Origin of the sequence: Nodularia chucula CCY0103, from assembly GCF_963923915.1 — a bacterium.
Lineage (GTDB): Bacteria > Cyanobacteriota > Cyanobacteriia > Cyanobacteriales > Nostocaceae > Nodularia > Nodularia chucula.
Genome location: NZ_CAWUOL010000018.1, coordinates 1 through 57671, shown reverse-complemented (window position 1 = coordinate 57671; position 57671 = coordinate 1). Strand labels below are relative to the sequence as shown.

47 protein-coding genes, 1 tRNA gene and 3 pseudogenes (1 of these 51 running past the window's edge) are annotated in these 57671 nt (G+C 41.7%); 25 read left to right on the top strand and 26 right to left on the bottom strand.

Going from position 1 to position 57671, the window contains the following annotated elements:
- Positions 1-483: the final stretch of a CHASE2 domain-containing protein gene (locus tag ACM0OP_RS07915; protein ID WP_414527847.1), read on the top strand. The gene continues 2319 nt to the left of window position 1, outside the view; 483 of the gene's 2802 nt are visible here — the last part of the coding sequence; the start codon falls outside the window, past its left edge; its stop codon occupies positions 481-483.
- On the top strand, positions 480-1784 hold the full coding sequence (locus tag ACM0OP_RS07910) for a hybrid sensor histidine kinase/response regulator (RefSeq protein ID WP_414527846.1): 1305 nt from the start codon (positions 480-482) through the stop codon (positions 1782-1784). The genes ACM0OP_RS07915 and ACM0OP_RS07910 overlap by 4 nt, the downstream gene beginning before the upstream one ends.
- Positions 1785-1982: 198 nt before the next feature.
- Here the strand turns inward: ACM0OP_RS07910 and ACM0OP_RS07905 are convergent, their stop codons facing one another.
- The 5 genes from ACM0OP_RS07905 to ACM0OP_RS07885 all read right to left on the bottom strand — a co-directional run bounded on the left by ACM0OP_RS07905 (position 1983) and on the right by ACM0OP_RS07885 (position 13021).
- Positions 1983-7469 (bottom strand): hybrid sensor histidine kinase/response regulator, encoded by a 5487-nt coding sequence (locus ACM0OP_RS07905; RefSeq protein ID WP_414527845.1) that lies wholly within the window; start codon positions 7467-7469, stop codon positions 1983-1985.
- Positions 7470-7530: 61 nt separating this feature from the next.
- Positions 7531-10512 (bottom strand): methyl-accepting chemotaxis protein, encoded by a 2982-nt coding sequence (locus ACM0OP_RS07900; RefSeq protein ID WP_414527844.1) that lies wholly within the window; start codon positions 10510-10512, stop codon positions 7531-7533.
- Between the two features lie 16 nt (positions 10513-10528).
- Entirely contained in the window at positions 10529-11059 is a 531-nt protein-coding gene (locus ACM0OP_RS07895; protein WP_414527843.1) for a chemotaxis protein CheW, read from the bottom strand.
- A 7-nt stretch (positions 11060-11066) separates the two neighbouring features.
- Positions 11067-11432, bottom strand: coding sequence for a response regulator transcription factor (locus ACM0OP_RS07890; protein WP_414527842.1), 366 nt, complete (start codon positions 11430-11432; stop codon positions 11067-11069).
- A gap of 365 nt (positions 11433-11797) precedes the next feature.
- Positions 11798-13021 (bottom strand): response regulator, encoded by a 1224-nt coding sequence (locus ACM0OP_RS07885; protein WP_414527841.1) that lies wholly within the window; start codon positions 13019-13021, stop codon positions 11798-11800.
- A 411-nt stretch (positions 13022-13432) separates the two neighbouring features.
- On the opposite strand from ACM0OP_RS07885, the gene hmpF reads away from it, so the two are divergent.
- Entirely contained in the window at positions 13433-15193 is a 1761-nt protein-coding gene (gene hmpF / locus ACM0OP_RS07880) for a pilus motility taxis protein HmpF (RefSeq protein ID WP_414527840.1), read from the top strand.
- Here the strand turns inward: hmpF and tilS are convergent, their stop codons facing one another.
- From tilS to ACM0OP_RS07855, 5 genes and pseudogenes are all read right to left on the bottom strand, one after another.
- Entirely contained in the window at positions 15194-16189 is a 996-nt protein-coding gene (tilS, locus tag ACM0OP_RS07875; RefSeq protein WP_414527839.1) for a tRNA lysidine(34) synthetase TilS, read from the bottom strand.
- Positions 16190-16342: 153 nt separating this feature from the next.
- Complete coding sequence (locus tag ACM0OP_RS07870; RefSeq protein ID WP_414527838.1) at positions 16343-16660, bottom strand: KGK domain-containing protein; 318 nt, start codon at positions 16658-16660, stop codon at positions 16343-16345.
- Between the two features lie 256 nt (positions 16661-16916).
- A pseudogene (locus ACM0OP_RS07865) lies at positions 16917-17225 on the bottom strand (antibiotic biosynthesis monooxygenase); the annotation flags it as partial.
- Between the two features lie 9 nt (positions 17226-17234).
- Entirely contained in the window at positions 17235-17801 is a 567-nt protein-coding gene (locus ACM0OP_RS07860; protein WP_414527837.1) for a GNAT family N-acetyltransferase, read from the bottom strand.
- 28 nt (positions 17802-17829) lie between these two features.
- Positions 17830-17928: pseudogene (locus tag ACM0OP_RS07855) on the bottom strand (gluconolactonase); the annotation flags it as partial.
- Positions 17929-18038: 110 nt separating this feature from the next.
- Between ACM0OP_RS07855 and ACM0OP_RS07850 the strand changes: the two are divergent.
- Positions 18039-18938 (top strand): annotated as a pseudogene (locus ACM0OP_RS07850) (hypothetical protein).
- Positions 18939-19091: 153 nt separating this feature from the next.
- Here the strand turns inward: ACM0OP_RS07850 and ccsB are convergent.
- The 4 genes from ccsB to ACM0OP_RS07830 all read right to left on the bottom strand — a co-directional run bounded on the left by ccsB (position 19092) and on the right by ACM0OP_RS07830 (position 23119).
- Positions 19092-20135, bottom strand: coding sequence for a c-type cytochrome biogenesis protein CcsB (gene ccsB / locus ACM0OP_RS07845; protein WP_414527836.1), 1044 nt, complete (start codon positions 20133-20135; stop codon positions 19092-19094).
- Positions 20136-20228: 93 nt separating this feature from the next.
- Positions 20229-21995, bottom strand: coding sequence for a DUF3352 domain-containing protein (locus ACM0OP_RS07840; RefSeq protein ID WP_414527835.1), 1767 nt, complete (start codon positions 21993-21995; stop codon positions 20229-20231).
- A gap of 252 nt (positions 21996-22247) precedes the next feature.
- Positions 22248-22889 carry a chorismate lyase gene (locus ACM0OP_RS07835; protein WP_414527834.1) on the bottom strand — a complete coding sequence of 214 codons (642 nt, stop codon included), beginning with the start codon at positions 22887-22889 and terminating at the stop codon, positions 22248-22250.
- A gap of 149 nt (positions 22890-23038) precedes the next feature.
- Positions 23039-23119 (bottom strand) — tRNA-Leu (locus ACM0OP_RS07830).
- Between the two features lie 391 nt (positions 23120-23510).
- Between ACM0OP_RS07830 and accC the strand changes: the two genes are divergently transcribed.
- A complete protein-coding gene (gene accC / locus ACM0OP_RS07825) occupies positions 23511-24854 on the top strand; it encodes an acetyl-CoA carboxylase biotin carboxylase subunit (RefSeq protein WP_414527833.1) in 1344 nt (447 codons plus the stop codon).
- A gap of 87 nt (positions 24855-24941) precedes the next feature.
- On the opposite strand, the gene ACM0OP_RS07820 is transcribed toward accC, so the two are convergent.
- On the bottom strand, positions 24942-25235 hold the full coding sequence (locus ACM0OP_RS07820; RefSeq protein WP_414527832.1) for a YggT family protein: 294 nt from the start codon (positions 25233-25235) through the stop codon (positions 24942-24944).
- A gap of 186 nt (positions 25236-25421) precedes the next feature.
- Between ACM0OP_RS07820 and psbX the strand changes: the two genes are divergently transcribed.
- The 4 genes from psbX to ACM0OP_RS07800 all read left to right on the top strand — a co-directional run bounded on the left by psbX (position 25422) and on the right by ACM0OP_RS07800 (position 27969).
- On the top strand, positions 25422-25541 hold the full coding sequence (gene psbX, locus ACM0OP_RS07815; protein WP_323194427.1) for a photosystem II reaction center X protein: 120 nt from the start codon (positions 25422-25424) through the stop codon (positions 25539-25541).
- Between the two features lie 382 nt (positions 25542-25923).
- On the top strand, positions 25924-26832 hold the full coding sequence (locus ACM0OP_RS07810; RefSeq protein WP_414527831.1) for a Ycf66 family protein: 909 nt from the start codon (positions 25924-25926) through the stop codon (positions 26830-26832).
- A 20-nt stretch (positions 26833-26852) separates the two neighbouring features.
- Entirely contained in the window at positions 26853-27404 is a 552-nt protein-coding gene (locus tag ACM0OP_RS07805; RefSeq protein WP_414527830.1) for a TolB family protein, read from the top strand.
- Positions 27405-27438: 34 nt separating this feature from the next.
- Positions 27439-27969 (top strand): TolB family protein, encoded by a 531-nt coding sequence (locus ACM0OP_RS07800; RefSeq protein ID WP_414527829.1) that lies wholly within the window; start codon positions 27439-27441, stop codon positions 27967-27969.
- 23 nt (positions 27970-27992) lie between these two features.
- On the opposite strand, the gene ACM0OP_RS07795 is transcribed toward ACM0OP_RS07800, so the two are convergent.
- Positions 27993-29003 (bottom strand): succinate dehydrogenase/fumarate reductase iron-sulfur subunit, encoded by a 1011-nt coding sequence (locus tag ACM0OP_RS07795; RefSeq protein ID WP_414527828.1) that lies wholly within the window; start codon positions 29001-29003, stop codon positions 27993-27995.
- Positions 29004-30785: 1782 nt separating this feature from the next.
- On the opposite strand from ACM0OP_RS07795, the gene ACM0OP_RS07790 reads away from it, so the two are divergent.
- Together ACM0OP_RS07790 and ACM0OP_RS07785 are read left to right on the top strand one after the other, a co-directional pair.
- Complete coding sequence (locus ACM0OP_RS07790; RefSeq protein ID WP_414527827.1) at positions 30786-31217, top strand: AbrB family transcriptional regulator; 432 nt, start codon at positions 30786-30788, stop codon at positions 31215-31217.
- 197 nt (positions 31218-31414) lie between these two features.
- Complete coding sequence (locus ACM0OP_RS07785; protein WP_414527852.1) at positions 31415-32269, top strand: CPBP family intramembrane glutamic endopeptidase; 855 nt, start codon at positions 31415-31417, stop codon at positions 32267-32269.
- A gap of 86 nt (positions 32270-32355) precedes the next feature.
- Here ACM0OP_RS07785 and ACM0OP_RS07780 read toward each other — a convergent pair whose 3' ends face one another.
- From ACM0OP_RS07780 to ACM0OP_RS07770, 3 genes are all read right to left on the bottom strand, one after another.
- Positions 32356-33309, bottom strand: coding sequence for a heme o synthase (locus ACM0OP_RS07780; protein ID WP_414527826.1), 954 nt, complete (start codon positions 33307-33309; stop codon positions 32356-32358).
- 325 nt (positions 33310-33634) lie between these two features.
- Complete coding sequence (locus ACM0OP_RS07775) at positions 33635-34618, bottom strand: COX15/CtaA family protein (protein ID WP_414527825.1); 984 nt, start codon at positions 34616-34618, stop codon at positions 33635-33637.
- Between the two features lie 193 nt (positions 34619-34811).
- Positions 34812-36023 carry an RNA-guided endonuclease InsQ/TnpB family protein gene (locus tag ACM0OP_RS07770; protein WP_414527824.1) on the bottom strand — a complete coding sequence of 404 codons (1212 nt, stop codon included), beginning with the start codon at positions 36021-36023 and terminating at the stop codon, positions 34812-34814.
- Between the two features lie 358 nt (positions 36024-36381).
- Between ACM0OP_RS07770 and ACM0OP_RS07765 the strand changes: the two genes are divergently transcribed.
- The 5 genes from ACM0OP_RS07765 to ACM0OP_RS07745 all read left to right on the top strand — a co-directional run bounded on the left by ACM0OP_RS07765 (position 36382) and on the right by ACM0OP_RS07745 (position 44615).
- Positions 36382-37374, top strand: coding sequence for a cytochrome c oxidase subunit II (locus ACM0OP_RS07765; protein WP_414527823.1), 993 nt, complete (start codon positions 36382-36384; stop codon positions 37372-37374).
- Between the two features lie 28 nt (positions 37375-37402).
- The gene (gene ctaD, locus ACM0OP_RS07760) at positions 37403-39097 is read left to right on the top strand and encodes a cytochrome c oxidase subunit I (RefSeq protein WP_414527822.1); all 1695 of its coding nucleotides are present in this window, start codon (positions 37403-37405) and stop codon (positions 39095-39097) included.
- Positions 39098-39246: 149 nt separating this feature from the next.
- Entirely contained in the window at positions 39247-39867 is a 621-nt protein-coding gene (locus tag ACM0OP_RS07755) for a cytochrome c oxidase subunit 3 (RefSeq protein WP_414527821.1), read from the top strand.
- Between the two features lie 398 nt (positions 39868-40265).
- Positions 40266-40772: a DUF4168 domain-containing protein gene (locus tag ACM0OP_RS07750; RefSeq protein WP_414527820.1), complete on the top strand. Its 507-nt coding sequence runs from the start codon at positions 40266-40268 to the stop codon at positions 40770-40772.
- 219 nt (positions 40773-40991) lie between these two features.
- A complete protein-coding gene (locus ACM0OP_RS07745) occupies positions 40992-44615 on the top strand; it encodes a tetratricopeptide repeat protein (RefSeq protein ID WP_414527819.1) in 3624 nt (1207 codons plus the stop codon).
- Between the two features lie 132 nt (positions 44616-44747).
- Here the strand turns inward: ACM0OP_RS07745 and ACM0OP_RS07740 are convergent, their stop codons facing one another.
- The 5 genes from ACM0OP_RS07740 to ACM0OP_RS07720 all read right to left on the bottom strand — a co-directional run bounded on the left by ACM0OP_RS07740 (position 44748) and on the right by ACM0OP_RS07720 (position 47383).
- Positions 44748-44975 carry a type II toxin-antitoxin system HicA family toxin gene (locus ACM0OP_RS07740; protein ID WP_414527818.1) on the bottom strand — a complete coding sequence of 76 codons (228 nt, stop codon included), beginning with the start codon at positions 44973-44975 and terminating at the stop codon, positions 44748-44750.
- Complete coding sequence (locus ACM0OP_RS07735) at positions 44972-45175, bottom strand: type II toxin-antitoxin system HicB family antitoxin (RefSeq protein WP_414527817.1); 204 nt, start codon at positions 45173-45175, stop codon at positions 44972-44974. Before ACM0OP_RS07735 ends, ACM0OP_RS07740 begins: the two co-directional genes overlap by 4 nt.
- Before the next feature lie 159 nt (positions 45176-45334).
- The gene (locus tag ACM0OP_RS07730) at positions 45335-46405 is read right to left on the bottom strand and encodes a WD40 repeat domain-containing protein (protein WP_414527816.1); all 1071 of its coding nucleotides are present in this window, start codon (positions 46403-46405) and stop codon (positions 45335-45337) included.
- A 55-nt stretch (positions 46406-46460) separates the two neighbouring features.
- A complete protein-coding gene (locus tag ACM0OP_RS07725; protein WP_414527851.1) occupies positions 46461-46754 on the bottom strand; it encodes a hypothetical protein in 294 nt (97 codons plus the stop codon).
- A 458-nt stretch (positions 46755-47212) separates the two neighbouring features.
- Entirely contained in the window at positions 47213-47383 is a 171-nt protein-coding gene (locus tag ACM0OP_RS07720; RefSeq protein ID WP_414527815.1) for a hypothetical protein, read from the bottom strand.
- 275 nt (positions 47384-47658) lie between these two features.
- On the opposite strand from ACM0OP_RS07720, the gene ald reads away from it, so the two are divergent.
- Positions 47659-48750, top strand: coding sequence for an alanine dehydrogenase (gene ald / locus ACM0OP_RS07715; protein WP_414527814.1), 1092 nt, complete (start codon positions 47659-47661; stop codon positions 48748-48750).
- A 365-nt stretch (positions 48751-49115) separates the two neighbouring features.
- On the opposite strand, the gene ACM0OP_RS07710 is transcribed toward ald, so the two are convergent.
- The gene (locus ACM0OP_RS07710) at positions 49116-49385 is read right to left on the bottom strand and encodes a hypothetical protein (RefSeq protein ID WP_414527813.1); all 270 of its coding nucleotides are present in this window, start codon (positions 49383-49385) and stop codon (positions 49116-49118) included.
- A gap of 258 nt (positions 49386-49643) precedes the next feature.
- Here ACM0OP_RS07710 and ACM0OP_RS07705 point away from each other — a divergent pair, with 258 nt between their 5' ends.
- The 5 genes from ACM0OP_RS07705 (at position 49644) to ACM0OP_RS07685 (ending at position 54751) form a co-directional block, all read left to right on the top strand.
- Positions 49644-51089 carry a cytochrome ubiquinol oxidase subunit I gene (locus ACM0OP_RS07705; RefSeq protein ID WP_414527812.1) on the top strand — a complete coding sequence of 482 codons (1446 nt, stop codon included), beginning with the start codon at positions 49644-49646 and terminating at the stop codon, positions 51087-51089.
- Between the two features lie 131 nt (positions 51090-51220).
- On the top strand, positions 51221-52234 hold the full coding sequence (cydB, locus tag ACM0OP_RS07700; protein WP_414527811.1) for a cytochrome d ubiquinol oxidase subunit II: 1014 nt from the start codon (positions 51221-51223) through the stop codon (positions 52232-52234).
- 157 nt (positions 52235-52391) lie between these two features.
- Entirely contained in the window at positions 52392-53411 is a 1020-nt protein-coding gene (locus tag ACM0OP_RS07695) for an ABC transporter ATP-binding protein (protein WP_414527810.1), read from the top strand.
- A 63-nt stretch (positions 53412-53474) separates the two neighbouring features.
- Positions 53475-54362 (top strand): ABC transporter permease, encoded by an 888-nt coding sequence (locus ACM0OP_RS07690; RefSeq protein WP_414527809.1) that lies wholly within the window; start codon positions 53475-53477, stop codon positions 54360-54362.
- A gap of 44 nt (positions 54363-54406) precedes the next feature.
- Positions 54407-54751 carry a hypothetical protein gene (locus ACM0OP_RS07685; RefSeq protein WP_414527808.1) on the top strand — a complete coding sequence of 115 codons (345 nt, stop codon included), beginning with the start codon at positions 54407-54409 and terminating at the stop codon, positions 54749-54751.
- A gap of 69 nt (positions 54752-54820) precedes the next feature.
- Here the strand turns inward: ACM0OP_RS07685 and ACM0OP_RS07680 are convergent, their stop codons facing one another.
- Positions 54821-55258, bottom strand: coding sequence for a peroxiredoxin (locus ACM0OP_RS07680; RefSeq protein ID WP_414527807.1), 438 nt, complete (start codon positions 55256-55258; stop codon positions 54821-54823).
- Positions 55259-55433: 175 nt separating this feature from the next.
- On the opposite strand from ACM0OP_RS07680, the gene ACM0OP_RS07675 reads away from it, so the two are divergent.
- From ACM0OP_RS07675 to ACM0OP_RS07665, 3 genes are read left to right on the top strand one after another with little or no spacing between them, the layout of a single operon-like run.
- Positions 55434-55838 carry an Npun_F0494 family protein gene (locus tag ACM0OP_RS07675; protein ID WP_414527806.1) on the top strand — a complete coding sequence of 135 codons (405 nt, stop codon included), beginning with the start codon at positions 55434-55436 and terminating at the stop codon, positions 55836-55838.
- 37 nt (positions 55839-55875) lie between these two features.
- On the top strand, positions 55876-57351 hold the full coding sequence (cobQ, locus tag ACM0OP_RS07670; RefSeq protein WP_414527805.1) for a cobyric acid synthase CobQ: 1476 nt from the start codon (positions 55876-55878) through the stop codon (positions 57349-57351).
- A gap of 15 nt (positions 57352-57366) precedes the next feature.
- Positions 57367-57606: a 2Fe-2S iron-sulfur cluster-binding protein gene (locus ACM0OP_RS07665; protein ID WP_414527804.1), complete on the top strand. Its 240-nt coding sequence runs from the start codon at positions 57367-57369 to the stop codon at positions 57604-57606.
- Positions 57607-57671: the final 65 nt, after the last annotated feature.

Here is a 57671-nt window from a genome sequence, read left to right as displayed (position 1 = left end):
AACATGGATGGTTTTGAACTAATGGTTTATTTACAAGCAAACCCCCAAACTGCGTCTATTCCCATTATTGTTTCTAGTGCCAGTGTCTTTGAAGAAAATCGCCAACGCAGTTTACAAGCCGGAGCAACAGCATTTCTGCCCAAACCTTTGCAAATCAATGAACTGTTTAATGCACTGGAGTCACTGCTTAAAGTTGAGTGGATTTATGAGGAATCCACCCCTAAACAGTTGTTTTCACAACCTCAACAACTACCATCTGAGAGTGAATTGTTTTTGCCATCACAAGATATTTTGCAGCAACTTTACCATTTAGCAATGATGGGGGATATTCCGGCAATTGAGGTCATTATCCAAGAGCTAATTCAGCAAAATAGTCAACTCATACCCTTCACCACTGAATTAAGCCAACTTACTGCCAACTTTCAAACAGCAAAAATCCGGAAATTCATCAGATCATTTATCATCACGGAGTCACATCAATGATCACCGATTCTCTAACACAGCCAAAATATATTTTATTAGTGGACGATAATGCCAATAATCTCAAAGTGCTATCAGAAGCAATTCAAGGGTGTGGTTGGAAAGCTCTCATGGCTACAGATGGAGAATCGGCGATTGAACAAATAGAATACGCCCATCCTGATTTAATTCTCCTTGATGTAATGATGCCAGGTCTAGATGGATTTGAAACTTGTCGCAGACTCAAAGCTAATCCCCATACTGAGAATATACCAATAATTTTTATGACTGCTTTATCTGATGCCACAGATAAGGTCAAAGGATTGGAAATAGGAGCAGTCGATTATATTACTAAACCCTTTCAACAAGAAGAAGTTATTGCCCGATTAAAGTTACATCTCAAAATTTCTCATCTCACCCGCACCCTAGAATATAGAGTAGAAGAACGCACTTTAGAATTATCGCAATCTCTACAGCAACTAAAGCAAACTCAATTACAACTTATTCAAAGTGAAAAAATGTCTACTCTGGGACAATTGGTTGCAGGTATTGGGCATGAGATTAATAATCCCATTGGGTTTATTAGTATAAATTGTTCTCATATTGAAAACTATGTGCAGGATCTGCTGAATTTGATCAATCTCCAACAAAAAAAGCTACCACAACCAGATCCAGAAATTGAAGCACTTGTTGAAGAAATCGATTTAGAGTATATGGTTGAAGATTTACCCAAAATTTTAGGATCAATGTACCAAGGTATTAGTCGGCTGAAGGACATTAGCTTGTCCTTGAGAACCTTTGCTCGCTCTGATATTACATCTCAGGTGGAGTTTCAGATTCACGAAGGCATAGATAGTACGTTAATGCTATTAAAACATCGATTGAAAGATCAAGGCGATCGCCCAGAAATTGAGATTATTAAACAGTATGGCGATTTACCTCCGATTACTTGCTATCCTGGACAACTCAACCAGGTATTTATGAATATCATCGCCAATGCTATTGATGCCTTTGATGACCTGCAAAAAAACCAAAGCAAACAAACTATCGTCAGTTCTTCCCCTGATACAATCACCATCACTACATCAGTCAATCATCAACAAAAATCTGTGATCATTTGTATCGAAGATAATGCTCTTGGTATGTCGCCTGAAGTGCAAGCTAAAATTTTTGAGCCATCTTTTACAACCAAACCTGTAGGTAAAGGAACAGGTCTAGGGTTAGCTATTAGTTACCAAATTATTGTGGATAAACATAATGGAACTATTAACTGTAATTCAACAACTGGAAAGGGAACAAAATTTATCATAACTCTGCCATTTTAGTATTCAATATTTCTGGCAACAGACATATTGCTTAGGACATCATAATTGTGGTTTTAAGGGAACAGGGAATAGGAAATGTCCTAACTACCTTGGGGTTACTATAGGATTTTCAAATTCCCCCAAACTTGGGGGGTTTAGGGGGCAAAACAGGCTCAAACACAGTAGCCTTGCTTACGGGGAGAGGCTAGAGATAGGGTCTTAATTTAGCAATTTCTCCCCAGACAGCATCCGCACGGCGGCTTCTAGTAAAACATCTTCTAAATAGGGCTTAGTAAAGTAGCCACTAGCGCCGAGTTGGAATGCCGTTTGTCGGTGTTTATCTGCACCCCGTGAGGTGAGCATTGCAATAGGTAAGTGGTTGAGTTGAGAATCTTTTTGGATGCGGGATAGCAATTCTAGTCCATCACAACGGGGCATCTCAATATCACAGAATACGATATCACAAGGTAAGCCAGAACGCAGTTTTTCCCAAGCTTCTTGTCCATCACGGGCTTGTTCAACGCGATAACCAGCTTTGATAAATGTCAGCGAAAGTAACTCTCTAACTGTAATTGAATCATCGATAATCAGCACTGTAGGATCAATTTTTTCTACCGTAGTTTCTGGCAGAGTTGGCTCTCCTTGTTGCTGCCAAAGTTTATGACCATTATGTTTAGAAATCCTTCCTTGGAATATTTCAATAATTTCTAGTACATCAGCAATGGGCATAATGCGACCATCACCTAAGATAGTAGCACCAGCTACACCGATGGGTTTGGGTGCAGGGCTTTCAAATTGCTTAATAACAATCTCTTGCTCACTCAGTACCAGGTCAATTTGTAGAGCAATCAAGGTATTTCCCGATCGCACCACAACCACTGACACCATATCATCATCTCGGTTTCCACCATAAACATTACCGCGACTCAGCAAACGATTGAAGGTTAAAAGTTCTTTCAACGGTCGGAAAGGCAATAATGTATCACGCCAAGAAATATATGATTGTCCATCAGGGTGGTGCTGAATACTTTTTACGGGTATATCCAAGGTATCCTCTACACCGTCCATCGGGAAGGCAATCCGGGCTTTATCCGAGACACAGCATAAGGCTTTGCAAATACTCAAGGTCAAAGGCAGACGAATAGTAAAGGTTGTTCCTTGACCGATAGTAGAATCTGTGTTGACTATGCCACGAATTTCACTAATTTCAGAACGGACTACATCCATTCCCACCCCGCGCCCAGAAATTTCATCTGCCTCATCTTTGATGCTGAAACCGGGCTGAAATAGCAGGTCATACACTTCCATGCGGGACATAGATTTTGCTTGATCCGATGTAATCATCCCCATCTGAATAGCTTTTGTCTTCACCCGTCGTGGATCGATACCAGCACCATCATCACCTACAGAAATTAGTGTTTGATTACCTTTGTAGAAAGCCCTAATTGTGATGTATCCTACCGGTGGTTTACCAGCTTTTTCCCTGATATCCGGCGTTTCAATACCGTGAGCGATCGCATTGTTGAGCATATGAGTCAAGGGATCGGTAAGATGATCCAAAATCATCTTGTCAATTAAGGTATCTCCACCTGAAATCACCAACTCCACTTGTTTACCATACTTAATGGCATTATCCCGGACTCCTCGACGCAAGCGATCGATAGTTTGGGAAAAAGGTACCATTCGCGTTCGTGTCAGTCCCTCTTGTAGCTGGGTTGTCACCTGGCGGAACTGTCTTGCTACTCTTTCCGTTTCTTCAGTTACAAAATCAATATCACTCGCTGACTCACGCACCCGCACAATAAATTCAATCATTTCCTGAGATAGGGTGTGGAAAGGAGTAAAACGATCCATTTCTAACTCACTAAAACCCATTTTTGTATGGGAATGATCATTATTCGAGTTAGATCCTGGAACATCTTTAGTTTTGCGACTAGCTAAAAGAGACGCTTCCAATAGCGATCGCTCATACAACTCTTCCATCCTTGCACCCACATCTGACAGATGCTGCACCTGAATTAGCAAGTTATCTAAAGATTGTCGTAACCGTTCATGATCCTGTTCCAAGGTGTTACGGTTTACCACCAACTCCCCAACTAAATTGCTCATATCGTCCAGTTGTTTTACTGGCACTTTCATTGTCTCTTCAAACCTTGCAGTGCGACGATCTGAACCACGGGATATTTTGCTGGTGTGCAGCGTTGGTTTGTTGGCTGATGAGTGGGATATCGTTTGATCTGCTTCCGCTAGCAACTTTTCCAAATCGCTAAATTCATCATCCACATCCGATAAACCAAGAGACTGGCTAGCTGTTTCGTTATTACTTACTTCTAACTGTCGTGCGTAAGATGGCAAATCATGAGATTCATTTACCTGCTGGTCATTATCGCTGGTATTCAGCAAAGCTTCTAAATCTGCAAAATCTTCTTCTCCCATAGAGTTAGCAAGGGAATTAATTTCTGATTCCTCCTCCAATAAAGCTTCCAATTCAGCGAACTGATCTTGTATCTCAGTAGGAATATCATTTTCTGGAGTAGCTTCTTCTGTTGTTAAAGCCTCTTCCGCAACAACAAAATCAGCATTTTCACTCTCAGCTAATTCTGTATTTTCAGAAATTGTTTCTATGTTCAACAGATCATCTGATAAATAATCTGTTTCCTCCCCTAGTCTTTCCTCACCAAATCCTAAATTAGATTCCTCTGCACTCTCTTCTAAATCTTCATCACCTTCCGATGCAAAACTGAAGGCTGCGACATCACCGAATAAATCATCACCATCATCACTATCTGATGGTAGTGTCATATCTGTTGCATCCAAACTGAGAGCATCATCACCTTCCGATGCAAAACTGAAGGCTGCGACATCACCGAATAAATCATCACCATCATCACTATCTGATGGTAGTGTCACATCTGTTGCATCCAAACTGAGAGCATCATCACCTTCCGATGCAAAACTGAAGGCGGCGGCATCACCGAATAAATCATCACCATCATCACTATTTGATGGTAGTGTCAAATCTGTTGCATCCGATTCTTCTTTAATAGCTGTGAACGGCGATGCTATTTCCGCCACTATTTCTGACTCTTCACCAAAGCCACTGATTTCTGCTAAATCTTCATCACCTTCTGATGCAAAACTGAAGGCGGCGGCATCACCGAATAAATCATCACCATCATCACTATTTGATGGTAGTGTCAAATCTGTTGCATCCGATTCTTCTTTAATAGCTGTGAACGGCGATGCTATTTCCGCCACTATTTCTGACTCTTCACCAAAGCCACTGATTTCTGCTAAATCTTCATCACCTTCTGATGCAAAACTGAAGGCGGCGACATCACCGAATAAATCATCACCATCATCACTATCTGATGGTAGCGTCACATCTGTTTCATCCGAACTGAGAGCATCATCACCTTCCGATACAAAACTGAAGGCTGCGACATCACCGAATAAATCATCACCATCATCACTCTCTGATGGTAGTGTCACATCTGTTTCATCCGATTCTTCTTTAATAGCTGTGAACGGCGATGCTATTTCCGCCACTATTTCCGACTCTTCACCAAAACCACTGATTTCTGCTAAATCTTCATCACCTTCTGATGCAAAACTGAAGGCGGCAACATCACCGAATAAATCATCACTATCATCACTCTCTGATGGTAGTGTCACATCTATTTCATCCAGTTCCTCTTGAATACCTGTGAACGGTGATGCTATTTCCCCAATGTTGCCAAACATATTACTGGAAGCTGCCGCCGCAAACAGACTATCCTCTAAAGCTTGAGCAACATCCTGCTCAACTGAAGGAACAGCTTCGTTTTGTTGTTCTGTTGCGCCTTCCTCGTTCCAAAAATCGTTGAAATTATCTTCTGCTTCAGTAAACTCTATTACTGATGCTGGTATTGCATCAAATAAATCATCACTTTCTGCGTCATCCTGAGACAGAGATGAAGTATTTTCAATCTGATCAAAATCATCAAATAAAGCATCTATAGTTAAAGAATCTGGCTGGACTAAAGTTGGGTTACTTTCTGTAAAATCATCCAGTAAAATATCTTCTATATCAGCATTATCTGTTTCTAACGACAAGTCGTCTGAACTATTTTCAGCGTTAGTTAATATTTGTTCTGATTCAGTATTTACATCTGTAGTTAATAATTCATTTTCCTGTGTTTCTGCTACTAACAAATCATTACTCAAACCAGCGCTATTAATCTCATTAGAAGAATATGGCTGCGATTCTTCGCTAGGAATTACCTGAGAAGTTAGTTCATTTTGCAGGGAGAGCGGCTCAAGATCAAAGGATAGGAAATCAGCTAAATCACTATCAGAATCTTCAACATCCTGACCCCTGAAATCTATTCCTAATTCATTAGTAGAGCTAATCTCGGAATTGTCTTTTTGTTCCCAATTTTGATCTAGTTCTGGAGTTTCACCGTTAAATAAATCAGCTAGGGTATTTAACTCTGCTAATCCTACTTCTGGGCCATTTTGACCAACATTACTAACAGATATTTCTTCTTGAGCATCCAAGAAGAATATGTCAGTCAGAGCAGTTTCAGGCACAGTGTTTTCTGTTGGCTCTAAAGTTTCTTGATTGGACTGAATTTGCTCGGAGAGTTCAGATAGACTAGTGATGCTTTCTATTGGCTGTGAGATAGTAGCCTCACTCACATAATTTTCTGGGGTGGCAAATAATGCCTCATCTGCTATCTCTTGTGTCTCAAATGTCGGCTGGTGAGGGAATACAGCTTCAGGTTCCGACAACAAATCTACTTCGGGCAAGTTGATCAGTGCTGCTAATTGTTCACTAACTTGAATCTCAGTATTTTTGTCTTGGAGAACTAATTCTTGGGCTTGTTTGATTTCGGTAATGACAATTTTCGCTAGGGTAAGATAGCTATTTTCTGAATTAGCGATCGCACTTGCTGCTGCTTGGCATAAACTGCACCAATGAGATAAATCCCACCTTTCGCCGAGTCTAACTAACTGGTGACAACATTCCTGAAGATGGTTCCGAGATTCGGGATGGGTCGGTTTTTTAAACAGTTGCAACATTTGCCGCAATATTTGTAAAACCTCGGTTTGAAATTCATCCCCATAATCCCTGACTGTCAGAGGTGAAAGGGAATCTCCTATAAATTCTAGATATGGTGATGCAGTCGATGTACTTTCACTTTCTTCTTCCACGGTGGTAACATCGTCCCGCAGGAACAAATCAGTAAGACTGCCAACATCTTGACCGTTTGCTTCTACTGCTATTACACCATTAATGCTTTGTTGTACCAGAAGTTCTAAATGCTCATTCAGCCATTCAAAAACTGGCTCAGTTTCCGACATCAAAGTATTAGCAGCCTCGTCAGACAGACCAAACGGGCCACTCAAATGTTCTAATAGCACTTTGAGAGTATCACAGACACCCAGAAATAAAGACTCTAACTTTTGGTCAACCTTAACCGGATGTTCTTTCAGAACTTTAAAACAATCTTCCAAACGGTGGGAGGTATGCTGAATGCTATTTAGCCCTAGCATCGCCGCACTTCCTTTAATAGAGTGAGCCGCCCGGAAAAGTTCGTTCACCATTTCCGGGTCATTTAACGTACTTTGAAGATTCAGTAACGCCTGCTCAATCGTATTCAGATGTTCTTTAGCTTCTTCTATGAAGTAACCTAAAATCCGCTGTTGTTGTTCCGGCAGCATAGCAAAAGTTGTGAGTAGTGAGTGCTGAGTGGCCTTTGGTCATTAACTAATGACTAATTAATTACCTAGAATCGAGGGTTTCCACGCGGAAACGCTCTACTGAGGATATCAAGTCCCCGGAAACACCTACTAAAAGTTGTAAGGCTCCGGAAACGCGCTGGGCTTCCAAGGAAGTATCTTGGGCTGTTAGTGCCACCGATTGCATAACGTGAGCGACGGCACGGGATGTTTCCGTTTGTTCTACGGTATCTTTGGTAATTGAGCGTACCAGAATGTCAATACGATTCGCTACTTGGATAATATTTTCCAGCGATCGCTTGGCTTCTTCTGCTAATCTAGTTCCTTTAATTACCTGTTGTGTGCCTTCTTCCATTGCGGTCATTACTGAGCCAGTATCCCCCTGGATTTGCATCACAATCTGTTCAATTTCCTTTAAGGATTTGGCAGATTTGTCTGCTAACTGACGCACTTCATCGGCAACAATGGCAAACCCACGACCTGATTCACCTGCTCTTGCAGCCTCAATACTGGCATTGAGTGCTAGTAAATTGGTCCGAGAAGCAATAGAAGAAATCAATGCCACAATTTTAGAAATTTCTTGAGAAGATTCCGCTAACCGCTTCACTTTCCGGGTAGTTTCTGCTACCGTTTCCCGAATTTCTAAAATCCCTGCCACAGTATTTTCCACTGCTTCGCCACCTTTGAGGGCGATCGCACTAGCATCACCAGCCACAATTTCTGCTTCTCGCGCCGCTACTGCTACCCTCAGAATCGATTCAGTCATCACCTGTACCGATTTCAAAGTTACTTCTAACTCTTCTGCCTGTCGCAAAGCATCACTAGACAAAGCTCTAGCAAAAGTTTCCGAATTAGTTGCACCTTTTGTTACCTCCTTTGCTGCCACTTTTACTTGTTGGACAATATCCCGGAGATTTTGAATTGTCAGGTTAAAGGCATCAGCAACCGCTCCCAATACGTCGGCTGTCACTTCTGCTTGCACCGTCAAATCACCCCTAGCAGCGCCTTCCACATCATCCAGCAGGCGAATTACTTGCCGTTGTAGGTTTTCCTTCGCTTCTTCCTGTTCCTCCGCTTTCCGTTGAGCTTCCGATGTGGTGACAAAAATCACCCGCGCCATTTCATTAAAACCAGTAGCCAACAGCCCTAATTCATCTTCAGAATACACCTTAGCCTGGACATTCAGATTACCTTGGCGCACTGCATCAAACTGAGCTTGCAAATCCTTAGTAGTGCGGCGAATTTGCTTTAATGTCAAACTACCCATAAACGTAGCTGCACCAGCACCCGCAAAACCCGCAGCAGCAGCCATTGCCCAACCAGTATTCCTCACCGTTTCCCGTTGTTCTGGTGGAGAAAAATTGGTAGTTGCAAAACTCACCACCGCTACAACTAATGCGGAACAAACCCCCACTGTGGCTCCTAAAAACAAGGGTTTCTTATCTAAAGAAGCATTCTCTAAAAATCCTAACCAGCCTTGCTCGACAGTAACATTCGGTTCTAGCTGCGATGCATCGCCGTCAGTAAATGTTGGAACTGCTTGTTGCACCCCATTATGGGAGCCTGTGATGGAAAATAGCTCATCGTCACGATTCCTTTCAGTACTGTCCTCACCTACAGGAGCCGCTTCTGTGTTGCGAGATCGATTTTTAGAATTTAAGCCACTGTCTTGACTTTGGAGGTTATCACTATCCAGTGAACCCGAAAGGATAGTCACATCACCAAAGCTAGAATCTGCTGCTCCTAAGTCAAACCCTGGAATATTCTCTAAATCATCAAAATCATCAAAATCATCTAAAAAGTCTATATTGCTCTGAGAATTTTCATCTCTCAGCAAACCAGTGGGTTCTTCATCGGAACCAAAAGCGGACTTAAATGTCTCAAAATCATCAAAATCATCACTTTCAAAGTTCCGTATATCTAAATCCCCACCAGTTACCATCTCCTCATCTTGAACAGAATATCGCCCATTTAAAGTTGAGTTTGCAGATATTTCAGCAATTCTTTCTTCATTTTCTATTTCTTCCAACCAATTATTTTGGTCAACATGAGGTAAATTATTTTGCTGATCATGACTCAAATGTATTTCTATCGAATCATCATTAAAATCATCTTCTGGAATTAGTAAATCTTCATCTTCCTCGCCATCTGTTGTCAAGACAAAATCAGCCACTTGTGGCTCTTCATCCGACAGGGAAACCAAAGGCTCAGTAGCATCTTCAAAACTATTAATCGTCGAAAAATTCGTTTCTGAAAGAGCTTCAATATTGATATTTTGATCATCAACTAGCGACATTTCTTCAGAGTCATGGGTGACATAATCAGCAAAATTATTGCTAATTTCTGCGCTAATTTCCGGCTCTTCTGTGCCAGATGATCCAACTTCCTCTTGCCAGAACACTGGTAAATCTAATTCCACTTCATCGCTAGTGTTAGCATGGATTACTTTACCGTTTTGGCTTTCATCAAACTCAAAAGGATCGGCGCTGAAAGCTATCGTTGCTTCTGGGGTTTGATCAGAAGAAACCTCAAAGGGATTATTTAACCCTAGCTCTTCTAGTTCCAAGGACTGAATTTCATCCAAACCATTCAATTCAAAGCTGTTACCACCTGAATCAGGAAACACCCCCAAATCTTCTAATTTTGGTGGATTTGAATCTAAAAGATCAAAATCTTCTGTGAAACTTACTGACTCCTGGCGATAATTCTCTTCAGTTTCTTCAGTCCCAAGTTCTGTCTCTGCTGGTTCTTGGTATACATTGATTCTTTCTAAACCTTCATTAGCGAAACCAACAATTTCTTTATCCTCAGACAGAGTTAGAACTTTTTGGTATTCTTGTTTAGCTACATCGTGCTGTTGCAAAACGTAGTAGATATGACCCCGTAGCAAATGGCAATTAGGGTCATCTGGTACATTTTTCACCACTTCATCAACTAAAGTGGCAGCAACCTCATAGTTTTCTTGTGCGTAGGCTGTACAAGCCTGTTTATATGAATCTAGATAATCGTTTAAACTAGCTGGCATTTGCTCCCTCCCAATTTCATCCTGCCCACCTCGCGCTCCGCAAAATTGCCATTTGATCTAGCAGTCTTAAGCACTGTTTTTTATCAGCATCTATTAACCACTCCCCACGTAAAAACGGAGTCATAGTATCCGGTAAATTACTTGGCGGCATTAAATTCTGGATATCCAGCCAGTCCATGCCACAAATTTTTTCTACTGCTAAACCCACAATTATGTCTTGTTCTTCAATAGAAATTACCGGAATTTCTGCTCTATCTGTGTTTAATGGCGTTGCTTCACCCAGGAATTGACCTAAATCAGCTACCCAAATTACTCTACCTCGTAAATTTAGAGTACCCAAAAGTAAAGGAGAAGCATTAGGTATGGGAGTGATTCTATCAGGACTTAGTTCCATGACCTCCCGGATACCAGTGGCAGGTAGAGCAAACTCCTGGTGGGAGGCAATATAAAATCTCAAATGTAATTCACCTTCAGGACTTTCTACGCGCAGTTCTGGCCGAAACTGATCTTGACCACTACCACTTAAAAAGTCCGGTTTACTGACCATATCGTTTTTATCCTCGTAGCAGATGTTTGACTGTTGCCACCAATTCAGTTGGTTGAAACGGTTTAGCTATGTAAGCATCGGCACCTTGTCTCATACCCCAGTAGCGGTCAAATTCTTCACCTTTGGAAGAACACATGACTACAGGGACGTTTTGGGTTTTGGGGTTAGCTTTTAACCGCCGACACACTTCATAACCATTCATCCGGGGCATCACAATATCCAGTACCACTAAATCCGGAGGGGCAGTTTGAATCGCCTCTAATGCTTCTACTCCGTCATGGGCGTGGGTGATTATTAAACCACTTTGTTCCAGGAGGTCTGTAATCATCTCCCGTTGTGCGATACTGTCTTCCACAATCAGAACTGTACTCATATAATCCCTATTTTTCTCCTGATGTAGACGTTCCTGCTTGGAACATTCCCTGCTCCCCGAAAATATTTAGTGTATAAATTAATTTTATTATTGTTTCACTAATGTACTAAATAATAACCTGCTACTGGAGTCAAATGATTCTTTAACAATGTCTTTTGTCTCTAATTTTATGGTATCAGTTAGTATCACATTTTGTGGGTGTTCCCTGATCAGACTGGGTGAAAATATATTGTTACATAGCAATCATGGGATTTTCCGCTCCTATTCGTCTTTAATGGGGTTGTTTCAGCCAAGATTTTAGGCACATCCGCCTCCTAAATTACTGAATCTCTTGAACTTAGACTACCCAAAACTAGAGGTTAAACCTAATCAATGTTACATATTGTAGATTTTCGCAGGGAAGGAGTGACAGTGATATATTTTTCCACAAGCATGAGCAACTCAGTATCTCCAAAGGGCTTGGTTAAATAATCCGTGGCTCCGACCATCGTCGCTCTCACTCGGTCTATGAATTTATCATTGGCAGTTAGAATGATAATCGGTATATTTTGAAATGTTCTAGAGTGCCTCAGCATGGAACAAATTTCATAGCCATCTAAATCTGGCATCGCAATATCACATAAGATTAAGTCTGGCTGAAGTTTAAAAATGAGGTTAATGGCTTCTAGCGAATTGGTTAAAGATATGGCTTCATATCCTTGTGATGTGAGAATAGACTCTACGGTTTCACAGACAGTTTTTGTATCGTCAATACAGACTACTCTCCTTTGATGCTGGTGTTCGATTGCCGTATTTGCCCTGATTAATGGGGATGTGTTGGCAGTTGAGTATACAATCTGTAACCAGCCTTGCTCTACGTATGGATATATAGCTTTAGCCACTGTTAAAATATCTCGGTTAAGATGGCGAGCTAGTTGACGCAGGGTTTTTTTCCCATCTGCCCAATGCTGTAGCTTGTTGATTGTTTCTGCTGGTAGTGAAGATTCCAATTTCACCATATCTGCTAGGATGGGCAATTGTTCAGCAGATTGAATATGTGGATAAAGCTGTTTCCATTCTTGGATCTGTTGAGTAATTTTATATACTAAAGGTGGAATTTCTAAGCTGGTTAACTGTGGGGTAAGGGTCGCGCCCTGGCGAAAAATGAAAGTACCTTGATGTAAGCTCAGTAGATCAAAGAGTGTCTCATCTACCAACCTGTGGATAATACGATGGGCTATTTTGGGTTCGATGATATTCCGTTCTAATAATGCCCAAAGATATCCGTATTCTGGAGCATTCTCTGAACCTAGAGATGCAAGTTGCTGTTCATTAAGCTGCTTTTCAATGCGGTAATGATGTAAATAGTCATCAATTCGTGACAAATTAGTGTCACCTTGTTGACAGTAGATAATTTCACCGTTGAGAAAGAAGACAAACCAAAACTGTTTTTCAGTGTTTAATGATTGGTGATTCTTAGCTGTGTTGTAATTTGTCAGTTGATCTTGAGTGTCAAAACAGGCTTCTACCAATAGTTGTCCGGTTCGCTGTCCCAAGGAAATTAGTTGTAGGATGCTGCGAATATCTATTTCATGTAAGTTGCCGTGCATTTATTTTAAAGGCTCTCCTAAAAATTTTATTGGCATGGTCTATTCATCTGAGTGATGAAAGGTTCTACTTTTTTAGCAGATGAATCTGGTATTACTACTGAAAATATGATTTCTGTGACAATTAGTCCCCATTGGTAGCTAAATATAGCTAGAATCGGTAAAGATTTGTAAAATAGTTGGTTAAACCTAGTGATAACACGGAAGTCATGATTACCGCCATCAGGAGAAAATATAAGCTGATGAGCAAATTATTTCTATAAATTATCAAGAAATATTCAAGACTTTGATCTCACGTGTATATGAAGTTGTTTCTGTCTTTGTTCAATTTAGGTTAAATTAAGACAAATTAGTAAAATTATTTCAGGTATATCCCCCAAATAAGGGCATCAAGTACACAAGAGGACAAACGGTGTGCTGTATTTAGCAGAAGTACAAAAGCAGAAAGGCGGCTTACTCAGTGGTGGACCAAAAACCGAACTGAAACTGCTAGCGTGTCAGCGAACCGACCAGAATTGGAGTCCTGTTTCGGAAGACGCAATTACAGCTGATGACGCTAGTAAATTAAATGATGGCGCACTGGTGCTGGTGGAATTGAATCCGAATCGTCAAGTACAACGGATTCAAGAAGCTGGACGGCCGTTAGTTAATATGTTGCAAACTTTTTCCCGCCAGTTGGAAAAGTTTAAGCTGAAGGAAGATGAAATTGATCAATGGAAGGAGTCACTAACGTTTCAGGCGCAGGAAATGAATCGCCGTGAAATGGATATGGAGGCTCGTTTAGAACAGTTACAACAAATGGAGGAAGAGTTTCAACGCCTAGAATCACAAAAACAGGAAGTTGAGACAAAACGGGAGCAGATTTCACAGTTACAAGCTGATATTGAGCGTAACCGTCAGGAATTAGAGGGGGCTTGGGAGCATTTGCGGGGTGAGCAACGCCGCTTAGAGGAGTCCGAAGCAGATTCTCAGTCAGGACAGGTTTTGGATGAGGAGCAAAGTCGGGTGATGAGCGAGTTACTAGAGCGTTTGTCTCATCGAGTTGTACCTACGGAAAGTGTGCGGGAACACTTGAATCTAGCTTTGGAGTTAGTGGAAAGCCAGCAAGCTAGTTTAAATTCCAATTGGCAAAAGTTGGAGGAGAAAAAAACTCTAGCGGCTGAAAAAGAAGCTGAAATTAAGCGTTTGTTAGAAACTTTAAGCGATCGCCGAAATGCCTGGCAAGAGGCGCAGGATTTGCTCAATCAGCAAAAAGCTCAGTTAACAGCAAACAGGGAAATTCTGGTTATTAAGCAAGATTATGTTCGGATAATTAAGGAACAGTTGCAAAATCAGGATTTGTTACATCAGCAAATTCGTTCTTTATCATCAACTTCCGGTGATATGCTACTCATCCAGCAGGTTGATGTAGATGCTCTTGAACGTATGTCTGTAGAAGAACTACAACAGGTCATACAGGGTTTGATGCAGAAGTTGGAAATGGACTCTAGTTTTGTCCAGGATCAAGAGCAAGAACTGGAATATAAGCAGGAAACTATAGACACTTTACAAAAGAAAATCCAGGAAGCAAGTGACGAAGAGAAAATTAGTTTGGAAACGGAATTGGAGGATGAACAAGACCTCTACCAGATGTTAAACAAAACTTTGGTAGGACAACGCCGCAATTTAGTACAACGGGAAAAGTTGATTAAGCAGCATGAAAATATCCTGCTCCGACGACAGGGCGAGAATGTTACTGACATCGAAGCAGATCCTCATGTTGACTTAAGTCCGGTTCTGTTGCAGATAAAAACGCAGCAGCAACAACAGTCAGAAGAAGTACAAAAGTTAGAACATGAAATTTCTGAACTCAGTGCTGCTATTGAAATGGATCAAGGGATGATTGAGCATCAAACTGAAGATCAAAATCAGAAGCAGCAAGAATGTCAGGAGATAGAAGCAAGTTTGTTATCCCTGCGAACTGAAGTCGCCGAATGTTGGGGTCACGTAAATGTTTATCAAGAGGTATCACAACCAATTCAAGATTCTATTGAGGATTTACGACATAAGCTGCAAGGAATTGCGGATTCTTTGGCTGAGGTTCAGGAAAGTGGTGATCATCAACTCCAGACTATTAATGAAATGCGTCACACTCTCCAAGGTTTGATGTCTCAATCAGAGTTATTGGCTTCTTAGTCAGTCTTCTGAAGTCAGATGGGGACTGATGAAGCAGATCCAGTTGTCTTGGACTTGGGCGATCGCACCACCAGGAAATGGATCGGTTTGTGAACGGTTTGGTGCTGTAATTAAAGCTGTTAATTTTTCAATATGATCAAAACTCGGAGCATCAAATAGCATCTTTTGTAATATTTGTCGCATGACGCGACGTTGCAGCGCCAAGGGTTCTTTTTGTAATATGTGACGATTTAATCGGATCTGATGGTCATTTCCCCCGCTTGCTGCTTCCCTTAACTGGTGAGCGGCTTGTTCTAAATATTCCACTTCCGCTTGCAATAGTTCTGCTGTTTGGGCTAAGGCTGATTCAAGTTTGGGGTTAAAGTTTGCTTGTAAATAGGGGATTAATTCTTGGCGAATCCGGTTACGGGCATATTTAATATCTTGATTCGTGGAATCTTCCCACATTGGGAGATTAAACTGGTGACAAAATTTCTCTGTTTGTGTCCGAGTAATTTCTAAAAGTGGGCGGATGAGTAAAACATCCGCCTTTAGTGTTCTCTTCCAAGTCAGGGCTTGTAAACCATCAGCACCAGTTCCGCGCATGAGGTTGTATAGCAGTGTTTCGGCGCGATCGCTGGCAGTATGTCCTGTGACAATATACTGATAATTATGACTTTGCGCGATCGCACTTAAAGATTTATACCGCCAATCACGAGCCGCCGCTTCACTATTTAAGGCTACCTTCGCAGTGGCTAAATAAAAAGATACACCCCAACTTTTAGCTAATTTTTCCACATGATCAGCATTCGCTTCAGAATCTTCACGCCAACGATGATCACAATGGGCAATACCTAAATTCCATCCCCATTTAGGTTGTAAATCTAATAGTAACTTAATTAAACACAGCGAATCTTGACCACCAGAAACCGCGACTAATAACCTTTGATTATCCTCAAATAACTGGCGGGAGCGAATGGTACGATGAATTTTTGCGTGTAAAGCAGTCCATACCATTGTTGTTAATTAACCACTGATAAACCCAAATATAAAAATCGCCGAGGAGGTTTAGACATCAAAGGATCATAAAACTTAGACACTACAAAGATTTTAACCCAGTCCTCAGCTATATTTCTTATTATAGTAGTGCCAGAAGTGTTTAAAAGTTGGTTAGCTATTATTACTTTGCATTTGTTCAAATTGTTGATAAATTTCCGCCAAGGGAAATTCTGGTTCATCAGGACAAAATTCCAAAGAAAGTCTCACTTTGCCTTTCGTCCATCCCTCGGCGCTAAATTTTAACACTTCACAATCTAATCCCTTTCCATACAAATTTTCTTCAGTTGTTCCTTCTGCTCCCAAATATTTTTTAATGGCTGAAATTAAATCATGGACTTTAAATGTGCCAGAAACATCTAAATTATTAAAATTTTCTGGTTCTACATACACAACTTCATCATGATTTAGGCGCTCAAATGCATTTTCCATATCAATCTCCTATCACTAAGTCTATAGTTTCCATAGAGATAGATGTTCAGCCCCAATAAATAATAATTTTATGCAATAGATGCTATTTAATTAAATGTATTAATTAACTCACTGATCCAATAAATACCTGAATATGAGTTGAATTTACTTTAATTATTCAGTGATTACATTTTATCTGTCTTCCTTTGTTTTGACAATTAGTAGTTAAATTAAAAGTAAAAATAGAATGAAAGAGTAAATTATTAGACACAGACTAAGCTGATAATCCGTTAATTTGCTCAATATAAGGGTCAGATTGCACTAAATTTTGAGATTGAGTCAGCCAATATTGGCGATCGCGTGATGTCATCCATACCTTCAAATTTTCATAGCCGTCAAACCGGAAAATAACTACATATTCTGGACGCACACCTGGTTGTGGGCGAATTACATTTGTGCCTAAATGGCCAGCATAAGTCCCACAAACACTGGTAATATCTTTCAACCAAGTCTCATAAGCGCTTTCGCATCCTGGTTTGACAATTTGTGAAATGACAACGGTGACAATGTGATCTTCTTGTTCCATTTCAATTAGTTATGTTGCCATCTGGCATTTTCTATAGTCTTTTAATACACGCTCATTTTCTCGTACTAATATCACAAAAGGCACACCCTGGTATTGATGCTCAAAATTATCAACAGTGTGAAACCCCACTCTATACCATACCTGGAGGGCGCGCTGATTAAATGCCGCAATCGTCACCCGCACAATAGGAGGATCAAACATCTGTTGAGCAAAATCTAGAACTGCTGCAACATAATAGCACCCCCGACCTTGCCCTGTTAAATTTGGGCAAATACCCATGCCGATATCCAGCGCTGGCGTACTGTAATCACCTCCAGGTACTTGACCATCTTCACCAAAACTACAATAACCAATAAACTTTCTTGATTCTTCAAAAATACCGTAAAAGTTATTCTGAGGATTGAGAAAATAGTGTGTGTTTTGTTCAATTTCGTCGGGGTTTAAATTGTAGTAATCATAAGGTGCGTCATAATTCCACCCAGATATCTCTCGTACATTTGCTTCATCCAAATATTTAATACTCAAGGACATTGTTAAGTCTCTATTACAATTCAAAAGCAAGTTACTAAAAGACATACCCAGCTTTCCCAACTTCAAGTCGGACAACATTGGCGTGAATCTGCTGATTACCATCTGGAGTAATGCGAACAATCTGGCCAATTTCATGATTTGTCACAAATATTGTGCCATCAGATGCGATCGCTGAAAACGGTTTGTGAGGGAATTTAAGGCAAAAGGTGAATACATTTAGTTCACGTTACCTAAATCTGCTTAAATTCATGACAATGGCTCAAAAATCAAATTACGGAACCGATGATCAAACCAATTCGTATTCTTTTGCAAACTACCATTCCTACCACTGAAGATGACTGGAGTATTTTCAGGTTTTCTTTGTTACAGGATTATTTGGCATCTATTCAAGATGAAGCGGGAAATTCATTGTTTGCAGTCGAAGCACGCGATCGCTACGCAGATGCAGAGGGTAACGACCCAATTTTGAGTACACTAGGGGAATCTAATTTTGATCAACTTTGGCTATTTGCCTTAGATACTGGCGATGGATTAACAGAAAAAGATATTGCTGGCATTAATGCCTTTCATTAACGTGGAAGTGGAATCCTCACCACACGGGATCATCAGGATATGGGCTGTTCAATGTGCGGTTTAGTTGACATTGGGGATCTTCATTATTTCAATACCAAAAATCCCGATCCTGATAACACTCGCTGGAGTCGGGATGATCCACATACAACTTATATTTCTTGGCCTAACTATTATTCTGGAGCTAACGGTGATTATCAAAAAATTATGCCGGTAGAACCAATTCATGAACTTTTAAAAAATCCCCATTCTCCTTCTGGATATATTGAATTTTTTCCCACCCATCCCCACGAGGGTGGTATTGGAGTGCATCCAGAAAAACTAAATGCGCGAGTCATTGCACTAGGAAAAAGTTTGGCTACAGGTAGGGACTTTAATCTAGTTGTAGCACTAGACAACTATACAGACCCACAAGGTAATCAAGTAGGGCGGGTAGTAGCTAACTCCAGTTTCCATCACTTTGTAGATTACAACTGGGACATTAACAAGGGCTGTCCCACATTTGTGGATGAACCACCGGGAGATCGGATGAAAACAGAACCACGGGCTTTAGAAGATATTAAAGCCTATGTGCGTAATGTTGCTTTGTGGTTAGCACCAGAAATGTCTTGAACCCTTGCTAATGTGTATACACAAGTCTAAATACTCTTCCTTGAGGTAGAAAATTAATCGCCGGATAAACACCGATAATAGGGAGTTTGCCTCGGTATTTTGATTAATTTAATGATTCGTGTGTACACTGTGACATTAGAGGGTTGAGTTGGATTAAAAAAACCAACCGTAGGAATGTAAACCTTTACCTAAAAGATTCACTCCCAAATAACAAATCCAAACCACAACAAAGCCACTGGCGGCTAAAATTGCTGGACGACGACCTTGCCAACCGCGAGTGATGCGGGCGTGAAGATAAGCCGCAAAAACTAACCAAGTAATTAATGCCCACGTTTCTTTAGGGTCCCAACTCCAGTAAGAACCCCAGGCTTCGTTAGCCCAAACTGCACCGGCAATAATGCCAATAGTTATGAGGGGAAATCCTAGTCCAATGACGCGATAACTAATATTGTCAAGAGTTTCAGCCAGGCTGAGGCGTTGGGGAGTGAGTAAGTCGTCGGTAGTGACTACAGAAGAAAATTCAGTAGCGGGGACTAAATTTAAAACCGCAGTATTACCCTTGCCATTGTTATTAGTTTCTAGGCGAGAAAAACCATTATTTTCTACTGGGGTTGTTGTGGGCGGTGAAATTAGTTCACCTGCTTTGTGCAAGCGATAGCCACCGTTACCTACAGAACTGCCTTGTAGTTGGATGTTTTGACCGCGAGTCACAATTAAAAATGCGATCGCAAGTAATGATCCCACCATTAAAGCGGCATAACTCAACATCATCACACTGACGTGCATCATCAGCCAATTAGACTTGAGCGCAGGTACTAAAGGTTCTGCTGATTGCATTTCTGATGGCAAAGTCAGAGCAGCAAAAGCAGTGATCCCCATTGCTACAGGTGCAGTTACAACCCCGACTAAGCGGCTACGACTGGTATTTTCAGCAAACAGGTGAACAGCTGTAATTCCCCAAACCAAGAAAAACAGGGATTCATACAGGTTACTCAAGGGAAAATAGCCGGCTTCTATCCATCGCGCCCCTAGTAAAGTAGCAATAGACAAATTGGCGATCGCCATCCCCGCAGTCCCCAAAGTCCCCAGAGTAGGTAAATTAGGAAAAGCAGCACCTCCCCAATACACCAGCATGGTGAGAAATAATACAGCAAACGTGGCATTGTCCAACCAGTTCTGGAGTGCAACCAGATTCATAAAGTCTTCTCCCTAGTTAATCGATCACTTTTCTGATCCTATCCGTTTAGAGACGCATTGGACATGGTTTCCCGTCAGTCAGCACTTTCTCATTTATGGTCTCCTCCCACTTTCCTCTAGAGAACTAGGCAAAACTGCTGAACTATCGCCTTGTTTGAGAACAATAAAAACCTCATAGCGCCTACTGCGGTTATCACTAACAGCAGATTTCACCCCAATTGAGCTAGTAGCATCTAGAAAAATTTGTTGTTCAGGAAACAAAGTATTGAGAGTAAAATTTTTCACCACCATTTCCATATCCACAAAAAACTGCCCATTAATCGGATTGAGTTCTCTAGGAACCGTTTTTTGAAATAGCAAACTGTTAGCTAGGGTACTATCAGGTTTAGGAAGGATTTTATCTGTAATGGGAGCGCCCAGAACTAAAAAAGCAATATCATCATCTAACCAGCCACGGCTAGCAGTTAAAGTATCAAAAGGAGTAATCCAATTCACCACTGGTTGACCAGCCACCGTACTCGATTGAATCTGAAATTGGTATTGGCTTTTCATCACCTCATCCAGCTTTTTCAAAGATGCTTCCGCAGAATCCCGCAGGCTTTGCCCATTAGCGGCATCTTTTGCTTGTACCATAAATAACAAACCCGCACGGAAATCTTGAGTAGCATCATTACTGACGCTATTAGGAATCACTGAAACAGAAAACTCACCTTGCATCCAACTGAGAAAATCTTGATCTAAATCCAACTCTGTCAGCGACTTCACACCACCTCGTAACTGTTCTGGTGATATCGGTGAGAGAGGATTTTGTTGTGATGTCAAAACATAATCTTCCCAAAACCGTTTTAAGTTCCCTCCAGAAAGCATCATTAAAGTTTCAGCCGGTACACGATCTTGCATCTTCCCCGCTTTATTTTCCACCATCAGAACACGCTGACTCTGAGGATTCAGCCAAGAAACTCCCTTTAAGCGTATTCCTGCTGGTTCCAAAGTCATAGAAGCGGCTAAACCTTGGTTATTTTGCAATTGAGCTAAAACCTGAGCAGGTAAAGGACGATTAGGAGCCGCCGCAGCTATTTTCGCAGCCATTGGTACATTTACATACAACTGGGCAAAGGGGCGATAACTGGATATTTTAGAAAAATTAGCCCTAAAACCACCTACAGTTGCCAGGGATGCTTCCCCTAGATATGTATCAATTACTTGTTCCGTCGCTTGGGGGTGATCAGTAATCACTAACAACCGTTCATCTAGTAATATGGCTGAAAGGGTTTCCCCTGATTGATTATCACTTTGTTTAATAGTAATTCCCTGATAGGTGCGCTCAGTCCATTCACCTTGTTTGAGAGTTTTGGGCGACGCTAAAATGTTTTTCGCTGCTTCTAGGTTATTTATGGGTAATACCATCAACATCGACTGGTCAGCGCTAGGCCTATTACCCTCATCATCTACTGGTTTGAGCGGTGGAGAAGTTGTTGGTGCAGACAAAATCGCTAAGGTAACTTCATCTCCCACCCAAGGAGCGATATCTTTCTGAAAGTTATAACCATTATTAGTGAGAAAGCGATCGCGCAATTGGACTAAATTTTGATTAATTACCGCTTGGGTTTCTTCTGTTCCCAACTCCTGCAATTTTTGCCATTGTTGAGCATCAGTAGTTAAAGAAAGGGAAAACAGGGCATCTTCAGGAATAATATTTGCACCTACTGGTAAGCCTCTCAAAGATATTTGCTTCTGAGTTAAAAACCAGTATGATACACTGCCCACACAAATTAATAATCCAGCAGCCAATAGTGTCAGCAGCAGAGAGGGTTTCTGAGTTTTCTTTTTTTTTCTAACAGACACAATAGGCAAAGCCATTGAAACCTATCCTCATACTTGATTGAATTTAGCAGATTAGTTTTTTGGGGTAGTTCCTCTACAAATAAATCAAATAATAGTAACCGCCAAGAATGTCAGAACAAAAACAGATCATGAAACCCTTGCAATTAGGGAGTTTCAAAGCTGTTTCCCTGAGATATATCCATCATTCCCAGCACTTCGAGATTATAGCTAACTAGAAAAACCTGCAAACCAGAGATATCCTACACTGCACTTGATTCTATATTCTATCTAGGAGCTAGATTGATCTTTTTCATCACCCACACTCAATGTCGTAGCTCCCAAATATTTGGTTAAATAGGGCGAAAATACTTCATATATTAAGGTCAGAGGCTGTCCGTGATGCCAAAACAAGTAATGACGACCCCAAAAAGGACCAGATACGGCAAAACCGGACTCTAATGCAGCCGAATTACCATAATAAATGCCTTGAATATCCCGATATAACTCTGTACGGATACGGGCTAAACTCGCCCAAATTGGTAATGAACGATTTTGCAAAAATTCATCTACATGACTAGCTTCCCACCACGAAGTGGCATAACCTAATCGCTGACCCGAAGCTGTGCGTAACCATACCTGTCGCCGCAGTCTTGGGCCTGGTACAGCTTGAATCAGTTCTGGAGCTTCATCTGAGTTCATGCCAATCAAAGACATATCAATTACATCCACTTCTGTGGGTTCACCTGTGAGTAATTGTAAATGCCTGGTAGGGGAGCCGTCACCTAAAAGTAATAATTGCCACGGTGGTGCTAACTGTGAGTGTGGCAGACTTTTTTGAATAACTTCCTCTCCCCCTTGCCAAATGGGAGACAGCCTATGCCATGCTGTTGGCAATGTTGAGTTGTTTTGCTCTAGAAAAATTGCAGTCAATGTTCTTTACCAAAAAATTGGGTCTAAAGCCCCGTCTCTTCAGGACGGCTTGAAGACATCAAAGCACAAAAATTTTGCTTTCCCTAGCAAGTTGATCACTAAAAACTTCAAAAGACGCTGCGATCGCAACGTCCCTTTCATCTGAAAAATGCGGATGGCGAGACTCGAACTCGCAAGGCAAAGCCACACGCACCTCAAGCGTGCGCGTATACCAATTCCGCCACATCCGCGCTATTTATCCAGAAATTAAAGCATAGCACACAAACAAAAAATATAGTGAGAAAATACTTAAATTTAGTAAAACTTACCAATAAATTAAGTGGAAGTAGACACCAATTTTAGGAAGGAGGATATATAACGGACAAAAATCTAGTGACTCTACAGGATAAGATGCCAACTACCCTCACAAAAAACTAGTTAAAGGAACCAACCCCAGACTAACAGATGCAATATTGTTAATCTAGTTAAGCCCCATAGAGACAGGAAGCCAAATCCTCTCTCAACTTTGCTGAGGATACAGCGAGAAAAACTCCTGTCATAATTTGAGATAAAGCAAAAGCATTGTGGCAAATGGGATGGGAGACAATAACTATCTACTGGTACTGATATCGAAGCTAAAAAATGAAGTTTGACAAAATATTAATTGCTAATCGGGGAGAAATCGCCCTTCGCATTCTCCGAGCCTGTGAAGAAATGGGAATCGCTACAATTGCGGTTCACTCCACCGTTGACCGGAATGCTCTCCACGTCCAACTTGCCGACGAAGCAGTTTGCATTGGTGAACCTGCTAGCGTTAAAAGTTATTTGAATATTCCCAACATTATTTCCGCCGCCCTCACACGTAATGCTAGTGCCATTCATCCTGGCTATGGATTTTTAGCAGAAAACGCCAGATTTGCAGAAATCTGTGCAGACCATCACATTGCCTTTATTGGCCCCACTCCCGAAGCCATCAGGCTCATGGGGGATAAATCCACAGCCAAAGAAACCATGCAAAAAGCCTTAGTACCCACAGTACCAGGCAGTGATGGGCTAGTGGAATCCGAGCAGGAAGGATTGCTAATTGCCAAGAATATGGATTATCCCGTCATGATTAAAGCCACTGCTGGGGGCGGCGGTAGAGGAATGCGTTTAGTCCGTTCAGAACATGAATTTGTCAAACTTTTCTTAGCAGCCCAAGGGGAAGCGGGAGCCGCCTTTGGTAATTCTGGCGTTTATATCGAAAAATTTATTGAACGTCCCCGCCACATTGAATTTCAAATTTTGGCAGATAATTACGGTAACGTCATTCATTTAGGTGAACGAGACTGCTCAATTCAACGCCGCAATCAAAAACTCCTAGAAGAAGCTCCCAGCCCGGCACTTGACCCAGAATTACGAGAAAAAATGGGACAAGCTGCTGTGCGAGCTGCTCAGTTTATCAATTTTACTGGAGCCGGCACAGTGGAGTTTCTTCTGGATAGGTCGGGTAAGTTTTACTTTATGGAAATGAACACCCGGATTCAAGTTGAGCATCCTGTCACAGAAATGGTAACAGGAGTAGACTTAGTTGCTGAACAAATCCGGATTGCCCAAGGAGAAAGACTCAGACTCACCCAAGACCAAGTAGTTTTGCGCGGTCATGCGATTGAATGCCGAATTAACGCGGAAGACCCAGACCATGATTTTCGTCCCGCACCAGGGCGGATTAGTGGCTATCTTCCCCCTGGTGGTCCAGGTGTCCGGATTGATTCCCATGTTTACACCGACTATCAAATCCCCCCTTACTATGATTCCCTCATTGGTAAATTAATTGTTTGGGGGCCAGACCGCGCGACTGCAATTAACCGGATGAAACGCGCCTTGCGAGAGTGTGCCATTACCGGACTACCAACGACTATTGGATTTCATCAAAAGATTATGGAAAATCCACAATTCTTACAAGGTAATGTCTACACCAATTTTGTGCAGGAGATGAAACTTTAGGACTGGGGGTTGGGGACTGGGTATTGGGTATTGGGAAGTAACAATCTTTCCCCCTACTCCCTACTCCCTACTCCCTACTCCCTATTCCTAATTTAAACGACTCATCATCGTCAGTAATCCTTGCTGACCCAAGAGAATTTCCCGAATTAGGCTGAAAATTCCTACCCAAATAATAGGGGTAATATCTACCCCACCTATGGGTTGCACTAGCTTTCGTAATGGCACTAAAAACGGTTCAGTAGGCCAAGCTATCAGGTTAAAGGGCAAACGATTTAGGTCTACCTGTGGATACCACGTCAGAATGATGCGGAAAATAAACAAAAATATCATTATTCCCAGCATAGGGCTGAGAATCCAAACACTGAGGTTAAGACCAGTCATCGGTTTGAGCTACTATTGGTAAACTGACAAAGAATTTAGGCTAACGCCAGCAACATGGCACCTTTGTTAAGTATTCTTTCATTAATTTTAAACAGATGTATATAGATCATGTCTCAGGACTCAGCATCTTTTTGTGAGACAGCATATTAGAATTATGATGAAGTGTTTAAAAAAAGGTTGAGAAATATGACACCTTCATTAGCAAATTTTCTTTGGAGTCTACTTTGGGGTGGTTTGATTGTAGTAGTCCCCACTACAGTTGGGCTGATTTTCATTAGCCAAAAAGATAAAATACAACGTTCATAATCCTGGGAGAGTCGCTTTGACTCTCATTTCCCACCGATTGTCTGTCAGTTATGTGAGCTTACCTGATTTGATTGATATGTTTTGTCCGGTAAGCATTTTTTTAACCATCATTATGCTAGTTAAATGTAAAGGGGCGAAAGGAATTGTCATCAAAACAGCCCATTCCGCCACTGATAATAAGTTATACTTGGCTGACAGACACCGGCTTTTTAGCTAGGGGCGAACAAATTGATCAACTCTGTTGGTCAGCAGATCGGAAGCTTAAATATATTATGGATATTGTCCTTAATTGAGAGTAGTGATTTTAATTGTCAAGGCCTTTGCTTCTCTGGGCATGAGGAATGTTAATCGCTAACATAGAATTGATATTTGGAAAACAACAATGATTAATTTTGGGCTGGATTCAGCCAGCATTCTGGCTCAAGTCAATGTGGGGACGAACTCAGCCAGTGTTTTAGGAATTTTCCTGGCTGTGTCTGGGGCTGCACTGTATTTTCTCCGCACTGTGCGTCCAGAACTGTCACGAGATCAAGATATATTTTTTGCTGCTGTGGGCTTGCTCTGTGGCTTTATTCTCATTTTCCAAGGATGGCGTTTAGACCCAATTTTGCAGTTTGGGCAGTTGCTGTTAGTGGGTTCAACTGTATTTTTTGCGGTTGAAAGTATTCGTTTACGAGGTATTGCTACCCAACAAGCTAAACGTAACACTCCCATTGTGGATGATGAGCGAGAAGTCAGCAGAAATTATTCTTACAACCGCAGAGGATATGAGGCTGAGGTTGAGGATGATTTTGAACCTCTACCTTATGAAGAGGAAGAACCGCCTGCACGTCCTCGCATTCGCGGTAGTAGGGATACTCGCTCTCCTCGTGATGACTATTATGAGGAGCAACCACCACGCCGGATAGAACGCCGTAGCACTAGGGAAAAACCAGAAACGGGAGAGAGAAAGCGTCCTTCTGGTTCTCCCCGTCGAGTGAGTCGCAGTTCTGACAGTTTTGACCAAGAAGAGTGGAGTGGTTCGACTAAGCCAGTGGATGATTGGGAAAACCCAGGAGGGGAAGTAAGAAAATCTTCTCGTCGTGGTACTAATAGACCACAGCGTCCAGAGACTCCTAACCGGGATGTTCCACCTAAAACTAGAAAGCGCCGTCCACCTGCTGACTCAAGTTCTCGGAGACCCCGTGAGGATGATGATGCTATACCAACTGACTATGTACCATATAACCCGATTGAAAAACCCAATCAGGACTCAGATAATTCCAGTGATTTGGATGATGGTATTATTTAGCAGGTTTGGGTAAGGTTGAGGTGAAAAGACTTACGCCTAAGTTGTGGCTCCAAAGACCGATTTATTGGAGCCTAGTTTTTGGTTTTTCTAGTTTGTTGTTATCTTGCGGTGCGAGTGAAATACCTCTGCGGACTACTTCTCTTAACAGTCGCTATACGGAAGAGCAACCAGCATTGAGTGGAAATGGTCGCTTTTTAGCTTTTGCATCGAATCGGAATGGTATTCACCAACTTTTAGTTTATGATTTGCAAGAACAACGGTTAGTTAATACTCCTGGTTTAAATAGACCCCGAACTATTGCTGAAAGTCCTAGTTTAAGTTACACGGGACGTTATATTGCTTATCTTACTAGTGATCAAGGCAGGCCTGTGGTGGCACTTTACGATCGCGCTACGCAACAGTCACAAGTGATTACTCCCAATTATCGCGGGTGGTTGAGAAATCCTGATATTAGTCTAGATGGACGTTATATTGTGTTTGAAACTGCTAGCCGTGGTCAGTGGGATATTGAAGTTTTAGACCGAGGCCCGAATATTGAGTTAGATATTCCCAGTGGTGCAAGTGTAAACTAATCTAAGAAATAGTATTAGTTTTGACTATTGACTAATGACGCATCAAACTATTTTTATATCTATATTTGTGGGTATCTTGGGTTTATTGAGTGGCTGTGTGGGTTATCCTCGTTTAGTAAATTATCCCTTTGATCCTGGTGGCCGGGGTCTGAATAGTCCTGCTTCAGAACTAAATCCTAAAATTGCTGGTAGATATATTGTATTTACAAGCGATCGCCGAGGTAGTCAAGATGTCTATATGTTTGATACCCTAACTCGATCCTTAGTAGATTTACCTGGTTTAAATTCCTTAGATACCATCGCCTCTCATCCTAGCGTGGCTGAAAATGGTCGCTACATTGTTTTTGCTGCGAGTCGTCAAGGGCGATCTACAATTTATCTCTATGACAGAGAAACTAGACAATCGAGAAATTTAACCAATGATTTGCAAGCAGAAGTGCGTAACCCTACTATTAGCGGTGATGGTCGGAGGATTTCCTTTGAGTATAGTAACAATGGACAATGGGATATTTTAGTTTATGAACAATCGGGACAAAGGTTGAATATATCTCAAGAGCCACGTTAGAGGTGGAAGGCTATGACTCTGATTTATTCTCCCCCACTCCCTATTTCTTGCTGAACAGATTCGATCAGCGATCGCACCTGTTGAGTACCTTGGGAAGGTTCAAAAGCAAGTGGGAACTTACCCCGAATCAGCATTCTTAAACCCAGAGGCGCAAGGCTGAGTAATCCCTTTAAGTCCTGAAAGTAATTACCAACAACTTGGATACCAAATTGACGTTCATCGATCCAACCACCGGCTTTCACCAAATCTACTAATACTTTACGATGGCGAATTGAACGACTGTCTTCGGCTTTTTTCCGTTGGAGAATTTCCTGTTTAATTTTAGTGATTTGCTCTAATGGTGCTACTTCCATCGGACAAACTGAATCACAGTATAAACAACGAGTACAACCCCAAACTCCTTCAGTTCCTTGGTTATAACTTTCTAAGCGATTTTCCGTGTCAGTATCACGAGAATCCGCCACCATGCGATAAGCTTTAGCCAAAGCATGGGGACCAACAAAATCGGGATTTACTTCACGAGCATTACATTCAGAGTAACAAGCACCACATAAAATACAATTACCAGTCTGATCCAGACGCGATCGCTCCAGTGGAGTTTGCAAAAATTCCCTTTCGGGAACTTGTCGCGCTGCTGTACTGACATAGGGAGTTACTGCATCTAAATGATTCCAAAAACTCCTCATTTCCACAACCAAATCCTTAATCACCGGCATATTACCCAAAGGAGCTATGGTAATTTCCCGAATACTGTGATCATGATTCTCCCCTGCTGGAATTTGTCCTAATTTCGCCAATTCACTAGCAACATTTTCCTTACAAGCTAAAGCAGAACGGCCATTAATTCGCATAGCACAGCTACCACAAATGGTATTGCGACAATTTTTGCGAAAAGCCAAGGTTCCATCTTGTTCCCACTTAATTTGATTCAGACAATCTAAGATTGTATTGCCAGAATCCACCTCTAACAGGTAAGTTTGTACAACAGGAGAAGAATTTTGTTGCTGCCGAATGATTTTAAATCGAACTTCCATTACCACTAACCAAAATCTTAAAATTACTCCTCAGCCCCAAAAATCTTGAGTAAAGGCTGTTCCTTGCACAAATTGAGTTATACTCTTTTTGCCCTTTATTCCCAACTCAGTGTTAATAGGCTGATCATCAAAGCGAAACTGATTCTAGTTTAAGCATAACCATTAAAAATTAATTTGCAGAACTTGGACAACAGAGATTCTTGTCCAGTTTCAAAGCCCAACTCCAACAAGTAATCGTGGCGGGAACATGACCATCCCCAGTAGATTCTTCAGAAAAAATAATCGTGGCGGGAACATGACCATCCCCAGTAGATTCTTCAGAAAAAAGACACAGGCTAATTTCCTACATAGTCAACATATCCCACTTAAATGCAGTCAAGATTATCAATGTCAGGACTTACGCACGAGTCACGGAATATCGAACCATAGAGGACGCAGAGAACACAGAGGAATAGGAATTTGGCAGAATTTTTGCGTAAGTCCTAAATATGTAAGAATCCTATTTTATTTCTGTTGGTATCCCCTGCGCTTTGGGCTTAAAACTGAAAAAACTGTTTCCCACTCCCTACTCCCCACTCCCTACTCCCAACCTACCTAAGTAAGTTGAAAAATCAAAGCGGATTACTATATAGGAACCCTATTTGATGTCTGTTGGGTTAGCCAGGGCGATGATGGGGTGAAAATCTTGGTGTAAGATAATAAAGTTTTTGATCACTCCTTACTCCTGACCTAAGCAAATCAATTAATCACATTACTATATCTTGATCAAGACCCATGAAAGGTATTGGTTGCAAAATTCCTGCTTATAGTTGAAAATAGGAGTTTTTTGCATAAATGGAACACCTAAACCAGTGGATAATCATCTGCTGATCATCAAGCATTTGGCAAATGTGGGAAAATTTATTCTTCCCCAAGACAGACCTATATAATGACTGTCCGCTTTTTGTCTTGTGAGCATAAACCAGTAAGATATCCTCTGTTAGTTTTGTCTCTAGCAAATCAAGGAAATCTGGCATTTAACTGACCGGTCAAAACGGCTCCTCTCAATTTAGATTAATTTTTATAAAAGCTATGGTGCAATAATCACTATGGTAAGAAAGTTGCAGAAAAATCTTCAGCCCTTTTTGCCTCCCCAAGGTTAGATTTTGAAATTAAAGTCTCTCACCAATTTAATTTTAAAACTAAACAATTATTTTGCTATTATTAGTTCATGCTAGTATTTAATATAAAATTATGAAGTAACAAATCCAGTCCTAATAGCTGTATCAACACGGCTAATGCTGATTTGTAAATTCATAATGCAGAGACCAAAAAAATCAAGTCTCTACAGGCAGGACAAAGGTGTATGTCCCTAAAAGCCTATTCAAATACTATGCTGTCCTCAGCTAGAGAGTCAGAGTAGGGAAAACCCAACAACTCAACGGCAATAAAGACCAGCACTGAAAGTTGAAAGCCTGCAATTTATTGGGTCTACGACTTATTTGTAGTAGCACTCCCAGCTATTGTGAAGGAGGCTGAAAATTACACCGCTACAGTAGCGCCAAAAGAGAAAATCAATTAATTTCCGATGGAGAATCATCGTAAAAAGTGACGTAAAATCACCGAAATTAATGTTTGTGACCACCATGACCTCTAAGATGTTGTGGGTGATCATAATATAGGCGCTGGTAGCTCAACCTATAAAGAGGAATTTATTCTTCACCCTAGAGTCATGGTAGTCAAATACTGGCATGAGACAATTTCGTTTATCAGTTTGGAGAGAGTAAGGAAAATTTGAGCGTAATGACTGAAACTGCAACCGCACCGTTAACTGGAAAAGCATTGCTTGCTAAGGTAAAAGAACTATCTAATTTACCCCGCCGAGAAAGAGCCAAGCAGTGCGGATATTACACCGTTACTAAGAATAATCAAGTCCGCGTCAATCTCACAGATTTTTATGATGCTTTGCTATCGGCTAGAGGTATTCCCCTAAGTCCAGAAGCACCCAAAGATGGTCGTGGTCGAGAACCGACATATCGTGTTAGTGTTCATCAAAACGGTCAAATTGTCATTGGTGCTACTTACACTAAGGCGATGAACTTAAAGCCGGGAGATGAGTTTGAAATTAGACTGGGATATAAGCATATTCACTTGATTCAACTGGGTGAAACTGATAAAAAAGCCACCTCAGAAGATATTGACTCTTCAGAGTCAGATGAAGATTTGGATGAGTAAGAGTAAGTTTGCTGATGGTATGAATAAGTTAAAGGTGAAGGCTTGATAACTAATTCCTGGTACTACAGCTAACTGCTAATTATATTGGCTAAAATTTTGTAAGATTGTAAAAATACGATTAGACCCCTTGCAGAAGTCACAGACTTTAGTAGAGTCTTGATAAATAAGCAAGCAGTCTATCGTGTTTTTTTGTGTCTATTTTGATAAACATAGTCAATACTCTCCGAGCATTTATTCAAGATGCTTCAGTGCTGGTTGTAGTGATAACATTTTTTATTACTTGGATAGGATGTTGGTTACCAATAGCCACAGTTATAGCCATGACAATTAATTGGCGACCTCCTCAATCTTTACAGCCAGAACAAAAACTACCCTTATTAGTGCCACTTTACTTATTAGCTCCCCTAGTTCTCTGGGGCTTTATTTGGCTATCCCATAAATCTTTTGCAGATTACGGATTGGTGGTGAATGCTTCGTTACTAGGTTCCCTGGCTTTAGGTTTTGGTTTGGGAGTAATCAGCCTAGCAATTATGTTTACTGGTCAATTGTGGCTGGGGTGGTGTTATTTAGAAAAATCAAATATTAAGTTGATCCCATCCATGTTGCCATCTATTTTGTTGATAGCGTTATTAGTTGGGGGAATAGAAGAGTTAGTTTTTCGGGGTTTTTTGTTAACTGAATTACAGCGTGACTACTCAGTATGGGTAGCTGGGGCAATTTCTAGTGTAATTTTTGCCCTACTGCATTTAGTGTGGGAGCAAAAGGAAACTAAACCGCAAATCCCTGGATTGTGGCTGATGGGGATGATGTTGGTTGTGGCGAGGATTGCTGATGGTGGTGGTTTGGGTATGGCTTGGGGATTACACGCAGCGTTGGTTTGGGCGATCGCCACTGTAGATACAGCACAACTAATCACCTATACTGGTAAAGCTGGGGAATGGTGGACTGGTAAGAATAAAAAACCCCTAGCTGGGGCTGCGGGAATTATTTGTGTATTGGGAACTGGGTTAATTTTGTGGTTGTGGTCGGCATATTCCCTCCCTATCCCATAAAAATAAATAATGGTGGGTTACGTTGTCGCCAACCCACCCTACCACTTTGGGGAATCTATGGGAAATCTTTGATTATACGCCACTAATTAGCTGATGAAATGCAACTTGCTAATTACCATACTCATGAGACTGTGGGTAATTGGGAGACTATCGATCACCATACCTAAACACAACAGCATCATGTAAGAGATGGAATAAAGAAACAACTCTCTAGCTACAGTACGCTCGTCGGGATTTTGTAACAAACGCCAAGATTTGCGGATAAATAATCCTCCTAGACAGATAGCGATCGCACCATAGATAAATCCACTGGCGTGCAAGGGATAAACTAGTAACAGCGTGGCTGCAACTGTGGTAAGTGTGTAGTACCAAATCTGTTGAACAGTTACCATATTACCCTCAATTACAGGTAACATCGGGATACCAACTTTTGCATAGTCATCTCGAATCATCAGCGCTAACGCCCAGAAATGGGGAGGTGTCCAGAGAAAAACTATGGCAAAAATTAACCATGCAGCCCAGCTTAAAGTACCCGTAACAGCCGCCCAACCCACTAACGCCGGAATCGCGCCAGCTGCCCCACCAATGACAATATTTTGGGTGCTGTGGCGTTTCAGCCAGTGAGTGTAGATCAAAATATAAAACACAATGCCGGAGAAGGACAGGCAAGCAGCCAGTAAATTTGCGAATACTGCTAGTAGCGTGAAAGACATAATAGCCAGGGCGATCGCAAAAATCAGCGCATCACGAGGCTGCACCTTACCAGAAGGGAGAGGACGATGGCGCGTCCGTTCCATATCATAATCAATATCCCGATCATAGACACAGTTAATTGTCTGGGCGCTAGCAGCAGCTAAAGTCCCACCAGTCAGAGTAACCAGCAGCAACAATGGATCTACTTGTCCTTCAGCAGCAATCCACATACTTCCAGCCGTAGTAATCAACAGCAACGGGATAATCCGAGGCTTTGTCAGTTGGTAGTAGCTGTGGATAACTTGCAGAAATGTTTGGTGGTGGCGAGAGACATTAGTCTCAATCATGTTGGCTCTTGTTCCTTATTTTTCAACAACTTTGATGCAGTCCCCGCTCGTACTGAGGTGACATTAAAAATATTTACTGCGGCTCAGGGAAGATGAAGAAGATGAGGAGGATGGGGAATGATTTTTCCCTACTCCCCCATTTTCCCTAGCTCAGACTGTGATTGGGAGTGCAAGCAGTTTTAGTTTTTATGGTTTTACCACTTCTAGTTGTTAGAGTTTCTAGATGTGATCTCAAATTCCTTGGCTCACCAAATAATTAATGGCTAATAGCGATCGCCATTAGTCATGATTAATTACAGAAATCAGAAAACGAAGTTGAGTTCATTTAGGCATTTGATCCCTGTGCTGGTGTACTCGTAACACTTGAGGTAGAACTAACAGCATAAGCGTTGATTTCACGGCTCATAGCCCAGTCACGCAGTGCTAGAACTGTGAAAGCCACTAAACTACCCAGCAAAACAGCCCCAACGGTTTGGTGAGAAACTGTCAGCAGCTCAACTTGGAGATGTAAGCGGAAAGTGGCTACTCCCAAAAGAATTTGTAACATCAACAACCCACCAGCCAGATTTGCCAGTCGTCGCAAGGCTGGATGAAGTGCCGGTGTTCGCCAGGAGATCAAGACCACAGCTAAAGTAGTCACAGTTGGCGGTACTAAGCCAAAAATATGGCTATACATCACATTACACAACTGAGAATCGCCAAAGCATTGGTGTAATGCCCAGCGAGATCCCACCAAAGCGCCTAATATACTTTGCAAATACACCAAAATTACGGCACTTAAACCCAACCAAGGCAACTTACCCACAGTACCAGTTCCTTGATAGGGAGTGAGGGCTAAACCGACAATCAGTAGGGTAGTGAAAAACAATAGCGCCGTTCCCAAATGGGCGGTGACAATATCAAACCGCAGCAGTTGAGTAACGGTAAGTCCTCCCAAAATACCTTGGAAGACAATTAAAAACAGGGCAAATGTTGATGCCCAGGGTAGCCAACTAGGTAAAACACGCCGATACCACCAGGATAAACCAGCCAAGGCGATCGCACTTAAACCAATTAATCCCGCATCCAATCGGTGAAACCACTCCAAGAAAACTTGAAGATTCATTTGTTTTGCTGGCACTAGTTCCCCATAGCACAATGGCCAGTCAGGGCAAGCAAGCCCAGCATTCATCACACGGGTGGCACTGCCTATGGCCATCAAAATCAAGGTGGCTATGCACATTTTCCACACCAAGCGACGAATCACTTCCTTGGGCTTTCGCTGCTCGGCTGCCGCTTCATTTTGTTGTTCTAGGACAAATTCATTCATCAAGAATACCTTCCGCCCGCTCTTTTTGGTGGCTCTCTTAAAATTTTCAATTTTTAGTACTGACCCATTTACACCCTAACGTATGAGCCACAGTTAAAAAGATTAGCTTGCACTTATCTTGCACTTATACTTTGGATCACTCTAACTAGTTTTAGCCAGAGCTTTAGGTATTTTGTGAACTACTCAAACCCGCTTAAGCTGAGGTTTGGGCTTCTGTACTCACAGGGGAGTGCCGCAAATGAGACTTTCGCCCCATCTTTGGTCTTACCTCCCCTCCTACAGCAGAGACGGCTGCACCTTCCGCCTTGAGCATTCTGATACCCTCTGCTCTAATATTGATTGCAGCGTTGCTATCACGGTCATGATAAGTACCGCAGTGAGGGCAAGTCCACTCCCTCACATCTAGAGGCATCTCACTCACTTGATAGAAACAATTAGAACAAAGTTTGGAACTGGGGAACCATCTATCAACCTCAACCAACTTTCCGCCTTTGCGTTCTAACTTGTAGGCTAAAAAGTTAGTGAACGTTCCCCATCCACAATCAGATATTGCTTTTGCCAAATTGTGATTACGTACCATGCCCTTGACATGAAGATTCTCTACTATGACAGCTTGGCTATCGCTGACTAACTTGTAACTAAGTTTATGTAGAAAATCTTGCCTGGAGTTACTAACCCGTTCGTACACTTTGGCAACAACTTGACGATATTTATTTCTAGAATTACTCCCCTTTTGTTTACGCGCTAATTTCTTCTGCTTCCGTTTGAGGTTTTTCTCGTGCTGGGCAATATGTTTAGGATTGTCATACTTGGAAACCTTTTCACCGTCAGTTACAACAGCAAAGTGTTTCAATCCTAAGTCAATACCATAAATCTTTCCTTCTGTTGGAGTAGGATTATTCCCGTGTACTTCCGTCAGGATAGATGCAAGATATTTACCAGACGGGGTTTTGCTAACAGTGACAGTCTTTATCTTCCCCTCAATTGGTCTATGTATTTTGGCTTTGACTATCCCAATACTACCTGGTAGTTTTACATTACCATTCTCAATCTTGACGTTTTGAGGATATTGAATTGACTGTTTACCATGTTTAGATTTGAACTTAGGAAATCCTGCACGTTTGTCAAAAAAGTTTTTATATGCAGTGGTTAAGTTAAGTGTTGTTGCCTGTAAAATTTGGCTATAACATTCAGCTAACCAACAAGTATCTTCTGCTTTTTTGAGATCAGGAAGTAAAGCGTTGAGTGCTGAACGTCCAAGTCCTTTGCCTGTTTCTATGTAAGTCTCAATAGACTTATTCAAAGCGTAATTCCACCACCAGCGAGAACAACCAAATGCCTGAGCTAGTAGTGTTTGTTGTTCTTTTGTTGGATACAAACGCACAAGGACTGCTGTGTGTAGCACTCAATATCACCTCCTTAGTCTATGTATTTTATCACAATCTATAATTAATGATAAAATAATCTCAAAGTATTTGGAAATTACTCGGACATCTCTCAAGGATGTAACTCTGAATTTCCATGCTATCCATCCCGACCCCGTTTCACTGAGGGTAGGAACTTCCGCCGCAAAAGTTAAATTTTTTCACTGATTTATATCTACATCTTGGCAGTATCGAATAAATCTCTTGTACCCAGAATTGGTAAATTAACTGCAAAAATTAATAAAATCTTAAAACCATGAGATTCCATATTTTCTGACCTGTACTACCTTAGTAAGTGGGTAGCATAGAGATAACGTAGTAAATTCATTTAAGTAAACCGTGAACATTCCAAGTTCCATCTGGACATTAATAATTGGTGTCGTCCTAACGCTATTAAGCCTTTGGTACGGTCAAAATCATGGTCTGTTGCCAGTAGCCGCCACAGACGAAGCAGTTCTAGTGGATGGTCTGTTTAACACGATGATGATCGTTTCCACAGGTATATTCTTACTTGTCGAAGGTATTTTGATTTACTCCGCAATTAAATATCGTCGGCGAGCAGGTGACAACGACGACGGGCCACCAATTGAGGGTAATGTCCCTCTAGAAATTCTCTGGACAGCGATCCCAGCTATTATCGTTCTCGGTATTTCTGTTTATAGTTTTGAAGTGTACAACGACATCGGCGGCTTTGATCCTCATTCAGTCCATGAAGCCCCGATGACTCAGGAATCCATGACAATGCCAGGAACTGCGATCGCGCAGCGTGCGGGAACCGCAATCGCCTCTACTTTAAGCGATCCCGCTCCGGGAATTGGGCGTAGTCCCGAAAGAGCAGGTTTACCAGCAGAATTACGAGTTAATGTAACTGGTCTACAATACGCGTGGCTTTTCACTTATCCTGATACAGGGATCACTACCGGTGAGTTACACGTTCCAGTTGATCGGGAAGTGCAAATTAACATGACAGCCAATGATGTCATCCATGCTTTCTGGGTTCCAGAGTTCCGCTTGAAACAAGATGCTATCCCCGGTAGACAAAGCGAGATTCGGTTTACTCCCAGATTAGTTGGTAGTTACGACCTGATTTGTGCTGAACTTTGTGGCCCTTACCACGGTGCGATGAAAAGCCAAGTAGTAGTAGAAAGTCAAGAAGCTTATGATGCTTGGATGCAAGAACAATTAGTTGCTAGCAGCGAAACTTTAAATCAAGCTGTTGCTGTTAATCCCAGGGATTTATCCCCAGATGAATTTCTGAATCCTTACACCAAGGACATGGGAATACAGCCAGAAATAATCAATCAAGTCCACACTGCTCATCATCATCAGTGAACAGACTGATAACTGATAACTAATTCCTATGACACAAACTCAGTTAGAAAAAACTGCCCCTAACCCGACTCATATAGAAGAAACACAGGAAAGACATTGGCGAGACTTTTTTGGTTTCAGCACAGACCATAAGGTGATTGGGATTCAATATCTCGTTACTTCCTTTGTTTTTTACTGTATTGGCGGCGTGATGGCTGACTTGGTGCGGACAGAACTACGTACCCCAGAAGTAGATTTTGTCACTTCAGAAATTTATAATAGTCTATTCACACTCCACGCCACAATCATGATTTTTTTGTGGATTGTGCCAGCCGGGGCAGGATTTGCCAACTATCTGATTCCCCTGATGATTGGGGCGAGAGATATGGCATTTCCGCGCTTGAATGCTGTAGCATTTTGGATGATTCCCCCAGCGGGTATTTTACTCATCGCTAGTTTAGCCCTGGGTGATGCACCTGATGCTGGTTGGACTTCCTACCCTCCTTTGAGTTTGGTAACAGGTCAAGTGGGTGAGGGAATTTGGATTATGAGTGTCCTGTTGTTGGGTACGTCGTCGATTTTGGGAGCGATTAACTTTCTAGTTACTATTCTCAAGATGCGGGTTCCCAGTATGGGAGTTCATCAAATGCCGTTGTTTTGCTGGTCGATGTTGGCAACTTCGGCTCTGGTACTGATATCTACACCAGTGTTAGCAGGGGCGCTGATTTTCCTGGGCTTTGACTTGTTAGCAGGGACAACATTTTTTAATCCCACTGGTGGGGGTGATCCGGTGGTTTACCAGCATATGTTCTGGTTTTATTCCCATCCGGCGGTTTATATCATGATTTTGCCTTTCTTTGGGGCAATTTCAGAGATTTTGCCGATTCACTCCCGTAAGCCGATTTTTGGCTATAAGGCGATCGCCTATTCATCCTTAGCTATCAGTTTCTTAGGGCTAATCGTTTGGGCGCACCATATGTTTACCAGTGGTGTCCCCGGTTGGTTAAGAATGTTTTTTATGATCACCACCATGATCATTGCTGTACCCACAGGAATTAAAATTTTTGGTTGGTTAGCAACTATCTGGGGTGGCAAAATCAGCCTCAATAGTCCGATGATTTTTGCGATGGGCTTTTTAAGTACCTTCGTAATTGGCGGGATCAGTGGTGTCATGTTAGCCGCCGTTCCCTTTGATATTCACGTTCATGATACATATTTCGTAGTGGCACACCTGCACTACGTCCTCTTTGGTGGTAGCGTTTTAGGGATTTTTGCCGCCATTTACCACTGGTTCCCCAAAATGACCGGACGGATGATGAACGAATTTTGGGGCAAAGTTCACGCTGTGTTAACCATTGTGGGTTTGAATATGACCTTCTTACCCATGCACAAGCTAGGACTGATGGGGATGAACCGCCGTATTGCCCAATATGACCCCAAATTTACCTCATTGAATGAAATTTGCACCTACGGATCATATATTCTGGCGATTTCCACATTACCCTTTATCATCAATGCTGTTTGGAGTTGGCGGTACGGCGAAAAAGCTGGTGATAATCCTTGGCGGGGACTCACACTGGAATGGATGACTAGTTCACCACCAGCCATTGAGAATTTTGCTCAACTCCCAGTTTTGGCTACTGGCCCTTATGACTATGGCGTAAGTAAGAAAGAAGTGGATATTCAGGAGGTGTTAAATATCGAACCTGGTGAACCATATCCCACTATTGAGTCTGGTGTTTAAGAAGAGGCAGGGGGCAGGGTGCGGGGTGCAGGGGTAAAGATTGTTACTTCCCAATCCCCACTCAATCCCTACTCCCTACTCCCTACTCCCTACTCCCTACTCCCTACTCCCCACTCCCCAAACCCCAAACTTTACATTTTTAAAGATTCATGCAAAGTCAAATAATTGACCCAGCGAAAACTGAACTGAATCATCATGCTGCAACAGCAGATGGTCATCACGAAGAACATCCAGACTTGCGTATGTTTGGGTTGGTGGTATTTCTGATTGCTGAAGGAATGATTTTTTTGGGGATGTTCGGAGCTTACTTAGCTTTCCGCTCTACCCTACCTGTCTGGCCTCCAGAAGGTACACCAGAATTAGAACTATTGCTACCCGGAGTTAATACTATCAATCTGATTTCTAGTAGTTTTGTCATGCATAATGCTGATACTGCTATCAAAAAGAATGATACCAAGGGTATGCAGATTTGGTTGACAATTACAGCCTTAATGGGTGCTACTTTCTTAGTGGGTCAGGTTTATGAATATGCTCACCTGGAATTTGGTCTAACTACCAATTTGTTTGCTAGTGCATTTTATGTGTTAACTGGCTTCCACGGACTTCATGTTACTATCGGAGTCTTAGCTATTGTGGCCGTGTTGTGGCGATCGCGCGTTCCCGGTCATTATAGTAATGAAAAGCATTTTGGTATTGAAGCTGCCGAACTCTATTGGCACTTTGTTGACGTAATTTGGATTATTTTGTTTGGATTACTCTACTTACTGTGAATATTAATTCTGAGTTATTCCTGTAGAGTTAATAACTAAATCAGCCTCCGGATGGGGGCTTTTTTTTAGGAAAATTTTTGGTCATATAGCTGGGGAGTAGGGAGTGGGGAGTAGGGAGTAGTGTAAAAGCCAGAAGTGTCTAACTTTTATTATCCGTTTATGTTCTAACCTCCTTGGCGGTTGCTATATTACATATTCCTCTAGAAAGACCTTTCCTAGTCATGTTGCACAAATCGATCAAGTTGTATTAAGCTAGGCCGGAAATGATGTTGATGATGTATTTGCAGATATTAATAGATCATTAATACCTTGTATTTGGTATGACATCAATTCCTCAAGGCATCTGGAAATAGTAATTCCAGAATTTTCATTGCGTAATTTCTCCGGAGGAAGTCTCTATGTTAAAGCAATTTTTGAAAGGTAGCTCTGTATTAGTTTTATTACTTGCAGCTAATCCTTCTGCTCTAGCACAAGCTCCAGAAGCAAGACCACAAACCCCCCCAGCACAATTGCCAGCATCACCAGAACAAACTACTGTCAGTCCTGAAGAACTACAACAGTTTGCCAGCGTTCTGCCAACTTTACAACAAATTGGTCAAACAGCTCAACAAAGGTCTATACAAGTTATTGAGCAATCAGGTTTGACTGTAGAGCGATTCCAAGAACTTTCCCAAGCACAGGAACCTGGGGCGACATCTTCTTCTCCAGCTACTCCAGAGGAAGAACAGTCTTTTAACCAAGTAGTCCCCCAGATCCAGTCTATCGAAGAGGAAACTGTTTCAGAACAGCAAGAAGTTTTACAGTCTGGGGGATTAGAACCCGACCGCTTTAATCAGATATTAATGGCGGTTCAGCAAGATCCGGCTTTGCAACAACAGTTACAGCAGATGATGCGAAACAATTAGTTTAGATAAACAGGTGGGTATAGTCCAAGGGGCATGGCTGCGCTAAAGCAATAGCTGTACCCACCAAAATCTTGAAATATCTGTTGCATTAATAACTCCAAATTTGTATTTCGTTTATATACCAAGATTTTTCCGTATTTTACCCAAATTTTCCGAAATTAAAGAATATCATAGTGAAGGTAACTATAGTTACTACTTAAATAACTGCGGCTTCTAGCTATGCCTCTTACCTTCACTTTTGCTCTCAGCCAAAACCAAACCTTTGAGCTGCGCTGTGATTACGGTACGCGCCGTCTCGATACTAATCAGTTAGATAGTCTGATTAATCTGTGTGAAGAAAAATACTATTCTCAACAAAAAGATGACACTGCACAGTTACGAGATATCGGCTGTCAGTTGTATTCGTGGTTGGATGGGAAGGAAGGATGGTTACGCCAAGCTTTAAATGCAGAAAATCACAGCACAATATATTTAGATTTAATTCAAACCAGTGAAGCTCAAGGTTTAAACCCCCAAACTCAAAACGTAGCGTTGGGTTTAGCTCATTTGCCTTGGGAATTATTACACAACGGCACAGTATTTTTACATAAACTTTTACCAGTCAGGGCAGTCAAGCAACAAAATAACCCAGTTATTCCCCAGCAAAATCGCCCGTTGCGGCTGTTGTTTATGGCGACTTCGCCAGAACACCCAGGAATCGCACCTCTACAATTTGAGCAGGAAGAGGCGAATATTCTCAAAGCTACACAAGAGCAACCTTTGGCGTTGATTGTGGAGGAAAGCGGCTCGGTGGCTGAGTTGGCGAATTTAGTTCAGTCATATTCCGCAGATTATTTTGATGTATTCCATTTGACTGGGCATGGTGTTATTTATACAGTTAGGCAGTTTGGGAGCTATCTGCCTCCAGGTGTAAAAATTCAGGATTATACTCCCTGCTTCATTACCGAGGATGAGGTGGGAGGTGTACAATTTACTACCGTTGATGATTTAGCTAAAGCCTTTCGGGGACGCTTTCCCCGTGTGGTGTTTCTCTCAGGCTGTCACACTGGGCAACTTGCTAATAATGGTACTGTTCCCTCAATGGCGCAGGCTTTGGTGAAAGCGGGTGTAGGTGTGGTTTTGGGCTGGGCGCGTCCGGTGTTTGACAGGACAGGTATTATTGCTGCACAAGCGCTGTATCAAGCTTTGGCAACTGGGGCGACGGTGGAAGATGCGGTAAAAACGGCACAGCAGGAAATGATTACGCAGGAATGTTCCGACTGGCATTTATTGCGGATTTATCGGGATACTCGCCAGATTCAGGAGTTAGTTACACCACTACTTACCAGAAAGCGCGAAAAGCTGAAATTTACACCACCTGAAAGCGAATTTCTCGATGAAAACAATATTGTCAAAGTTGCCAGTCGGGGGGAATTTGTCGGACGCAGAAAAGCTTTGCAGCGTGGGATGTTGGCTTTGCGGGTAACTAGCGACAATATCGGCGTGTTTCTGGCGGGAATGGGGGGTTTGGGTAAAAGTTCTCTAGCGGCGCGGTTATGTACACGGGTGCAGTCGCAACGCCCCAATTTTCAGCGCGTGGTGTTGATTGGGCCTGTGAGTGAGGTGGGTTTAATTAACAAACTAGCGAGTAAGTATGAACGGTTTGCAGGTGTGCCGGCTTTGTTAAATCAGCCGGGAATTTCTTTTAAAGGGCGATTGCAAAACTTTTTTGAGGCTATAGAAGAGACACATGATCAGCCTTTATTGTTGGTTTTGGATGACTTTGAGCAGAATATCCCCCAAGGGAATATAGCAGATGGTAGTCTGCGGATGACTGCGGAAGCTTACGAGGTTTTAGCAGCTTTGTGTGCAGCTTTGGCTGAGAATCAAGCAGAAAGTCGGTTAATTGTTACCTGTCGATATCTCAAGGAAGATACTCTTCCACCCCATCGCTTACATTTGGAAAGTTTGCAGGGGATGGGTGAGGCGGATATTAATAAAATATATTGGCAATTGGATCAGGATGTGAGGTTGCAAGTGAAAAAGCAGCGCCTCCTGAGAGTTGCTGATGGAAATCCGCGCTTGTTGAAGTGGCTGGTGGAAATTGTGCAGTTACCAGATTTGGCTACAGAGGAGTTACTGAAAAAGTTGGAGGGTGTGCAACTCAAGTTTCGGGAAGATATTTTGGCGGAAGTTTTGTTAAATGCTTTGGAGGATGAGGAAAAAAAGTTTCTGGCTAGGTTGAGTGTGTTTCGTCTCCCGGTGACGGAGGAAATAATTAAGAACCTCTCCCCAACCCCTCTCCTACGAGGAGAGGGGCTTAAAACTCAAACTTCCACTTCTCTGGTAGGGGTTAGGGGGTTAGGTTTCCTACCTAAATTAATTAGTCTCAGTTTAGTGGAGTCAGCGACAACTTTCGCCCAGCAAATTGCTGAATATCGGGTAACGACGATTTTAGAACCGTTGTTGCAACCGATATTAACTGAGGAGGAATGGCAAACTACGCGCCAAGCTGCTACACGTAGAATTTATCAAACTTGGTGGGAGGAAACGGATAAGCATTGCACAGAAGTACAAGCACTTGAAATAATTCGTTTAGGAGTGTTGGTAAAAGAACAGGAAATCACGGTTTCCGTCTGCTCTGGTATTTGTAACTATTGGCTTAATGTTTCTCGTTTTTTGGAAACTCTGGCGTTATGTCATCAAATACTTAATTTTTTTCAAGATTACCGATTATTAGTAAGAATCGCTCGTGCTGAAAAAGTTTTAGGTTTAGTAGAAGATGCTATTGACCACTATCAATCAGCCTTAACCGCTTGTCCTGATAGTGAACAAACAGAAAAAGCTTGGCTCCTCATAAGCATTGCAGAATTAATTGTTGAACGAGGTGAAATGCAGCAAGCGCTACTATTATTGCAACAATCCTTAGATATTTGTGAGCATCTGGGCAATCTTAGCGGCAAAGCTGCCTCTCTTCACTACATCGCAGGTATTTTTGCTTCACAGGGTCATATCGAACCAGCGCTACAAATGTGGCAAGAATCTTTAGAAATAAAGGAGAGTATTGGAGATATCCAAGGCAAAGCAGCAACATTATCCAACATGGCAGGTGTATTTGCTCAAAAGGGTGATATTGAACAAGCGCTACAAATGTGGCAGCAAGACTTAGAAATTTCAAGACTCATTCACGATGTCCAAGGACAAACTGCTACACTCAACAACATGGCATACATTTTGTCCCAAAAAGGGGATACTGAAAGCGCTCTCCAATTATGGGAACAATCCCTAGAACTTGATGAGTTCATTGGTAATATTCAAGGCAAAGCTACAACCTTAGCAAATATGGCTGTTATTGCTAGTAAAGCCGGAGACAAAGTAAAGGGGATAGAACTAAATTTACAAGCTCTGCGGTTATTGGTAAATATTCGTGCTTATAGGGATTTAATTAAGGTTCTGTGGAATTTGGGCGCGACTATTGACAATAATTGTTTGGCTTACCTAAGTCAAGCACTCTGGCTCACATTTAAAATTAACCACCCATTAGTAGATAGCATTGATTTAATCGATTACTTTTATCAATCTCTACCTTCAGGGAATGAACTACAAGCATTGCTAGCAATAAACATTGTATTTTTGTGCAAACGTCAAGAAAAAGATCATCCTGATTTATCAGTATTTCAGAATGTGGCTGACAGGGTGATATATATGTTGGCGCTTAGTAAAGGAATAGAAACACCAACAGATATGGCAGCTTGGTTTACTCAACAAGGACTCAGCAATCCTGAATATTTTATCCCACGACTTATGCAAAGCTTAGAGGAATTAATTGACGATAAATGGTTATTTGACCATTCGGAATTGTAGATTTTGCGTAAGACACAAAAGCAAAGAATCCATCAACAATGTCAAAGACAAAAGAGCCATGCTGACTTGTGCCACAACGGTTAGAGGCGATTGTTGGCGATGAGTGGCTATTTGAGCGATTTTAACTACGCACTATAGAAGATCAAGAAATCGCTCAACATCTGTGCGCGCTTGTTTCAAAATATGGGCAAGAGTAGCGCGTTTAACAGGTTTATGAGCCGGAATTGTCAATTTAAGAACTTCATCAGATAGTTGTTTTTCTAGTCGAATATGGCTACCGCGTTGACGAACTACAATCCATCCATCTCGTTCTAAAGCAGCTATGATTTTTGTGTAGGGAAGGCTGGGAACTTTACTCATAGAACTAATTCTCGAACAATGAGACCTTCCGTCAAGGAAAACTCATGTTCTACAGGTTCAAGATATAGCTCTATTGCTTCTTTAATATTTGCTAATGCTTCGTCAATATCTTCTCCCTCACTGATACAACCAGGTAAGGAAGGAACATAAACGGTGTAACCGCCTTCATCGCTAGGCTCTAGAATGACTCTTAGCTTCATATTTTTAAAGCAGTTAAGACAATGAAGGTCATCATTAATTGTAGCAAAATTGGGCTGCTTATTGACCCGATTTCTAATTAACTATCAATAGTCTTGGTGGGTTAGGCTGTCACTTTAGCGCAGCCATACCCCTTGGGCTATACCCACCCTACAAAATAGCTAATTGCTGCTTGGTGGAGTTCCCCAAATATTAACTCTGCCATCAAAACTACCACTGGCGAGGGTTTGACCATCAGGACTGTAGGCGATCGCACTCACCCAGTCTGAGTGTCCTATCAGTGTATTTACTAATTCTCCAGTATTTATATTCCACAACTTTATACCATCTCTGCCAGCACTGGCTAAAGTTTGTCCATCGGGGTTGATAGCGATCGCATTCACCCAGTTATTATGACCTGTGAGAGTCCGCACTGGCTGGCTAGAATTGAGATTCCAAACTTTAATCGTGCGATCGCGGCTAGCCGTGACAAAATTAGCACCATCTGGGGTAAAAGCTAAAGTAGTAACTATTTGGGAATGTCCCATAAATTCACGGATTAATTCACCCGTACTCAAGTTCCACACCTTAATCAGACCCTTGCTATCACCACTCACTAAAGTCTGACCATCTGGGCTGATTGCTAGTGTATATATAGAATTATCAAAGCTTGCTAAAGTCGCCAGTGGACGCTGCTGTAACAAATCCCACATCCGAATCCCGTCTAAAGCACCACTCACCAAAACTCGACTATCAGGAGATACAGCTAAAGACGTGACATGAGTGCTGTGTCCCACAAAAGAGCGGCTAAAGCGGTTATTTCGCAGATTCCAAAGATTAATCGTATTGTCGCTGCTACAGCTAATTAAAGTTTGACCATCTGGAGAAATCACCAAAGACTTCACCCCAGATTTGTGCGCCTTATTAATCCGCGCCACTCTCTCACCAGTTTCGCTGTTCCACAATTCGATAATACCGTCATTGTTACCGCCACCACTGGCCAGAATTTGGCTATTGGGACTAAAAGCGAGAGACTTCACCTTTCCGCTATGTCCAGAGAAACTGTAAAGCAGTTGAGGATTAATAATCGCTGCTTTAAGTTGAGTATTTGGTGTAAATTCCACCACAGCATTAGCAGTACCCACCTCAAACCCTTTCCAGGCAGTTACTGGCAGAGCGATCGCCGCCATCAATGCCATAATAATGTATCGGTGCTGCACAAAACCAGCACCACTTTTTCCCTCGCTCCTCACACTTTTTCCTCACTTTCAAAATATTTACGCCAATCAAAATTAACTATTCATATCCTTAGCGGGATGATTTTTTCTTGGGAACAGTCAGAATTGGGAGAGTAGAATTAGATGACTGTGAAAGCAAGTAAGTTTGTGCTACAGGCTCATCTAATATAGGTCTTCGTTGCTGCATACGCCATAACTTAAAAGCTAGGCTAATTCCGGCTGTCCCCAGACCAACAGCAAACAGTGACCAACTATCATTCATTCCTCCAATCAGGGCATCTACTGCACCTACAGTCATCAACACACTGACTATTGGATCTCTTCTGTAGGCTGACTTTAAAAAACGGGGTAATACAGCATTCATCACAAGTTGGTTTATCCAGATTACCTTATGTGTTACTTTATCAAGAATACCTGCTATCCAAAAACTAGACAAAACTAAACTTTATTTTTTAGTTCATCGGCAGTATAGAAGTAATTATCCCTAAATTACCTGCCCGTGTTTAGCCCAGCAGGATGTTTGAAAAATCATCTCATTAAAATTCCCACCGATGGAATTATCCTCACTGCGAAACGCATCAACTCTTCACAATATAAACATTTAAACTTTTTACGACTATCCTGGTGTGGTTAGTGAAAAATTAAATTTAAATAATCCTTAATACGAGAATTTTTGCCCGCTTCAGCCTCAAAGACGGTAATTTATGTCAATAAGTTTCGTAATTAGGTATTAATTAGCTCAGAACCAGCTAGTTTTTGCAGCTGGTTCCAACACTTCTAATTACTAGCTTACAACTTTTAGCTCAATGCTAGTCAGTAGTGCTATTTCAAGCCGAGCCATGATAGCACGCCTTGATTAGTAAAGTATTCAATAGCCACCACCAATAAAAAGCCCACCATAGCGGCTCTTCCGTTTAAGCGTTCAGCATATTCATTGAAGCCAAATTTAGGATCTTCTAACTTGGGAGTAACTGTTGGTTGTGATTGTGTCATTTTCTAGAAACCTCTTTTCGGCAAACGGGAGTTAAAACATTCAACAAATGGGCGCGATAGTAGTGCTGTAACACACATATCGCTGATCAACAGAAAGCCCTACAAACAGTCTTTTAACAATTTGTAATTATTCTTTATATATTGTATAAACACTGTGGCATTAGTCAAGGTGAGGAATTGAGAAAGGTCAGTTACTAGTTAGTTATCCCGAATACGGAAGTGCAAGACTGATACTGGCAGGCTAAAGTGGAACAAAAAATCATTAGAGGCGGAACATGGAAATCGGCGTTCCTAAAGAGTTTAAAGATCAGGAGTTTCGAGTCGGGTTGAGTCCTTCTAGTGTGCGGGTACTGCGAGAAAATGGTCATAGTATCTTTGTTCAGTCTCAAGCTGGTAGTGGTGCGGGATTTACAGACGGGGACTATCAAGAAGCTGGGGCTGAAATTGTTTCCACACCAGAAGCAGCCTGGAATAGAGAGTTAGTTGTTAAAGTCAAAGAACCTTTAACACAAGAGTATAACTTTTTACAAAAAGGACAAATATTATTTACTTATCTACATTTAGCAGCTGATCGGAAATTAACCGAGCATTTAATTGATTGTGGCACTTGTGCGATCGCCTACGAAACCGTAGAACAACCCGGTGCTAACAAACTACCACTGCTCAGTCCCATGAGCATCATTGCAGGTAGACTAGCAGTACAATTTGGAGCCAGATTTCTAGAACGCCAGCAAGGTGGAAGAGGAGTTCTCTTAGGCGGTGTCCCCGGAGTCAAAGCCGGAAAAGTCGTAATTTTAGGTGGCGGCGTTGTCGGTACAGAAGCCGCTAAAATTGCCATAGGTATGGGTGCGGCGGTGCAAATCTTAGATGTGAGCGTTGAGCGCTTATCTTACTTAGAAACCCTATTTGGTTCGAGAGTCGAATTGCTTTACAGTAACTCTGCTCACATCGAAACGGCTATTAAACAAGCTGATTTAGTCATTGGTGCAGTTTTAATTCCAGGACGGAGAGCGCCTATATTAGTATCCCGTGAATTGGTCAAACAAATGCACCCCGGCTCAGTTATTGTAGATGTTGCAGTTGATCAAGGCGGTTGTGTAGAAACACTACACGTCACATCACACACAAATCCTGTATATGTTGAAGAAGGTGTCGTCCATTATGGTGTTCCTAATATGCCAGGTGCAGTACCTTGGACAGCAACACAAGCACTAAATAACAGTACATTACCTTATGTTGTGCAGTTAGCAAATCTAGGCATCAAAGCATTAGATATTAACCCAGCATTAGCTAAAGGCTTGAATGTCCAGAATCATCGCTTAGTACATCCGGCTGTGCAAGAGGTTTTCCCAGATTTAGTAAATTAATAATTTCGTGATTCCTTCAGACTGAAATCTGAAAACACATAAATAAAGCCTGCATAAGCAGGCTAAATATTTTCTAGTTAATTAACCATAATTTAGATAATTAATTTTAAGGTATAATTAGTTGTAATAAAAATATTTTTATCTTGATAGCTAGTTAGTAGCATCGACTAACAAAAATGAAATCTGTCTGTTCGCAAATACCAAAACAAATAGAACTACCTCTACAAGAGATATCACCCAACCACTCAACACCAGAATCTTTATACTTTTGATAACCCTGATATTGACAAATTATTCCCCTTCCCAATCTTCTATTCTTAACCCCTCAACTCGGCTAAATTCTCTAACATTATGAGTTACTAATATCAAAAATCATCCATTGCAAAATCAATATCAGCACAAGCACCATATAAATTTATTAAACCCCCAGAATGAAGTATATTTTTTTGTTTCAAAAACTCCCTGAGTTCAGCATCAGAAGCAAAATTTAGTAACTCCTTTAGTTCATCAAAATCAATTAACTGTTCTCTAAAAGCCTCTAACACAATATTATTTAGGATTTTTTCTGGTAAATTACCCCATTTTCTTTGGATTTTTTCTGTCAATTTATCTGGTAAATCAATTGTTACTTGCATAATTTGAAAATCTCCTAACTCTATAGTTATATTTTAGTCCTTAGAGGATGTTTTAAAAGTCTTATTATCGTATAATGGTTGTGATTTTCCTCTTCCTGTAAATATACGTAAAAATTTCGGTAATTTTTCCAAGGCTCAAGACAAAAATAAACTGCTTCTTCCATTTTGGCAACATTTCCAAAAAATCAATTATAAAGATTTTGCGTATCGACATTATCCTTTATCCTAAATAGTGTGGCTAACTAAGGGAGGAAATTCGTGGAATTTTTGTCCGATTCAGTGGTGCTATCACGGATGCAGTTTGCATTCACTGCACTATTTCACATGATATGGCCTGTCCTCACCACCGGGATGGGGATTTATCTGGTCATAGTTGAAGGCGTATGGCTAAAAACTCGTAATCCTGATTACTACCTTCATGCGCGTTTTTGGGCAAAGTTTTACGTCCTCAATTTTGGGATTGGTGTAGCAACAGGTATCCCAATGGAATTTCAATTTGGTACGAATTGGGGGCCTTTCTCGGAAGCTGTAGGTAACTTTTTTGGTAGCGTTATCGGTTTTGAAGCTTCTTGGGCATTTATGCTGGAAGCAGCATTTTTAGGTATTATGTTATTCGGCTGGGAACGTGTTAATCCCGCTATTCATTATCTCTCTACAATCTTGGTAGCTTTTGGCGCGAATTTATCAACTCTCTGGATTTTGACAGCCAATTCCTGGATGCAAACCCCCGCAGGTGGAGCAATGGTTGATGGTAAATTTATTGTCAGTGATTACTTTCAGGCAATTTTAAATCCCTTCATGGTTAATAGTGTGCTGCATATGTTTTTTGCCACACTGGAAACTTCTTTATTTATGATTGGTGGAATTAGTGCTTGGTATATTTTGAAGCAACGCCATCCAGCTTTTTTTACTCGGTCTTTAAAGATTGCTTTAGCAGCTGCGATCGCAGTCGCACCATTACAGATATATATTGGACACTTAAGCGGCGAACAAGTTTATCACTATCAACCCACCAAACTCGCAGCAATGGAAGCTCAATGGGAATCTTCCCCAGCTGGACAACCTGCTGATTGGAGTTTACTAGCTATACCCAACGAAAAAGCTCAAAAAAATAACTGGGAAATCACCATTCCCAATGCGTTGGGTTACATTCTGGAATTTAAGCAAAACCTTTCGGAACCGTTACGCGGTTTAAAAGAGTGGAAACCAGAAGATCGTCCTCACATGGTGGGTTTAATTTATTACGCCTTCCGCACCATGATCGCCATTGGCTTTTTCTTAGCTGGCTTAATGCTATTAAGCACTTTACAATGGTTGCGTGGTAAGCTCTCAGCCGAAAATATTACTCAGCAACGGTGGCTGATGCGAGCTTGGATACTAGCCGCACCACTAGGATATATAGCCATCGAATCAGGCTGGATTGTACGCTGTGTAGGTAGACAACCCTGGACACTTTACGGACAAATTCGTACAGTTGATTCTGCTTCTAATGTACCTGCTAGCAATGTTTTATTTTCACTCAGTAGCTTTGTCATAGTCTACAGTTTGTTATTTATTGCAGCTATATATTTCGGTAGTCGCATTATTCGTCAAGGGCCAAATCTTGATTTACCAATCCCTGGAGTAGAAATTACTAAACCAGCAATAGAAACTTCTCCTGGAGAGTTTATACCCGATGAGCGTCCTGTAGAAGCACAACAATAGGAAAATTCTCAACCTCACCCCAACCCTCTCCTTGGTAAGGAGAGGGAGCCGGAATATTTTTTTGTGAGTTCATCTGTGGTTTTAAATCTCTTCAATCTGTATTTTGGTAAAACATCGCAACAGGTATTTATATGGAGACGCTCCAATATTTTCTCCCTCAAGTATGGTTTGTAATTTTGGCTTTGTTCCTCTTGCTCTACGTGATGCTAGACGGATTTGATTTAGGAGTGGGGATATTATCTCTCACTTCTACTGATGAGGAACGCCGGGGAATTTTAATGACCAGTTTGAGTAACATTTGGGATGCAAATGAAACATGGCTTGTTCTCTTAGGAGGCGGGCTTTTTGGTGCATTTCCTTTAGCTTATGGCACGATTTTCACTGCGTTATATATTCCCCTACTCACAATGGTGTTTGGGTTTATTTTTCGGGGTGTAGCCTTTGAATTTAGGGAGTTATCGAACCGCAAAATTTTCTGGAATTTCGCTTTTGGGGCGGGAAGTTTTACCGCCGCACTCGGTCAAGGTTTTGCTTTGGGTGCAGTGCTGAAAGGAATTAATGTTGATGAAAGCGGACACTTTATTGGTACAACCTGGGACTGGTTAAGTATTCCCTCTGTTTTGGTGGCTTTAACTTTGATTCAAGGATATGTATTAATTGGTTCAACTTATCTTATCTGGAAAACTACGGGAGAATTACAAGCTACTCATTTTAAAACTGCCAAAATTGCGGCTTGGACAACTTTAATCGGTGCGGTTTTCATCACTGTTACCACCCCAATCATTTATGAAACTGCTAGAACCCGCTTATTTCAACAACCCCTGGTTTATATCTTTGCTATTATTCCTATATTAGGAGTGTTGCTAATTTGGCAACTTCTCAGAAGTCTTAACCGGGGAGAAGAAAGAGCGCCTTTTGTCTGGACAATTCTTTTATTTGTGCTGACTTTTCTAGGGTTAGGATTAATTGTTTTCCCGTATATTATTCCTAATCAAATCACCATTTATCAGGCTGCGGCTGATCCGAGTTCGCTGGTAATCATGATTATTTTTATCGGCTTTCTGATTCCGGTGATGTTGTTTTACAACCTTTATCAGTACATTGTCTTTAGAGGTAAGGTGACTGGTGAGCAGTATGGCGAGTGAATAAGCTTTGCGGAAAACTCCACCCCTAACCTCTCGCCGCAAGGGATGAAGGGAATAAAATCAAGGAAGGTAGCCAAGCGATCGCCTGAGTTCCACACTACTCAACTACAATAGAAATAGAATTGTTGAGATTTGTATAGTTAGAGTTTAAGCTGTCATGGCTCCTGCCGTTTTAATTGAAAAGCTACAAAAGAGCTACGGTAAAGTAGTCGCTGTCAAAGATGTCTCCTTTCGGGTAGAACAGGGAGAAATCTTTGGTTTACTCGGTCCCAATGGGGCTGGGAAAACTACGACTCTGCGTGCTTTATGTACTCTCACTACACCGGATGCTGGCAACATTGAGGTATCTGGTATCTCCGTTATCGATAACCCCAGAATCGCCCGACAAAAACTGGGCTATGTCGCTCAAGAAGTCGCATTAGATAAGGTGCTGACTGGGAAAGAACTACTACAACTGCAAGCAGCCCTTTATCATATTCCCCGTGCTGTAGCTAAACAGCGTATTGATATGATACTAGATTTGCTTGGTTTACAGGAATACGCTGATAAAAAATCCGGGACTTACTCAGGCGGTTTACGCAAGCGTTTAGACTTGGCGGCTGGTTTACTTCACGCCCCAGATGTTTTGGTGTTGGATGAGCCTACCGTGGGGCTTGACATAGATAGCCGTTTTGTGGTATGGGAGTTTCTGCGCCAGCTACGCGCCTCTGGCACAACGGTACTCATTACCAGCCATTATTTAGAAGAAATTGATGCCTTAGCTGATCGCGTGGCAATTATCGACCGTGGGGTGGTAATTGCGGCTGGTACACCTTCTCAATTAAAGGATCAAGTTGGAGGCGATCGCATCACTTTACGAATCCGCGAATTTTCCCCCATTGAAGAAGCCGAAAAAGCCAAACACCTCTTGCAAGATTTACCCTTTGTGCAAGAAGTAATTATCAATAACGCCCAAGGTAATTCCCTCAACTTAGTGGTGACACCCCAAAGTGATGCCCTAATTAACATCCAGCAATCCTTAAACACCGTCGGCTTGCCCACCTTTGGCATTGCCCAATCTCGCCCCAGCCTCGATGACGTTTACCTCGCCGCCACCGGACGCACCTTGCTAGATGCAGAACTCGCAGCAGTTAGCACCCGCGATCCCAAAGCAGAGAAAAAGCAAAACATGAGATAGTCATTAGTCATTGGGAAGTTACCGTCTTCTCCCCACTCCCCACTCCCTACTCCCTAAATTCCTATGAATGTTAGTCCTAAATCTGAAATGAATTGGCAGCAATTAGCATCACCAGAACTAGATGTAAATGCTGCACCCAGTTTTTTCGCTGACTTAGTACAAGAGACGCTGGCTTTAACTCGTCGCTTGTTTATTCAATTACAACGCCGTCCTTCTACCTTAGTTGCGGGAATTATTCAGCCTGTAATGTGGTTGGTGCTATTTGGGGCTTTATTCCAAAATGCTCCCAAAGGTTTGTTTGGAACTACTGGAAACTACGGTCAATTCCTTGCTGCTGGCGTAATTGTTTTTACAGCTTTCGCCGGGGCTTTAAATGCTGGTTTACCCGTGATGTTTGACCGGGAGTTTGGCTTTTTAAATCGTTTGCTGGTAGCACCTCTAGCATCGCGGTTTTCCATTGTCTTCGCTTCCGCCATCTTTATTATTAGCCAAAGTTTGTTACAAGCAGCCGTGATTGTGGCAGCAGCAGCCTTTTTAGGGGCAGGTTTACCGGATATAGCTGGGTTGGGTGCGATCGCCTTAATTGTCTTTTTACTGGCATTAGGTGTAACCGCCATTTCTCTTGGTTTGGCTTTTACTTTACCCGGTCACATTGAATTAATTGCGGTAATTTTTGTAACTAACCTGCCTCTATTGTTTGCAAGTACCGCCTTAGCTCCTTTATCCTTTATGCCTCAGTGGTTGCAAATTGTCGCTACCCTCAACCCTCTTAGCTTTGCCATTGAACCAATTCGCTATCTTTATCTGCACAGCGATTGGGGACTAGATAGTGTAGTGATGACAGCGCCTTGGGGTCATGTTACCTTTGGTGGAGCGCTGCTGGTGTTGTTTGGCTTTGCCGTCATTGCTTTATTGAGCATTCAACCCAGACTGCGGCGGACTCTGGCGTAAAATCAAAACTAGATTCGTTAAAGCAATTTCAGGGAAAAAACTCTATGAAAAAACCATTTTTATCATTTACCAAATTTTCACTACTAACCGTGGCTGGAATTGGCTTTGCTTCGGTGTTTATGGCTCAACCCAGTTTGGCTCAATTCAACAACTCTGTAGATCGTGGTACAAATCAGAATAGTGATCCCCTGGCTCTCCCTAACTCTGGTGAGTTAAATATGTTTGAAATGATTCATCGGGCAAATATGGGGACTCTCAACTGGAATGCTAATCAGCAAAAAGAACAACTAGACTCAGCCGCATCAGATTTTAGAGCTAGGCAACAAAAAGCATTTGAAGAACAGCAAAACTCAAACACAGATTCACCTAAAGAAACTGAGCAACGATAAATTTCATTTGAAAACCTCAACTCCGACTCTTATAAGTTTCGGGGTTGAGGTCAATTCAAAATCTAAAAATTACAGACCAAGTGCAGCTAAAATATCGCTGGCATGACTAGTGGTATTTACATTAGCGTCAACATGAATAATTTTGCCGCTAGGGTCAATTACGTAAGTCACACGCTTGGCATAACCACCGCCATCCACATCATACGCTTTGATTAAACTGTGGTTGGTGTCAGCCAACAGAGGAAAGTTGAGATTATATTTTTGAGTGAAAGCCTGATGAGCGCCTTCGTCATCAGCACTGACTCCCAGCACTACTACATCTTTACCTGAATATTGAGATTGGGCATCCCGAAAGCTACAAGCTTGTTTGGTGCAGCCTGGAGTATCATCTTTAGGATAAAAATACAAAACAACTGTCTTTCCCGCGAAATCAGATAAAGATACTGTGTTCCCGGTAGTATCTTTGACGGTAAATGCAGGTGCATCTGTACCAACTGCTAGAGGCATAATGAACCTTTCCTGTTTTAAATTGATAACTTTGAAATTTTACAATAATTTACATTATTTAAATGACTTAGTAGAGAAAGTATTACTTAGGACTGAGAAGTAGGGAGTAGGGAGTGGGGAGCAGGGGGGAAATTTTAACTTCCAATGACTAATGACCAATGACAAATGACTAAAAATGCCTACAGTTAATTCTCAAAATCCAAACACGTTTTTTTATACCCGTACCACAATAGAAAGGGCAAAGAGATCCCTGATTTGTTCTCCCTTCAATCTAGTTTTGTTTACAGCCATGCGGCAGCAAAGTGTACCATTAGGTGCGATCGCAATGGAAAATGGTGTTAAGCATGGTTACACCAAACGCCCTTTGTCAGAATTAGGTTGTGATAATGCTTTAGGTTGGCTGATTCAAGTCGGTATTTTGCGGCGAGAAGTGGATGGCCAAGGAATTACCGATGGTTTTCGCCTCACTCCTTTAGGTCATCAGCTAGTGGAACAATTCCAAGGTGAAAATTGGTCTAGTCCTTCCTGGAGCGATCGCCTATACAATGCTCTAATCTACTGGTTTAGACTACCTTATTAATTACGAATTACGAACTACAAATTACAAATTACGAATTATGAAAGCAATTATGGTAGTGGGAACAACATCCCACGCAGGGAAATCACTGATAACTACAGCTATTTGTCGCATTTTATCGCGGCGTGGTTGGCGAGTAGCTCCCTTTAAAGGTCAAAATATGGCTTTGAATGCTTATGTCACAGCTAATGGGGGAGAAATTGGTTATGCTCAAGCCGTTCAAGCCTGGGCTGCTGGTATTGTTCCTTCGGTAGAAATGAACCCGATTTTACTCAAACCCCAGGGCGATATGACATCTCAAGTCATTATCAAAGGTAGACCTGTAGGTAGAGTTAAAGCCTCAGATTATTACGAACAATACTTTGATATTGGTTGGCAAGCAATAGAAGAATCTATTAAACATTTATCTACAGAATTTGATTTACTCGTCTGTGAAGGCGCAGGGAGTCCGGCGGAGATTAACCTCAAACACCGCGACTTAACTAATATGCGGATCGCTAAATATTTGAATGCACCAACTATATTAGTAGTTGATATTGACCGTGGTGGTGCTTTTGCTCACGTAGTCGGTACTCTAGAGTTACTAGAGCCAGACGAACGCCAATTAATTAAAGGTATTGTAATTAACAAATTCCGGGGACAGCGATCGCTCTTAGAACCAGGAATAAAATGGTTAGAAGAACGGATCAAAATACCTGTTGTAGGTGTCATCCCTTATTTCCAAGAAGTATTTCCCGCAGAAGATTCCCTGGATTTGCTAGAACGAAGATCATATAAAACCAATACTGACCTGAATATTACCGTTATTCGCTTACCCAGAATCGCCAACTTTACCGATTTTGACCCCTTGGAATCTGAACCAACCGTGGCACTAAAATTCCTGAGTGTGAAGCAAGAATTAGGACATCCTGACGCAGTAATTATCCCAGGTTCTAAAACCACAATTACCGACTTGTTACTGATGCAAAAAACTGGTATGGCAGCAGCAATTAAAAACTATGCAGCCTCTGGTGGTACAGTATTGGGGATTTGTGGTGGCTATCAAATGTTAGGGCAAATCATCGCCGATCCCGAAGGAGTAGAAGGACAATCTGGGAGATTTCAGGGGTTAAATCTTTTACCCATTAAAACAGTAATTACAGGACAGAAAATTGCTCGCCAGCGCCAAGTTAGTTCCAACTATCCCCAAATGGGTTTACCAGTGAATGGCTTTGAAATCCACCAAGGGCGATCGCGCATAGAACAACCAGAAGATAAACCAACCTTTCACCCATTATTTGATGATGCTAACTTAGGATTAGTAGATAGCTGTCAATCTGTTTGGGGTACATATCTCCACGGACTATTTGATAATGGCCCTTGGCGACGTGCTTGGTTAAATCGCCTCCGTCAGCAAAGAGGTTTAAAATCCTTACCCACTGGTGTTTCTAACTATCGAGAACAGCGAGAACAGATTTTAGACTCCATCGCCACACAAATTGAAACCCATTTAAACCTAACGCCCTTCTTACCTTAAATAAACCATTATTCCATGACTATTAGCGTGCGCTTTTTGCCAGATGATATTACTGTTGATGCCAAAGTCGGAGAACCCCTGTTAGAAGTAGCAGAACGAGCTGGGGTATTTATTCCCACAGGTTGTCTCATGGGATCTTGTCACGCTTGCACAGTAGAACTGGGAAACGGAGATGTCATCCGCGCTTGTATTTCATCAATATTACCAGGGCGTACAGAAATGACAATTAATTTGTATAGTGACCCCACTTGGTAGTTTTTTCAACTAGGGTTTGCTGAATAAAGCCAAAAGCCAGAGAAATAAAGAGATTCAGGGTCAGA

Coding starts and splice junctions, on each gene's coding strand:
- ACM0OP_RS07900 (WP_414527844.1), bottom strand. CDS start 10,512: ATGCCAGCTAGTTTAAACGATTATCTAGATTCATATAAACAGGCTTGT.
- ACM0OP_RS07910 (WP_414527846.1), top strand. CDS start 480: ATGATCACCGATTCTCTAACACAGCCAAAATATATTTTATTAGTGGAC.
- ACM0OP_RS07755 (WP_414527821.1), top strand. CDS start 39,247: ATGCAAAGTCAAATAATTGACCCAGCGAAAACTGAACTGAATCATCAT.
- ctaD (WP_414527822.1), top strand. CDS start 37,403: ATGACACAAACTCAGTTAGAAAAAACTGCCCCTAACCCGACTCATATA.
- ACM0OP_RS07885 (WP_414527841.1), bottom strand. CDS start 13,021: ATGCACGGCAACTTACATGAAATAGATATTCGCAGCATCCTACAACTA.
- tilS (WP_414527839.1), bottom strand. CDS start 16,189: ATGGTATGGACTGCTTTACACGCAAAAATTCATCGTACCATTCGCTCC.
- ACM0OP_RS07740 (WP_414527818.1), bottom strand. CDS start 44,975: ATGAGTAAAGTTCCCAGCCTTCCCTACACAAAAATCATAGCTGCTTTA.
- cydB (WP_414527811.1), top strand. CDS start 51,221: ATGGAGACGCTCCAATATTTTCTCCCTCAAGTATGGTTTGTAATTTTG.
- ACM0OP_RS07720 (WP_414527815.1), bottom strand. CDS start 47,383: ATGACACAATCACAACCAACAGTTACTCCCAAGTTAGAAGATCCTAAA.
- ACM0OP_RS07680 (WP_414527807.1), bottom strand. CDS start 55,258: ATGCCTCTAGCAGTTGGTACAGATGCACCTGCATTTACCGTCAAAGAT.
- ACM0OP_RS07810 (WP_414527831.1), top strand. CDS start 25,924: ATGATTAATTTTGGGCTGGATTCAGCCAGCATTCTGGCTCAAGTCAAT.
- ACM0OP_RS07665 (WP_414527804.1), top strand. CDS start 57,367: ATGACTATTAGCGTGCGCTTTTTGCCAGATGATATTACTGTTGATGCC.
- ACM0OP_RS07695 (WP_414527810.1), top strand. CDS start 52,392: ATGGCTCCTGCCGTTTTAATTGAAAAGCTACAAAAGAGCTACGGTAAA.
- ACM0OP_RS07685 (WP_414527808.1), top strand. CDS start 54,407: ATGAAAAAACCATTTTTATCATTTACCAAATTTTCACTACTAACCGTG.
- ald (WP_414527814.1), top strand. CDS start 47,659: ATGGAAATCGGCGTTCCTAAAGAGTTTAAAGATCAGGAGTTTCGAGTC.
- ACM0OP_RS07840 (WP_414527835.1), bottom strand. CDS start 21,995: ATGGCTTTGCCTATTGTGTCTGTTAGAAAAAAAAAGAAAACTCAGAAA.
- ACM0OP_RS07905 (WP_414527845.1), bottom strand. CDS start 7,469: ATGCTGCCGGAACAACAACAGCGGATTTTAGGTTACTTCATAGAAGAA.
- ACM0OP_RS07890 (WP_414527842.1), bottom strand. CDS start 11,432: ATGAGTACAGTTCTGATTGTGGAAGACAGTATCGCACAACGGGAGATG.
- cobQ (WP_414527805.1), top strand. CDS start 55,876: ATGAAAGCAATTATGGTAGTGGGAACAACATCCCACGCAGGGAAATCA.
- ACM0OP_RS07775 (WP_414527825.1), bottom strand. CDS start 34,618: ATGAATGAATTTGTCCTAGAACAACAAAATGAAGCGGCAGCCGAGCAG.
- ACM0OP_RS07780 (WP_414527826.1), bottom strand. CDS start 33,309: ATGATTGAGACTAATGTCTCTCGCCACCACCAAACATTTCTGCAAGTT.
- ccsB (WP_414527836.1), bottom strand. CDS start 20,135: ATGAATCTGGTTGCACTCCAGAACTGGTTGGACAATGCCACGTTTGCT.
- ACM0OP_RS07870 (WP_414527838.1), bottom strand. CDS start 16,660: ATGGAAAATGCATTTGAGCGCCTAAATCATGATGAAGTTGTGTATGTA.
- ACM0OP_RS07690 (WP_414527809.1), top strand. CDS start 53,475: ATGAATGTTAGTCCTAAATCTGAAATGAATTGGCAGCAATTAGCATCA.
- ACM0OP_RS07800 (WP_414527829.1), top strand. CDS start 27,439: ATGACGCATCAAACTATTTTTATATCTATATTTGTGGGTATCTTGGGT.
- ACM0OP_RS07745 (WP_414527819.1), top strand. CDS start 40,992: ATGCCTCTTACCTTCACTTTTGCTCTCAGCCAAAACCAAACCTTTGAG.
- ACM0OP_RS07895 (WP_414527843.1), bottom strand. CDS start 11,059: ATGGTCAGTAAACCGGACTTTTTAAGTGGTAGTGGTCAAGATCAGTTT.
- ACM0OP_RS07790 (WP_414527827.1), top strand. CDS start 30,786: ATGACTGAAACTGCAACCGCACCGTTAACTGGAAAAGCATTGCTTGCT.
- ACM0OP_RS07795 (WP_414527828.1), bottom strand. CDS start 29,003: ATGGAAGTTCGATTTAAAATCATTCGGCAGCAACAAAATTCTTCTCCT.
- ACM0OP_RS07675 (WP_414527806.1), top strand. CDS start 55,434: ATGCCTACAGTTAATTCTCAAAATCCAAACACGTTTTTTTATACCCGT.
- accC (WP_414527833.1), top strand. CDS start 23,511: ATGAAGTTTGACAAAATATTAATTGCTAATCGGGGAGAAATCGCCCTT.
- ACM0OP_RS07710 (WP_414527813.1), bottom strand. CDS start 49,385: ATGCAAGTAACAATTGATTTACCAGATAAATTGACAGAAAAAATCCAA.
- ACM0OP_RS07735 (WP_414527817.1), bottom strand. CDS start 45,175: ATGAAGCTAAGAGTCATTCTAGAGCCTAGCGATGAAGGCGGTTACACC.
- psbX (WP_323194427.1), top strand. CDS start 25,422: ATGACACCTTCATTAGCAAATTTTCTTTGGAGTCTACTTTGGGGTGGT.
- ACM0OP_RS07750 (WP_414527820.1), top strand. CDS start 40,266: ATGTTAAAGCAATTTTTGAAAGGTAGCTCTGTATTAGTTTTATTACTT.
- ACM0OP_RS07860 (WP_414527837.1), bottom strand. CDS start 17,801: ATGTCTTTTAGTAACTTGCTTTTGAATTGTAATAGAGACTTAACAATG.
- ACM0OP_RS07725 (WP_414527851.1), bottom strand. CDS start 46,754: ATGAATGCTGTATTACCCCGTTTTTTAAAGTCAGCCTACAGAAGAGAT.
- ACM0OP_RS07820 (WP_414527832.1), bottom strand. CDS start 25,235: ATGACTGGTCTTAACCTCAGTGTTTGGATTCTCAGCCCTATGCTGGGA.